This is a genomic window from Pseudoalteromonas sp. 10-33, from assembly GCF_001469195.1.
In the GTDB taxonomy this organism is placed as follows: Bacteria; Pseudomonadota; Gammaproteobacteria; order Enterobacterales; family Alteromonadaceae; genus Pseudoalteromonas.
In genome coordinates, this window is sequence record NZ_LOFI01000023.1 from 284,932 (window position 1) to 342,602 (window position 57,671).

The 57,671-nt window shown below is 38.8% G+C and carries 44 protein-coding genes and 2 pseudogenes (2 of these 46 only partly in view); 20 read left to right on the forward strand and 26 right to left on the reverse strand.

All coding sequences use genetic code 11. From position 1 onward, the window contains the following. The 6 genes in view from glgC to ATS76_RS12155 are tightly spaced (at most 18 nt apart) and all read right to left on the reverse strand, a layout consistent with a single transcriptional unit that may run on beyond the window. Positions 1 to 427, reverse strand: partial view of a glucose-1-phosphate adenylyltransferase gene (glgC, locus tag ATS76_RS12130; RefSeq protein ID WP_058552342.1) — the start only. 875 nt of this gene lie to the left of the window's left edge; the window shows 427 of its 1,302 coding nt (coding positions 1-427); the start codon lies at positions 425 to 427; its stop codon lies beyond the left edge, outside the window. 18 nt (positions 428 to 445) lie between these two features. After that, entirely contained in the window at positions 446 to 2,977 is a 2,532-nt protein-coding gene (locus tag ATS76_RS12135; protein WP_058552343.1) for a glycogen/starch/alpha-glucan phosphorylase, read from the reverse strand. Continuing rightward, entirely contained in the window at positions 2,970 to 5,033 is a 2,064-nt protein-coding gene (glgX, locus tag ATS76_RS12140) for a glycogen debranching protein GlgX (RefSeq protein WP_058552344.1), read from the reverse strand. Before glgX ends, ATS76_RS12135 begins: the two co-directional genes overlap by 8 nt. Beyond that, on the reverse strand, positions 5,026 to 7,263 hold the full coding sequence (gene glgB, locus ATS76_RS12145) for a 1,4-alpha-glucan branching protein GlgB (protein WP_058552345.1): 2,238 nt from the start codon (positions 7,261 to 7,263) through the stop codon (positions 5,026 to 5,028). The genes glgX and glgB overlap by 8 nt, the downstream gene beginning before the upstream one ends. Continuing rightward, the gene (gene malQ, locus ATS76_RS12150; protein ID WP_058552346.1) at positions 7,264 to 9,255 is read right to left on the reverse strand and encodes a 4-alpha-glucanotransferase; all 1,992 of its coding nucleotides are present in this window, start codon (positions 9,253 to 9,255) and stop codon (positions 7,264 to 7,266) included. A 9-nt stretch (positions 9,256 to 9,264) separates the two neighbouring features. Further along, complete coding sequence (locus ATS76_RS12155; RefSeq protein ID WP_058552347.1) at positions 9,265 to 9,567, reverse strand: isoamylase early set domain-containing protein; 303 nt, start codon at positions 9,565 to 9,567, stop codon at positions 9,265 to 9,267. A gap of 388 nt (positions 9,568 to 9,955) precedes the next feature. Here ATS76_RS12155 and ATS76_RS12160 point away from each other — a divergent pair, with 388 nt between their 5' ends. After that, the gene (locus tag ATS76_RS12160; RefSeq protein WP_058552348.1) at positions 9,956 to 10,879 is read left to right on the forward strand and encodes a hypothetical protein; all 924 of its coding nucleotides are present in this window, start codon (positions 9,956 to 9,958) and stop codon (positions 10,877 to 10,879) included. A gap of 25 nt (positions 10,880 to 10,904) precedes the next feature. On the opposite strand, the gene ATS76_RS12165 is transcribed toward ATS76_RS12160, so the two are convergent. Continuing rightward, a complete protein-coding gene (locus ATS76_RS12165) occupies positions 10,905 to 11,333 on the reverse strand; it encodes an Lrp/AsnC family transcriptional regulator (RefSeq protein WP_058404217.1) in 429 nt (142 codons plus the stop codon). A 195-nt stretch (positions 11,334 to 11,528) separates the two neighbouring features. On the opposite strand from ATS76_RS12165, the gene ATS76_RS12170 reads away from it, so the two are divergent. Genes ATS76_RS12170 through ATS76_RS12185 form a run of 4 tightly spaced genes read left to right on the forward strand, consistent with a single transcriptional unit; the run spans position 11,529 to position 16,123 of the window. After that, positions 11,529 to 12,734 carry an aspartate aminotransferase family protein gene (locus ATS76_RS12170; RefSeq protein WP_058552349.1) on the forward strand — a complete coding sequence of 402 codons (1,206 nt, stop codon included), beginning with the start codon at positions 11,529 to 11,531 and terminating at the stop codon, positions 12,732 to 12,734. A gap of 47 nt (positions 12,735 to 12,781) precedes the next feature. Then, entirely contained in the window at positions 12,782 to 13,816 is a 1,035-nt protein-coding gene (astA, locus tag ATS76_RS12175) for an arginine N-succinyltransferase (protein ID WP_058552350.1), read from the forward strand. Between the two features lie 8 nt (positions 13,817 to 13,824). After that, complete coding sequence (gene astD / locus ATS76_RS12180) at positions 13,825 to 15,291, forward strand: succinylglutamate-semialdehyde dehydrogenase (RefSeq protein WP_058552351.1); 1,467 nt, start codon at positions 13,825 to 13,827, stop codon at positions 15,289 to 15,291. Between the two features lie 28 nt (positions 15,292 to 15,319). Continuing rightward, positions 15,320 to 16,123, forward strand: coding sequence for a DUF1338 domain-containing protein (locus tag ATS76_RS12185; protein ID WP_058552352.1), 804 nt, complete (start codon positions 15,320 to 15,322; stop codon positions 16,121 to 16,123). Positions 16,124 to 16,199: 76 nt separating this feature from the next. On the opposite strand, the gene ATS76_RS12190 is transcribed toward ATS76_RS12185, so the two are convergent. Further along, complete coding sequence (locus ATS76_RS12190; protein ID WP_058552353.1) at positions 16,200 to 17,480, reverse strand: flavohemoglobin expression-modulating QEGLA motif protein; 1,281 nt, start codon at positions 17,478 to 17,480, stop codon at positions 16,200 to 16,202. 146 nt (positions 17,481 to 17,626) lie between these two features. On the opposite strand from ATS76_RS12190, the gene ATS76_RS12195 reads away from it, so the two are divergent. The 7 genes from ATS76_RS12195 to ATS76_RS12225 all read left to right on the forward strand — a co-directional run bounded on the left by ATS76_RS12195 (position 17,627) and on the right by ATS76_RS12225 (position 24,516). Next, the gene (locus ATS76_RS12195) at positions 17,627 to 17,884 is read left to right on the forward strand and encodes a DUF3081 domain-containing protein (RefSeq protein ID WP_058552354.1); all 258 of its coding nucleotides are present in this window, start codon (positions 17,627 to 17,629) and stop codon (positions 17,882 to 17,884) included. Beyond that, positions 17,884 to 18,192, forward strand: a complete 309-nt coding sequence (locus ATS76_RS12200) for a hypothetical protein (RefSeq protein ID WP_058552355.1) — start codon at positions 17,884 to 17,886, stop codon at positions 18,190 to 18,192. The genes ATS76_RS12195 and ATS76_RS12200 overlap by 1 nt, the downstream gene beginning before the upstream one ends. Before the next feature lie 530 nt (positions 18,193 to 18,722). Continuing rightward, complete coding sequence (gene betI / locus ATS76_RS12205) at positions 18,723 to 19,298, forward strand: transcriptional regulator BetI (protein WP_171034604.1); 576 nt, start codon at positions 18,723 to 18,725, stop codon at positions 19,296 to 19,298. A 1-nt stretch (position 19,299) separates the two neighbouring features. Then, positions 19,300 to 20,763 carry a betaine-aldehyde dehydrogenase gene (gene betB, locus ATS76_RS12210; RefSeq protein ID WP_058552399.1) on the forward strand — a complete coding sequence of 488 codons (1,464 nt, stop codon included), beginning with the start codon at positions 19,300 to 19,302 and terminating at the stop codon, positions 20,761 to 20,763. A gap of 10 nt (positions 20,764 to 20,773) precedes the next feature. Further along, entirely contained in the window at positions 20,774 to 22,441 is a 1,668-nt protein-coding gene (gene betA, locus ATS76_RS12215) for a choline dehydrogenase (protein WP_058552356.1), read from the forward strand. A 146-nt stretch (positions 22,442 to 22,587) separates the two neighbouring features. Then, positions 22,588 to 23,805, forward strand: coding sequence for a BCCT family transporter (locus ATS76_RS12220; protein ID WP_058552357.1), 1,218 nt, complete (start codon positions 22,588 to 22,590; stop codon positions 23,803 to 23,805). Positions 23,806 to 23,814: 9 nt separating this feature from the next. Beyond that, on the forward strand, positions 23,815 to 24,516 hold the full coding sequence (locus ATS76_RS12225) for a TorF family putative porin (RefSeq protein WP_058552358.1): 702 nt from the start codon (positions 23,815 to 23,817) through the stop codon (positions 24,514 to 24,516). 75 nt (positions 24,517 to 24,591) lie between these two features. On the opposite strand, the gene ATS76_RS12230 is transcribed toward ATS76_RS12225, so the two are convergent. From ATS76_RS12230 to fdxA, 4 genes are all read right to left on the reverse strand, one after another. Continuing rightward, complete coding sequence (locus ATS76_RS12230) at positions 24,592 to 26,514, reverse strand: putative bifunctional diguanylate cyclase/phosphodiesterase (RefSeq protein WP_058552359.1); 1,923 nt, start codon at positions 26,512 to 26,514, stop codon at positions 24,592 to 24,594. Positions 26,515 to 26,610: 96 nt separating this feature from the next. Next, positions 26,611 to 28,521: a putative bifunctional diguanylate cyclase/phosphodiesterase gene (locus ATS76_RS12235; protein ID WP_058552360.1), complete on the reverse strand. Its 1,911-nt coding sequence runs from the start codon at positions 28,519 to 28,521 to the stop codon at positions 26,611 to 26,613. Positions 28,522 to 28,763: 242 nt separating this feature from the next. Beyond that, positions 28,764 to 31,007, reverse strand: a complete 2,244-nt coding sequence (locus tag ATS76_RS12240) for a carbohydrate binding family 9 domain-containing protein (RefSeq protein WP_058552361.1) — start codon at positions 31,005 to 31,007, stop codon at positions 28,764 to 28,766. Between the two features lie 144 nt (positions 31,008 to 31,151). Next, on the reverse strand, positions 31,152 to 31,475 hold the full coding sequence (gene fdxA / locus ATS76_RS12245) for a ferredoxin FdxA (RefSeq protein WP_058552362.1): 324 nt from the start codon (positions 31,473 to 31,475) through the stop codon (positions 31,152 to 31,154). 192 nt (positions 31,476 to 31,667) lie between these two features. Here fdxA and ATS76_RS12250 point away from each other — a divergent pair, with 192 nt between their 5' ends. Together ATS76_RS12250 and ATS76_RS12255 are read left to right on the forward strand one after the other, a co-directional pair. Further along, complete coding sequence (locus ATS76_RS12250) at positions 31,668 to 33,275, forward strand: NAD(P)/FAD-dependent oxidoreductase (protein WP_058552363.1); 1,608 nt, start codon at positions 31,668 to 31,670, stop codon at positions 33,273 to 33,275. A gap of 88 nt (positions 33,276 to 33,363) precedes the next feature. Then, positions 33,364 to 34,860 (forward strand): amidase family protein, encoded by a 1,497-nt coding sequence (locus tag ATS76_RS12255; RefSeq protein ID WP_058552400.1) that lies wholly within the window; start codon positions 33,364 to 33,366, stop codon positions 34,858 to 34,860. Between the two features lie 32 nt (positions 34,861 to 34,892). Here the strand turns inward: ATS76_RS12255 and ATS76_RS12260 are convergent, their stop codons facing one another. Then, positions 34,893 to 36,194 carry a DEAD/DEAH box helicase gene (locus ATS76_RS12260; RefSeq protein WP_058552364.1) on the reverse strand — a complete coding sequence of 434 codons (1,302 nt, stop codon included), beginning with the start codon at positions 36,192 to 36,194 and terminating at the stop codon, positions 34,893 to 34,895. Between the two features lie 296 nt (positions 36,195 to 36,490). Between ATS76_RS12260 and ATS76_RS12265 the strand changes: the two genes are divergently transcribed. Further along, a complete protein-coding gene (locus tag ATS76_RS12265; RefSeq protein ID WP_058552365.1) occupies positions 36,491 to 36,952 on the forward strand; it encodes a DUF3015 family protein in 462 nt (153 codons plus the stop codon). Positions 36,953 to 37,013: 61 nt separating this feature from the next. Beyond that, the gene (locus ATS76_RS12270) at positions 37,014 to 38,834 is read left to right on the forward strand and encodes an Lnb N-terminal periplasmic domain-containing protein (protein WP_058552366.1); all 1,821 of its coding nucleotides are present in this window, start codon (positions 37,014 to 37,016) and stop codon (positions 38,832 to 38,834) included. Positions 38,835 to 38,886: 52 nt separating this feature from the next. Here the strand turns inward: ATS76_RS12270 and dapA are convergent, their stop codons facing one another. After that, positions 38,887 to 39,804, reverse strand: a complete 918-nt coding sequence (dapA, locus tag ATS76_RS12275; RefSeq protein ID WP_058552367.1) for a 4-hydroxy-tetrahydrodipicolinate synthase — start codon at positions 39,802 to 39,804, stop codon at positions 38,887 to 38,889. A 172-nt stretch (positions 39,805 to 39,976) separates the two neighbouring features. Between dapA and ATS76_RS12280 the strand changes: the two genes are divergently transcribed. Continuing rightward, positions 39,977 to 40,630, forward strand: a complete 654-nt coding sequence (locus tag ATS76_RS12280; protein ID WP_058552368.1) for a DUF6058 family natural product biosynthesis protein — start codon at positions 39,977 to 39,979, stop codon at positions 40,628 to 40,630. Between the two features lie 98 nt (positions 40,631 to 40,728). Here the strand turns inward: ATS76_RS12280 and ATS76_RS12285 are convergent. The 3 genes and pseudogenes from ATS76_RS12285 to ATS76_RS12295 all read right to left on the reverse strand — a co-directional run bounded on the left by ATS76_RS12285 (position 40,729) and on the right by ATS76_RS12295 (position 43,228). Continuing rightward, a pseudogene (locus ATS76_RS12285) lies at positions 40,729 to 41,016 on the reverse strand (putative quinol monooxygenase). A gap of 64 nt (positions 41,017 to 41,080) precedes the next feature. Further along, on the reverse strand, positions 41,081 to 41,896 hold the full coding sequence (gene dkgB, locus ATS76_RS12290; RefSeq protein ID WP_058552369.1) for a 2,5-didehydrogluconate reductase DkgB: 816 nt from the start codon (positions 41,894 to 41,896) through the stop codon (positions 41,081 to 41,083). Positions 41,897 to 42,055: 159 nt separating this feature from the next. Next, positions 42,056 to 43,228, reverse strand: a complete 1,173-nt coding sequence (locus ATS76_RS12295; RefSeq protein WP_058552370.1) for an MFS transporter — start codon at positions 43,226 to 43,228, stop codon at positions 42,056 to 42,058. Positions 43,229 to 43,342: 114 nt separating this feature from the next. On the opposite strand from ATS76_RS12295, the gene ATS76_RS12300 reads away from it, so the two are divergent. Together ATS76_RS12300 and ATS76_RS12305 are read left to right on the forward strand one after the other, a co-directional pair. Continuing rightward, positions 43,343 to 44,230 (forward strand): LysR family transcriptional regulator, encoded by an 888-nt coding sequence (locus ATS76_RS12300; protein ID WP_058552371.1) that lies wholly within the window; start codon positions 43,343 to 43,345, stop codon positions 44,228 to 44,230. Positions 44,231 to 44,287: 57 nt separating this feature from the next. Then, a complete protein-coding gene (locus tag ATS76_RS12305; protein WP_058552372.1) occupies positions 44,288 to 45,313 on the forward strand; it encodes a metal-dependent hydrolase in 1,026 nt (341 codons plus the stop codon). Between the two features lie 8 nt (positions 45,314 to 45,321). On the opposite strand, the gene ATS76_RS12310 is transcribed toward ATS76_RS12305, so the two are convergent. From ATS76_RS12310 to ATS76_RS12330, 5 genes are all read right to left on the reverse strand, one after another. After that, positions 45,322 to 46,245, reverse strand: coding sequence for a diguanylate cyclase (locus tag ATS76_RS12310; RefSeq protein ID WP_082664347.1), 924 nt, complete (start codon positions 46,243 to 46,245; stop codon positions 45,322 to 45,324). A gap of 5 nt (positions 46,246 to 46,250) precedes the next feature. Next, positions 46,251 to 47,057: an alpha/beta fold hydrolase gene (locus ATS76_RS12315; RefSeq protein WP_058552374.1), complete on the reverse strand. Its 807-nt coding sequence runs from the start codon at positions 47,055 to 47,057 to the stop codon at positions 46,251 to 46,253. A gap of 133 nt (positions 47,058 to 47,190) precedes the next feature. Then, positions 47,191 to 47,457, reverse strand: coding sequence for a hypothetical protein (locus tag ATS76_RS12320; RefSeq protein ID WP_058552375.1), 267 nt, complete (start codon positions 47,455 to 47,457; stop codon positions 47,191 to 47,193). 329 nt (positions 47,458 to 47,786) lie between these two features. Beyond that, positions 47,787 to 48,173: an OsmC family protein gene (locus ATS76_RS12325; protein ID WP_058552376.1), complete on the reverse strand. Its 387-nt coding sequence runs from the start codon at positions 48,171 to 48,173 to the stop codon at positions 47,787 to 47,789. 9 nt (positions 48,174 to 48,182) lie between these two features. After that, entirely contained in the window at positions 48,183 to 48,572 is a 390-nt protein-coding gene (locus ATS76_RS12330; protein WP_058404205.1) for a cytochrome b562, read from the reverse strand. A 638-nt stretch (positions 48,573 to 49,210) separates the two neighbouring features. Here ATS76_RS12330 and ATS76_RS12335 point away from each other — a divergent pair. Further along, positions 49,211 to 52,053: pseudogene (locus ATS76_RS12335) on the forward strand (TonB-dependent receptor domain-containing protein). Positions 52,054 to 52,106: 53 nt separating this feature from the next. On the opposite strand, the gene ATS76_RS12340 reads toward ATS76_RS12335, so the two are convergent. The 4 genes from ATS76_RS12340 to ATS76_RS12355 all read right to left on the reverse strand — a co-directional run. After that, positions 52,107 to 53,885 (reverse strand): sugar phosphorylase, encoded by a 1,779-nt coding sequence (locus tag ATS76_RS12340; RefSeq protein WP_058552377.1) that lies wholly within the window; start codon positions 53,883 to 53,885, stop codon positions 52,107 to 52,109. 32 nt (positions 53,886 to 53,917) lie between these two features. Next, on the reverse strand, positions 53,918 to 55,138 hold the full coding sequence (locus ATS76_RS12345; protein ID WP_058552378.1) for a hypothetical protein: 1,221 nt from the start codon (positions 55,136 to 55,138) through the stop codon (positions 53,918 to 53,920). Further along, a complete protein-coding gene (locus ATS76_RS12350) occupies positions 55,131 to 56,876 on the reverse strand; it encodes an HAD-IIB family hydrolase (protein ID WP_058552379.1) in 1,746 nt (581 codons plus the stop codon). The genes ATS76_RS12345 and ATS76_RS12350 overlap by 8 nt, the downstream gene beginning before the upstream one ends. A 144-nt stretch (positions 56,877 to 57,020) precedes the next feature. Beyond that, positions 57,021 to 57,671: the 3' portion of a uracil-xanthine permease family protein gene (locus ATS76_RS12355; RefSeq protein WP_058552380.1), read on the reverse strand. 588 nt of this gene lie beyond the right edge of the window; 651 of the gene's 1,239 nt are visible here — the last part of the coding sequence; its start codon lies beyond the right edge, outside the window; its stop codon occupies positions 57,021 to 57,023.

The following is a 57,671-nucleotide window of genomic DNA, read 5'->3' on the forward strand; positions in this document are numbered from 1 at the left end:
CCATTCGATAAACGTGGTCGCCTGATAAAATCATTACATATTTAGGTAATTCATGACGAATAATATCCATATTTTGAAAAACAGCATCGGCGGTACCGCAATACCATTCATCACCATGGCGTTGTGATGCAGGTAATATTTCAACCGATTCACCCAGTTCCTTTTTAAAGTGTCCCCAAGCTCGATTTACGTGGCGAATAAGTGAGTGAGATTTATATTGTGTTGCTATACCCACACGCCTAACACCCGAGTTAATACAGTTAGACAAAGGAAAATCAATAATTCTGTGTTTACCACCAAAGTATACGGCTGGCTTTGCACGCCAATCGGTTAATTCGTGCAGGCGAGAACCACGACCACCAGCAAGTATTAACGCATACGTTTCTCTAGTTAGGCTACTTATGTAGCGATTTGCATAATTAGGCATACTTTTCTCTCCATTTATCTAACTTTTAGTGGCTTTACTGGTAGCTGTCGTTGAGTCAGTGTCACTAGTATTGAGTGGGGTTAAATGCCAAATGTCGTCACTGTATTGGCTTATGGTCCTATCACTTGAAAATATGCCACTGGCAGCGGTATTTAAAATACTCATTTGCGTCCAATAAGCTTGATCAGCATAGGCTTTATCTACTTGCTTTTGTGCAGATACGTAGCTTTCGAAATCGTGTGCAACAAGCCATGGATCGTGTGGGCTCTTAATTGCATTAATTACATCGTCAAATAGGCAAGGTTCAAATAAATTAAAGTGTCCGCTTTCTAGCAAATGCATGACATTGGCTAAATCACTATTTTGCTCAATTAAATGTGCGGGATTATAACGCGATTTAATATCATCAATCTGATGCGCTTCAGCGCCAAATAAGAAGAAATTATCAGCACCAACAGCATCTCTAATTTCGATATTGGCACCATCTAACGTGCCAATAGTTAATGCACCATTCATCATGAACTTCATATTGCCTGTGCCTGAAGCTTCTTTACCGGCTGTTGAGACTTGCTCAGACAAATCAGTAGCGGGACAAATAACTTCCATGGCTGTCACATTGTAATTAGGTAAAAAAGCCACGCGTAAGTACGATGACGCTAGTGGGTCTTTATTGATCACATCTGCTACATTATTGATTAGCTTAATTATTTTTTTAGCCATGTAGTAACCCGGTGCAGCTTTACCACCGAGTAAAACACAACGAGGCACGAGCCCTTGCGTGTCGCCACGACGAATGCGGTCATACAAATGGATAACATGGAGGATATTTAGTAGCTGACGCTTGTACTCATGAATACGTTTAACTTGTACGTCAAACATCATAGACACATCAAACTCTACACCACAGCGCTCTTTAACTAAATCAACTAAACGTTGTTTGTTTATTACTTTGGCGTCTTGCCACTGTGTTTGAAATGATGTGTCATCATAAAAACGGCGTAACTGATTTATTTGAGCAAAGTCACGTACCCAATCGCTGCCTATTTTCTCACTAATCAATTCGCTCAATGTTGGGTTACAATGGGCAAGCCAACGCCTCGGTGTCACCCCATTGGTTTTGTTATTAAACTTATTTGGCCAAAGTGCATAAAACTCTTTAAATAAACCTGCTTTTAATAATTCTGTATGCAGTGCAGCAACACCATTAACTGAATAGCTACCCACAATGGCTAAATAAGCCATGCGAATTTGCGGTTCACCACCTTCTTCTATCAGTGATAGCTCTCGCTGTTTATCAACATCACCAGGCCAATGCTGTGCAACGTCTGCTAAAAAACGTGCGTTTATCTCAAATACTATTTCTAAAATGCGTGGTAACAATTTTGAAAATAATGAAACTGACCATTTCTCCAACGCTTCTGGCAATAATGTATGGTTTGTGTAGGCCATTGTTTTAGTTGTTATTTGCCATGCATCATCCCAGTCGAGCTCGTAATCATCAACTAAAACACGCATGAGTTCTGCAACTGCAATACTTGGGTGTGTATCGTTTAATTGAAAAACATGGTAATCAGCAAAGTCAGTAAAGCTTTCACCATGATCATTCACCCACTGATCAACAATATCTTGAATACTTGCTGATGATAAAAAGTATTGTTGGCGTAGTCGTAGCTCTTTACCATTTTCACTGCTGTCGTTAGGGTAAAGTACCATGGTAATTTGTTCTGCTAAGTTTTTTTGTGCAACCGCTTCTGAATAACTACCTGCATTAAATTCGGTTAGGTTAAATTCGTCGGTCGCTTCTGATTTCCATAAGCGTAGTGTATTTACAATATTATTTTTATAACCAGGAATGGGCACATCGTAAGGCACTGCTAACACGTCATGGCTACTAACCCACTGGCGGTGCTCTCGACCCTGCTTATCAGTATAACTATTTACATAACCACCAAACTTAATACGCTTAGAATGCTCGGGGGCACTCAGCTCCCAAGGATGCCCTTCGCGTAGCCAATTATCGGGTTGCTCTATTTGATTACCGTCACTCATTGATTGGTTAAACATTCCGTATTCATAACGAATACCATAACCAATAACGGGTAGAGCTAAACTTGCGCAGCTATCTAAAAAACATGCAGCTAAGCGCCCTAAGCCACCGTTACCAAGACCCGCGTCGTGCTCTGCATCTTCAATTGTTTCAATTTTAGTGCAGTACTCTTGCAATGCCGATGAAACTTGATCTTCTAAATCAAGATTTAATACCGCATTGCCCAGTGCGCGCCCCATTAAAAATTCAAGTGAAAGGTAACTCGTTTTTCTGCTTTTTTGCTGTTTTATTTTTTTATTAGTTTCTCGGCACCGCGCAACCAAACGATCGCGGATCGTTAATGCTAATGCATGGTATAAATAAAGCTGCGATTCGCCGACTTTATCTCGACCTAGGGTGTAATAAAAATGGCGTGTTAAATCATCTTTTAAGGTGCTTTCGTCAATCACAGGGCCTTCTTGCCATCCTTTTACAACACATACTTGTTCAACTTGCTTAGCCATTAGCTACGTCCTCTAAGTTAGCACTAAAAACCCAACTACTCTGTGCAGAAATTTCAACGGTTGCATCTTGGTGAGTTATTAAAGATGCATTATTTACACTCGATAAAGCCATTTGCCACGGTGCATTAATAGGTGATGCAGGTAGCTGGCAAAAAATAGTTTTTTTACTGGCATTAAATACAATAAGTAACGCATGCTTATTTTGCTTATCAAGTAAGCTGTACATTAAAAATTGACGAGAATTTTCATGCCAATGCGAATCTGTCATGGTTTTTCCTGTTTCGGTAAACCATTTAACGGTAAAACGCTCATCTATGTCTTCTAAAAATACACTATGTTTAAATGCGCTGTGCGCACGCCTAATTTTAAGTGCATCGTCTATAAATTGAGTTAATGAATGATTAAGTTGTGATTCTTTCCAAGCAAGCCAACTCGTACGATTATTTTGACAATACGCATTGTTATTGCCTCCTTGCGAGTGCCCTATTTCACTGCCAGCAGCAATCATAGGGACACCTTTAGAAAGAATTAATGTAAGCAAAAAGTTTTTTTGTTGTTGTAATCTTAATGCGGCTATTTTTTCATCATTGCTAAAGCCTTCTACCCCGCAATTAAATGAGTAATTAGCACTGTGGCCATCTCTGTTATTCTCACCATTTGCTTCGTTGTGTTTATGCTCATAACTCACTAAATCTGCAAGCGTAAATCCATCATGACTGGTTATAAAATTAATACTGTTTAATGGGCCACGTTGGCTGTGCTCAAATATATCAAACGAGCCATGCAAGCGTTTAGCTACACTGGCTATAATGCCTTCCTCACTTTTCCAAAAACGACGAATTACATCTCGGTATTGGTCATTCCACTCTCGCCAAGGGGGAGGAAAAGCCCCAAGTTGATAACCGCCCGGGCCAATATCCCATGGCTCACTAATTAACTTTACCTTGTTTAAAACAGGGTCTTGAGCAATGGTCTGCAAAAACGTATGCGCTGAACTAAACCCTGATTTAGAGCGACCGAGTATAGTAGCTAAATCAAACCTAAAGCCATCAACACCCATTACTTCGACCCAATATCGCAGGCTATCGAGTACTAACTGTAACGTTTTTGGGTGATCAATATTAATGGTATTGCCACACCCCGTATCGTTTATGTATACATTAGGTTGTGCTTCTGCTGTGCGGTAGTAAGCAAGGTTGTCTAACCCACGCAATGACAAAATAGGACCATCGTTGCCCGCTTCGGCTGTATGGTTATAAACAACATCTAAAATAACTTCGATATCTGCAGCATGAAGCTCCTTAACCATTTGTTTAAACTCGTTAATATCGTCGTTTACTAAATAGTCTTTATGAGGAGTAAAAAAGTTAAGCGTGTTATACCCCCAATAATTTTGTAGGCCTTTGCCTGTTAAAAATTGCTCGCTGATAAAAGCATGCACAGGGAGTAGCTCTATTGCTGTTACTCCAAAGCTTTTTAAATGTTCAATAAAAAACGGATGGCTCAATCCTAAAAACTTACCTTGCAACGCTTTAGGTATTTGAGGGTGACGACACGTAGTCCCTTTTACATGACACTCATAAATGACTGTTTGCGACCACCTGTGATTCGGTTTTTTATGTTCATACGAAACAAGTGATGACACTTTTGATTTTGGTATATCAATGGCATTATTAACCGTACTTTTGATGCCTATCGGCATTTGTCCATAATGGCGCTCACTCCATGTAAACTCACCAAATAAATCTTTTGCGTAAGGATCAATTAGAAGTTTGTGCTCATTAAATAGCATCCCTGTATTTGGATTGTATTCACCCTCTACCCTAAACCCATAAAGCGCCCCAGTATTAAGCGGTGCAATGTGAACACTCCATATACCGCCTTCGTTTATATTCATAGCCACTTTAAGTATTTCAGAGTGGCCACTTTTATCAAATAAACACACATACGCTTGTGTCGCTTTTGGCGCATACAATGAAAAATTAACACCATTTGCATGCAAGCTTGATCCGAGGGGCTCAACAAGGCCATGAGTGACTTCAAATTGATTACTCATCTTGTACCTTTTGCAAATAAATTGTGGTTAAGCCACCCATAGCAATCGTGATGCTTTGGTTAAAACCATGTTGAGGATTATCGTTAGTGACAACAGTATTTGATTGGTTTTGAGATACTTTAATACCCGAACCAAAAAAATCGCTTTCATCGGTGTTCATGATTACTTTATAAACGCCTTTGCTCGGAACGCCCAAGGTATATTCTTGATATGACATAGGCGTAAAGTTTGCAATCACCACGACAAAATCATGGGCATTTTTAGCATAACGTACAAAACTTAAAATGCTTTGCTCGTTATTATTGTTATCAATCCAATCAAAACCTGCGGCACTTGAATCAAGTTCATAAAGCGCGGGTTGATTTTTATAGACCTGATTTAACGTTTTTACTGTCTGCTTTATACCTTTATGACTTTCATGTTCTAGCAAATGCCAATCAATAGAATGATCATGCCCCCACTCAGCCCGTTGAGCTATTTCACCACCCATAAATAATAACTTTTTGCCTGGGTGTGCCCACATAAATGCATAATAAGCACGTAAATTTGCGAATTTTTGCCAATCATCGCCCGGCATTTTTTCAATTAGCGCGCCTTTACCATGAACAACTTCGTCATGGCTAAGCGGTAAAATAAAGTTTTCACTAAATGCATACACCATCGAAAACGTAATTTCATGATGGTGATGTTGCTTATAAAGTGGATCACGCTGCATATATAATAAGCTGTCGTTCATCCACCCCATATTCCATTTATAACCAAAACCTAAGCCATTATGCTCTACACTTTGTGTGACTCCCGGCCAAGCAGTCGACTCTTCTGCCACCATCATAATGCCAGGGTTGTTTTTATAACTGCGTAAATTAACTTGTTTGAGGCACTCAATGGCACCGAGGTTTTCGCGACCGCCATAACAATTAGGTATCCACTCTCCCTCTTTGCGGCTGTAATCTAAGTACAGCATTGACGCAACGGCATCTACTCTTAAACCATCTAAGCCAAATTGATGAAGCCAATACATTGCATTAGAAATTAAAAAGCTCTTAACTTCTGGGCGATCATAATTATAAATATACGTGTTCCAATCTGGATGAAAGCCTTGGCGCATGTCGGCATGTTCGTACAAGTGTGTACCATCAAATCGATGTAAACCATGGGGATCGCTTGGAAAATGCCCCGGAACCCAATCAAGTAAAATACCTAGATTGTATTTATGGCATTGCTCTACAAAATACTTAAAGCTGTTGTAATCACCAAAGCGACTGGTTGGCGCGAATAATCCGACTGGCTGGTATCCCCATGAACCGTCAAACGGATATTCACTTATGGGCATAAGCTGCAAGTGGGTAAAGTTCATTTCAAGCGCGTAGCTTACGAGTTTGTCGGCAAGCTCGATATAACTCAAATAACGATTATCTTCACTTCGCTGCCACGACGCTAAGTGCACTTCATAAATACTGATTGGTGCATCTATATGATTGCGCTTTTGCCTATTGCTGATTGCTTGTTCACTTAGGGTTATTGCCTCTGGTTTAAACTGCAGAACACTTGCGGTACCTGGTGCCTGTTGCATTTTAAAAGCATAAGGATCTGCTTTTTCTATTACCTCACCACTTTGCGCTGTGATAGAAAATTTGTAGCACATGTCTGCTTTGAGTCCGGGAATAAATAACTCCCAAACACCACTGGCAGGATGAAAACGCATGAAATGCCGGTTTGCTTGCCAAAAATTAAACTCGCCAATAATAGAAACACTGGCGGCATTAGGTGCCCACAAACAAAAACGAACGCCATCTACATCTTGCTGTTTAGTGAAATGTGCACCAAAGTGCAAGTATGCATGCTCTAAGCTGCCTTCGTTAAATAAGTACATGGCATCAGTATCAAGCTCACTTTTAAAACTATACTCATCAAAAAACGTACTCGAAGTGTCGCTATATTGGGCAGTACATAAATAAGGCGAGTCAGGTAACTGGCTTATATAGGCTATAAATAAGTCACTTTGCTTATATCGTTGTGTTTCGACTAATTTGTTATTTATTGTTAAAGAAGCGCTTTGTGCATCGGGTAAATATAAACGCACCTCTGCATTTGATTCATTTACTACATGTGCTCCTAAAAAGCTAAATGGGTCTTTAAATCGTCCCGTGCTAAGCGCATTAACTTGCGCATCGTAGTCAGCGTTTTGAGCTTTAGATAATGCCGAACTATTTGAAGCTGTACTGCTCATTTAACCTTTCCTTATTGAATCGATCGCAGCTAAAAGCGTGGCGTTGTTTGCAAAAATTTCTTCACATGTATGTGTTAATACACGTCGCCAATTTGGATACTCTTTATCTGTACCAGGAATATTTACCGGATATTGCTGCTCATCTAAATCATCTATTTGTAAAGCAAACAACCGAGAGTCTGAGCCAGCTAAGCACTGACTAAGTGCACCGTAAACCGACTTAGCATCGCTGTGTATGGTTAATTTAAGCCCAGCGGTAGCATTAATAAAACGCAGCAACCGTATTTGTTCATCAGCTCTTTGGTCGGTTAATTGCGTTGATTGCACGTTGTCAATTAATTGGTATTTTAGCTTTATAGCTATGTCATCGTGCTGCCACCAGCCTGTAAATGGAGGTACATCGTGGTTTGCAATCATTAATAAACACTGAGCGGGTAATTTGTGTACCGGTAAAAAGTCACCGTCGTTTTGCTTTTCAAAATAAAATAAACTGTTTGAAAAAATACCACTGCATGACAAAGCATGCTTTACCTCTGGTGGAACAATGCCTAAATCTTCGCCTATAACTATACTTTGATTAATATGCGACTCTATTTTCAAAATAGCCAGCAAATGTTCAAAGGGATAATAAATATAGCAACCATCTTGCTGGTCATTATTTTCAAAACACCACCATAAACGACGAATAGCCATAACATGGTCGATTCTTAACCCGCCTACATTCTGCATATTTTCACGAATTAATGAACGGTAAAACGAGTAGTTATCATGTGCTAAACTTTGCGGGTTTAAAGCCGGCAACCCCCAATTTTGACCACCTTCAGCCCAAGGGTCAGGTGGTGCGCCCACACTGGCATTATCAGCAAATAACGATCGCTGTGTTTTAAATTCAACACCGTCCCCGGCGCACCCAACAGCTAAATCATTAATCAAACCTATTTTCATCCCCCCCTGCACACAACGCGCTTGACATAAACCAAGTTGTAAATGCGCTTGCCACTGAAGGTAATAGTCGAAAAGAGGATTTTTTGATTCTAAAGTTTGTAACGTTGGCTGATGTTTGTCGCAAAAAGCATTAAATGCGTCACGGCGTGGTTTACTGGCTGTTAATTCAAAGTGGTTATAAAGTGCCTTAAACAATTTGTGTTTAACGCAACTAACATCCTCGTAATTAATAAACTGTTCACTGTTATTTAGAAGTAAAGTAGCCTCATTACTTTGCATAATTTTTGCTATTTCAGCGTTGTTTTTACTGTCTTCACATAAACCAATAGATATATATAAAGGGTTTAGTAAAGCGCGACTATTAGGGCTGTATGGGCTTGCACGCTCAGGCATGTCGCAAAACAACAAATGCAGAGGATTGAGCAAAATGTAATCCATATTATGCTCACTGCATAAATCTACAAGCGTAAGTAAGTCTGAAAAGTCTCCAATTCCTAACCTTTCATTGTTCTTAAGCGTATATAACTGAATCGACAAACCCGTTTTTTTTGTATCTTCAACCTGAAAAACACGCTCGGGTACAGACCAAATTTCGGTGGTTGAATGGTGTTCGCCTACATTAATACTCGCTTGGTAATACCCTGCAGGCATGACTGGTAAAGGAAGCGCAATTTCAATGTAACGGGCACCATTGAAGTGGTATTCACCTGTGACAGTTAAATTAGTAAGGTCAGTAAACTCACACTGTATACCCAGTTGTGCAACACTTACTGATGCAGTTTGGCCAAGTTGTCTGTCATCTATTTTAACTTTTAAATAACAGTCTGTTTGTTCAACTAAGCTTACATTTGGCAACAATTGCATCCAAGGCAGTATATCAAGCTTGTAATTTAATTGAGCTATTTTGTTATGATCGTGAGTATTGATTCCGCAGCATTGCAAGGCACGCTTACGGGTATCTTCACTAAAAAATATTTGCTCGCCTGTGTACTTGGTAAATTCATAACCAATGCCATGTAAGTAAAACAACTGCGAAAGTTCATTCATTTACAGGCCTTAATTGATACGTTGGGTATTTACAATACTATTTTCAGTGCCAAAACTGTTAGCCTCATAAGCGTCCGCTTTATGATCGTTATCCCAAAATTCGCCATTTATCAAATAACGAAAGTGGTACTGTTGATCCAGCGCAAGGCGTTGTTTGCATTTAAACACACCTTGTTTTTTATTAAGCTTCATTGGCACGGGTTGCCAACTATTAAATTCACCAATTAAACAGACTTCTTGTGCGTCCGGGTGAGCAAATTCAAAGGTGATTTCCGCTTCATCTTTTGTTTTAAAAAAACGTTTATGCAACATAGTAGGCTCCAACTAAACAGTAAAAGGTATTTAATTATTGCCACAGGGCCTGTTTTAAAGTTGGCGATGTGGGATTGTATTCATTCAAACTTTGAGCTTACCGTAGTAAAGCAAATTTTTGTTTACGCTTTATTACAGTGCAAGCAATCTTTTTATCGCACTTTATTAGTGCATAAAACATAAAAACATAGATATTAAGAATGACATACACAACATAGAGCAATTTTTAAACCAATTAGAGCAATTGTAGGCATTTAATATTTATCTCTAATACTCTGATAAATCAATTCAAGCCGACCAAATAACTTGTTTGATAAACTGCTTTAGTTACGTATTCACTTAAGTGATAATACACAGCAAGTTAACACTCTGAAATATCGTAAATTTCATGTTGAAAAAAAGCATTTTATTAACTATGACTGTTATTTTTATAGTTGCAATAGTGTCTACCCTTAGTTCAATTTATACCCTATACAGTAAAAAAGAAATCACATTCGATCCTAAGCTTAAAGAAATATCAGGCATTGAATTTGATAAGCGTAATCGCTTGTGGGCAATTAACGACGGTGGCGACGAACCTAAGCTTTACCGCTTAAATAAAGATGGGTCGATTGCGCAAGAAATTTTAGTCTCAAATGCTAAAAACATTGATTGGGAAGACATGACGCAAAATAAATTTGGTCATTTCTTTTTAGGTGATTTTGGTAACAATAAAAATGATAGACGTTGGCTAACTATTTATAAAATAGAGAATCCAATCGATATTAAAACCGACTCAACAGAGGCCGAAATAATAAAGTTTACCTACCCTGAAATGGATGGCAGCCCAATAAAACCAAGCAATCGTAATTTTGATCTTGAGGCGTTTGTAGCCCTGGGTCGCCACCTATATTTATTCACAAAAAATCGCACTGAGCCTTTTGATGGCATTACAAATTTATACAAAGTAGGCGACCACGCAGCTAACTTTAAAGCGCAATTAATTGGATCTTTTAAAACCTGTACAACAATGGAAAAACTGTGTTGGATCACGTCGGCAGCGTTAAGTCCAGATCGTAAAAAACTCGTGCTACTCGACTCTACCAGTATTTGGTTATTTGAAAACTTTGAAGATGATCAGTTTTTCTCTGGTGATGTATCTAAAATAGATTTAGGCATCATTACACAAAAAGAAGCCATCACCTTCTATGACGACAATACAATTGTATTCACAGATGAGGAGTTTAAGGGCATAGGGGGTAACGCCTACTTCATAAAGCTTGATACAGCCAAAAAAGTAATTGTTAAACGCGCTAACCCCATACTGAAATAAGCTATAAATTCATAAATGAAATACATTAACGCTTAAACTTGGTCTCTAAAATAACCGAAGAAGTTGTGCGTTCCACACCATCTAAATTACCAATATCATCGAGTAAATGGCTCAACTTTTCTAAATTCTGTGCTTGGACCACTGCAATTAAGTCAAACTCACCACTAATGGCGTAAAGCTGCGATATGGCATCAATTTGCTTTAGTTCAATATTCGTTTTTGTAGTCAGCTTTTGAATCACTTTAATTGATACATGTGCCGATACCATTTTACTTAAAAAAGCATCGCCGTAATCAACGCTATAGCCTTTAATCACACCCGTTTCTTCTAATTTAAGCATCCTACTTTGTACTGTCGATCGAGATAAATTAAGGAGCCTAGCTAAATCAGAAATACTCGCTCTGGCGTTTGTTTTAAGTATAGAAAGTAGCTTTTCATCTTGAGGTGTTATCATATTGGCAATTAATTTCGTTATTTTGATTTTTATTTTAGTCATTTTTCACAAAATAGCACTACAATTTTAACTTCCAACCTTCGATAATGACACTCAACATAAAATAATTATTAGTTTGCTGAGGCGTAATGGCTTAACTCCTCTTTACATTAGCAACTAACATTTCAATCTAGCCCATATAATTTAGGTGTAATAATGCAAGTAACAAGAGATTTATTTAACGACGTAATGGTACCGAACTACAATCCTTCAGCTGTTATTCCAGTACGCGGTGAAGGTTCTCGCGTGTGGGATCAAAATAACAACGAATATATTGATTTTGCTGGCGGTATCGCAGTTAATTGTTTAGGCCATTGCCACCCTGCTCTTGTTAATGCACTTAAAGAGCAAGGTGAAAAAATTTGGCACTTATCAAATGTAATGACTAATGAGCCTGCACTTCGCCTTGCAAAAAAAATGGTTGATGCGACGTTTGCCGAAAAAGTTTACTTTGCAAACTCGGGAGCAGAAGCGAACGAAGCAGCACTTAAATTAGCACGTCGCTTTGCACTTGATAAATTTGGCGCAGAAAAATCACAAATCATCGCATTTAACAAAGGTTTTCACGGCCGCACTTTCTTTACCGTGACGGTAGGTGGTCAAGCAGCCTATTCAGACGGCTTTGGTCCTAAACCGGGTGACATTTTCCATTGTGATTACAATGATCTAGCAGCATTTGAAGCACTTATTAGTGACAAAACATGTGCTGTAATGATGGAACCACTTCAAGGTGAAGGCGGTATTATTTCTCCAACAAACAATTTTGCCAAAAAAGTACGCGAGCTGTGTACTAAACATAACGCATTACTCATTTTTGACGAAGTACAAACAGGTGTTGGCCGAACTGGTGACTTATATGCGTACCAAGGTTTAGATGTTATTCCTGATATTTTAACAAGCGCTAAAGCATTAGGTGGCGGATTTCCTATCGGTGCAATGATCACAACAACAGACATTGCTGCTCATCTAAAAGTAGGGACGCATGGGTCAACTTATGGTGGTAACCCACTGGCGTGTGCAGTAGCAGAAGCTGCCTTTGATACTGTTAATACTGAAGATGTATTAAATGGCGTAAAGGAACGTGAGCAACTATTTCGCGAAGGCTTAACTGCAATAAACGAAAAATACAATGTGTTTAGCGAAGTGCGTGGTAAAGGTTTATTAATTGGTGCTGTATTAAACGAGCAATTTGCAGGACGTGCACGCGACTTTTTAGTGGCGAGTGCTAACAATGGTTTAATGAACTTAGTAGCAGGTATGGATGTGATTCGTTTTACACCTTCTCTAGTGATCCCATTTGAAGATATTAAAGAAGGCTTAGCACGTTTCGATAAAGCAATTAACGATGTTATAAACGGTTAATAAAGTTAAATTAGCACGGCTTGCCGTGCTACTGGAGCATGCACTAAATGCAAGTATTACGTCCTATTACAGCCAACGATTTCGATGCGCTTAAACAAATTGCTATCGAATCTGGCCATGGGTTTACTTCTTTACCTGTTGATGACGAACAGTTAAAAGACAAAATTAGCCGCGCTGAAAAAAGCTTTGCTAAAAATATCAATAAGCCGATAGATGAAAGCTATTTATTTGTCTTAGAGGACAGTAAAACCGGTCAAGTGATTGGTACAACGGCAATTGAAGCGGCGGTCGGCTTAACAGTGCCCTTGTATCATTATCATTTGGGTAAAACGGTTCATCACTCCCCTACGCTCAATGTTTACAACACGGTAGATATTTTGAGCATGTGTAATGATTACACCGGTTGCTCTGAAATATGTACGTTGTTTTTACGGGAAAACAATCGCAAAGGTTTAACCGGCCGCTTTTTATCACGCTCACGCTTTTTATTTATGGCCCAGCACAGCGAACGTTTCGCCGATACCGTCATTGCTGAAATGCGCGGTGTGAGTGACGAACACGGCCACTCACCATTTTGGCAATGGTTACAAGAACACTTTTTCAGCATTGAATTTCCACAAGCCGATCATTTAGTCGGCCTTGGCGATAAAGTGTTTATTAGTGAACTCATGCCTAAGTATCCTATTTACGTAAACTTATTAAGTAAAAAAGCTCAAGCAGTCATAGGCCATGTGCATGAAAAAACCAAGCCAGCCTTAAAACTTTTAGAAAAAGAAGGGTTTGAACACAGAGGTTACGTTGACCTTTTTGATGCAGGCCCAACTGTAGAAGCAAAGCTAGGTAATATTAGAAGTGTAAGAGAGTCGCAAGTTTGCCCAATTACTATTGGCGAGCTTGAGCACATTAGTGAAAAAAGCTCAGATACACTTGCTGTATGCAATCAAGGAGTGAGTGGTTTTAGAGCTACATTTACTCAGCATGCACATTACAACCATGCCAAACATACATTGGTGATCAGCCAAGACGTTGCTGACGCCCTCAATTTAAGTCAAGGAGATGCAGCCCGATTCTTTCGACTGTAAATACACTTATGAACACACAACTAATTAATAACCAGTGGCACAGCGGCCAAGGGCCAGCATTTACATCTGTGAACCCAAGTAACGGAGAAACTGTTTGGCAAGGCAATGGCGCGAATGCAGATCAAGTAAATAGTGCTATTAAAGCAGCAAGAACTGCACAATTATCATGGGCCGATACACCGCTGGAAGCGCGAATTGCCCTACTAGAAAACTTCGTACAGCAGTTAAAAGAAAACAGCGAAGAATTTGCCACTATTATAGCCCGAGAAACAGGAAAGCCACTTTGGGAAACGCGCACAGAAGTGGGCGCAATGACGGGTAAAGTGGCTATTTCAATTAAAGCCTACAATGAGCGCACAGGCACAACCGAAAACCCAATGCCAGGTGCAAAAGCGTTTATACGCCATAAGCCACACGGTGTTGTTGCTATTTTTGGCCCGTATAACTTTCCGGGGCATTTACCCAATGGCCATATAGTCCCAGCTATTTTAGCGGGTAACACCGTAGTCTTTAAGCCTTCTGAATTAACACCACATGTGGCTGAGTTTACATTATCACTTTGGTTAAAAGCAGGTTTACCAGCAGGTGTTATAAACCTTGTTCAAGGTGAAATAGAAACCGGTAAAGCTCTTGCTTCTCATCAAGACATTGATGGGCTATTTTTTACCGGCAGCTCTAATACCGGACATTTATTACATAAACAATTTGCTGGCCATCCGGGTAAAATTTTGGCACTTGAAATGGGCGGTAATAACCCATTAATAGTTAAAAATGTAGCCGATGTAAGCGCTGCCGTACACGATATTATCCAGTCTGGTTTTATCACTTCAGGTCAGCGCTGTACCTGTGCACGCCGTGTGTTTATAGAAAATTCAGCCAATGGCGATGCCATTTTAGAAAAACTTATTAGCGCGACTAAAAATATTGTGGTTGACGATAGCTTTGCAACAGAGCAACCATTTATGGGCGCAATGATAAGTGAAAAAGCAGCCCTTGGTATGGTTGCTGCGCATAATGAACTTATTAAAAAAGGTGCTACCTCTTTAGTTGAATTGAAACATTTAAAGGGTGGAACAGGCTTTGTTAGCCCAGGTATTATTGATGTAACACACATTACAGATATGCCGGATGAGGAACATTTTGGCCCTTTAATTAAGGTATACCGATATACTGAATTTAATAACGCTATTGCCGAAGCTAACAACACCAGCTTTGGATTATCAGCCGGGTTACTAGCTGACAACGAAGATGATTACGCACACTTTTTAAAACGCATTCGTGCAGGTATTGTTAACTGGAACCGCCCTATTACTGGCGCTTCTAGTGCCGCACCATTTGGCGGTATTGGTGCCAGTGGTAACCACAGAGCAAGTGCGTATTACGCAGCCGATTACTGTGCATACCCTGTAGCTTCTGTTGAATCAGATAAAGTGAACCTACCGCAAACCCTCGCACCGGGCTTAATAATAGAATAAATAAAGTAACCAAATTTAAGGATTGACCATGCATACAGATGTAAACACATTATTTGAAAATCTTTGGCAAAATTATGTTGAAGTAACTCCGTCGGCTGACAAAATTCATTCACTGTTAGGCTCAACACAGCAAGACGATATTATTAACGACCACATCGCACTTCGTACATTCAATATTGAAAAAGTAAACCTTGAAAAGTTAGCTGCGCACTTTTTGGCAATAGGTTACAAAGAGTGTGGTGAATACCATTTTGAAGCAAAAAAACTGTACGCTAAACACTACGAACATACTGATCCATCGCAACCTAAAGTATTTATCTCTGAACTTTTAGTAGAAAAGTGCTCACCAGCACTTCAAGCAATCGTTACTGACATGGTTGAGCAAATAGATGAGAGCGCCGTTACAGCTGATAATTTTCTATATTCAGGTACGCATTGGCAAGTGTCTACAGATACTTACAAACAACTACTTGCTGAGAGTGAATACGCTGCATGGATGTCAGCTTGGGGATACCGAGCTAACCATTTCACTGTAAACATTAATACGCTTGCTAAGTTTGATAACATTCACGATGTTAACCAAGCACTTAAGGATGCCGGCTTTACGCTTAATACATCAGGCGGTGAAGTAAAAGGCTCGCCAGAGGTGCTACTAGAGCAATCATCAACTCTGGCTGATGAATACGCTGTCAGTTTTAGCGACGACGACATGCGCATTCCTAGCTGTTTTTATGAGTTTGCAATACGTTACCCTAAAGCTGATGGTGAACTTTACACAGGCTTTGTTGCAGCGTCTGCAGATAAAATATTTGAAAGCACCAACGCACGATAATTTGATGAAAACAAAAAAAGCCCTTACGGGCTTTTTTTATGCTCACTAACTTAAGCATGCAGATAAAATACCTACATCATAAAAACAAGGGTTTATAGTCGTTTTCTAGTTGCTCAAACGATAAGTCACCTATAAAGCGGCCAAAACTAAGCCATGTTGCTAGCCCGCGTAAATCTTTAAAATGCGGGGGAACAAACTTAGGGCTTTCAATCACACCTAAATCATGAAGCTGAGAAATTAACCTAAAATCATCAATAGACAACTTACCGACTAATAACAGCGGTAACTGATCGATGCGCCCTAACTGAATTGCCACGCGTATTAAGTTATACACTAAAACAAAGCCTTTTATGTAGGCAATGTCTTTAGTAAACGGTAACCCTGTTGATGTGCTGCCTCTAAATACACGCTGAGCCAACGTATAACTATCGTCTTTAGATACTCCTTGAGCTACGTAATCTCGGTATATATCAACAAATTCAGCACCATCAATCACTTTGGTGACCGCTTGAATTCGATTAACCAGTTTCGATAAGCGCCTAGGGGTAGATTTTAGGGTAATAATTTCAGTTAATACGGCTAACCCCTCTTGTGTCACTGTTGAGCTTGGTGTGCCCTTACTCAAACACGTTAAATAAGGTTGGGCTAAACCATTTTGAGTCGTGCCCACATGAATCCACCCTTCATGTACTTCTAATATATCTAATTCACGTTGTGAGAATTTCACATCTTGGTTTAGCTTTATATTATTAGCACCTGCTGCTGCGTCGCTTACAATCCCATCGCTCAACATAACCTCTACATTTATGCCTGGCATACTGGCATTAACTTGCTCAGATAAAATTCGCACCGCGTCGCTAGCAACTATATTTTTAGGATCATCGGGTAAAATGTCAGCCATTAATAAATTTTGCAGTGGTTGCTCTAACATATTCGCAAGCTCAGAGAGTGAAGGCTCACCCGCATGAAATAAATCTTTAGGATGACCAAAAAGCTCGACTGATAAATCGTGAAATTCTGGTGTACCTCGATACTCCAACATACTTAATACCGTTTTATATTCGCCACACATTTTGCCCATATATTGAGAAATAGGGTTTAACTGACCTAACTGGTTAATAATGTTTCGGTGTAATGTTGAAAAGGCCTGGCGTAACTCACTAGGCATAAAGCCTAAATCGCGCTGTTGGTAGTATGCACGATCTATAAGGGGGTTTTTTTGACACTTTTGCCTAAAAAATTCCTCTTTGATCTGTTTATCCCAATTTATTGCATCAAGAATTCGAATAGGTGTTTGAAGTGCAATTAGTTGATCTGATAACTCACGAGTTTTAAGCAATAACGCCTTGTCTATCATGGTGAAAGCTCAATAAAAAATGAACCATGAGCATAATTTATAAACAGTAAATCGCAAAGCATTATCAATCAATTTTATCTGTTGTTTTTATGCTGATCGACCCTCATAACAAATACGTATTGAATCTTAAATTAAAGGTGCAAAATATGAAAAATGAACTCGACAACAAACAAATACTTGCCGTATATGAGCGAATTCAAAAGCGCGGAGAGATAAACGACGAAGGCAAGCATTATCAGGGCGTTACAGCGTTTTCAGATATTGATGGTTACACAATTTATTTACAAGGTAGTGGCGTGCTTTTACGCTTTGGGTTTCATAATACCTATCATCTTGATTACGAACACGATAAACATAAAGATGATTTCTTAAAAAAATTAAACAACATTGCTAACGAAGACTAATGTATCCACGAAAAGTAAGAAAGCGCAGCGACAGCAAGCTCAACACAGCTTTTATAAACCAAGTAATAGCTGCGCTTAAGTCAGATCCATCAAAACTTACTATCATTCAAAAAAACCTCGAACAGTACAGATGCCAACGCCATTTAAAACGCGGGTTTTTACTTGCTATAGAGCGCTTTGATTGGGTTTTTGAGGCAAGCGATGATGTTAATTTTATCTGTGACCAAATATTAGCTGACGACTATATAGGAAATCGCCTGAGACGTTATCCTCTTTTATTCAAAGGTGTTGTTAGCGAACAACAATAGCAACCTTGTTTATACAAAAAGAAATTTATTTGCAATTCATGTAACTAATACTAAGCGGTTTTATGTATTGGGTTTGAAATTAGCGTGGTTAGTAATACTTAGCCAGAGCTAACTATCCTGTCGTGTCCTATCTAGAAACATAAGCAACACTTACCTTGAGCAGCTGCTTGCCTAAGTTGTTAGTGCACTAAGTAATTGTTGAGTTTGTGCTCACTTGCTGTAAAAAAATACTATTAGTACTCTAATTATTACCACTCAAATAATTTTATTCATCTTTTATTTAAGAACAATAAGTAAAGAATTAATTACACTTTTAAATATTTAAAGTTAACCACTTAAACCACTGTTTTAAATATAAATTAATCAACTAGTACATCCTCTAGCATCCCTACTCCTTCTGTTAGTTTTATTAATAATTCATCTACATTTTAGTATCTGACTATTTACTTCACCCTTGAATTGTTAGAACTATTACCTTAAGCTTGTCTTTATTGAACGTTCAATTAATAAAAATTATGCCTAAAGTTGGAATGGAACCGGTCAGGCGTCAACAGTTAATTGACGCAACAATTGAGTCAGTGGCGATGCGTGGGTTACAAGCAACCACTATTAACAGCATCAGTAAAAATGCAGGTTTATCGTCAGGCATTATTAGTCATTACTTTGGTGGTAAGCAGGGGTTAATAGAAGCAACTGTTCGCTATTTGCTTTCTAATCTTAAAAAAGACCTTATTGAAAAAGTTAGCCATAACACCAGCGCTACACAGCGCCTAATGTTTATTGTTGAAGCTAACTTTGCGCTTGTACAACAGCGCAGTGATACCACCAAAACTTGGTTGAGCTTTTGGGCGCAATCAATGCACGATGATGAACTTCACAGACTGCAGAATGTAAACAGTACACGCTTGCAAAGTAATTTAGCATTTTCGTTTAAGCAATTAATGCCTATTGAGCAAGCAAAACAAGCTGCTGAACTCAGCGCCGCTATGATTGATGGCCTATGGTTAAGAGCAGTACTTAGTAAATCAGACAAAAACCAGTTTAAACACAGTGAAACTTTAGCAAAAAGCTATGTAAATTCACTCATCAAGCAATATGGAGCCTAGCGTGAGCACACCAGTCTATCAAAACTTTATTAATGGCCATTTTCTTGCTAACCAAAGCGGTGAAACTTTTGATGTAACTAACCCTGCAACAGGTGAAGTTATTTACCGTGTTGAAGTTGCCGATGAATTTGTTCAAAACGCAGCGATTGAAAGCGCAAAACAAGGTTTTGCACAGTGGTCTAAAATGGCCCCTATTGAACGCAGCCGTATTTTATTAAAAGCCGTTGCAATACTTCGCGAGCGCAACGATGAACTAGCCTTAATAGAAGTGCTTGATACCGGTAAACCAATGCAAGAAGCAAACTGTGTTGATATAGAAACCGGTGCAGATGTTATCGAGTACTTTGCAGGCCTAGCACCGGCGCAAGTTGGCCAACAACAAATGGTGGGCGAAGACTTTTACTACACTCGTAAAGAGCCACTAGGAATTTGTGCCGGTATTGGTGCATGGAACTACCCACTACAAATAGCATGTTGGAAATCTGGCCCTGCTCTTGCTGCTGGCAATGCATTTATTTTTAAACCATCTGAAGAAACACCACTAGGCGCTATTAAACTAGCCGAAGTATTTGTTGAAGCAGGTGTACCTGCTGGCGTATTTAACGTTGTACAAGGTGCAGGTGACGTAGGCCAATGGTTAACCTCGCACAGTGAGATTGACAAAGTGTCGTTTACTGGTGAAGTAGGTACAGGTAAAAAAGTAGTAGCAAGCGCTGCGGGTACCTTAAAAGACGTAACAATGGAGTTAGGTGGTAAATCGCCGCTTGTTGTATTTGATGATGCAAATATAGAGCAAGCAGTAAGCGCGGCCATGCTAGGTAACTTTTATACGCAAGGGGAGATTTGTACTAACTGTACACGTATTTATGTTCATAAAAATATATATCAGCAATTTATTAATGAGCTTAAAACGCGTACAGAGCAAAATATTATTGCTGGCGATCCGCAAGATTTAAATACTAACTTTGGTGCGCTTATCTCTAAAAAGCACCAAGACTTAGTGATGAGTTATGTTAATAAAGGGATTGAAGAAGGCGCAACACTGCTTACCGGTGGTTCAACGCTTTCACCTGAATCTGCGCCTAATGGCTACTTTGTTGCACCTACCGTGTTTATTGATTGCAACGATGATATGACTATCGTTAAAGAAGAAATATTTGGCCCAGTAATGAGCGTACTTGTTTTTGAAGACGAAGACGATGTTATTGCACGTGCCAATGGCACTCACCTAGGCTTAGCTGCAGGCGTATTTACGAGCGACATTAAACGTGCACACCGTGTTATTCATCAATTAGAAGCGGGTATTTGTTGGATTAATGCCTATGGTAACTCACCTGCTGAAATGCCTGTGGGTGGTTATAAGCAATCAGGTATTGGCCGTGAAAACGGAATAGAAACACTTGATCATTACACGCAAACCAAGTCTATTTATGTGGGCATGGCCGACATAGAAAGCCCGTTTTAAGGTGGTAACTATGAGTAATCATTACGACTATATTATTGTTGGTGCAGGATCTGCGGGTTGTGTTTTAGCAAATCGCTTATCTGAAGATTCAAGCAACAAAGTGTTACTACTAGAAACCGGTGGCAGTGATAAAAGTATTTTTATAAAAATGCCAACGGCGTTGTCTATTCCTATGAATACTGACAAATATGCTTGGCAGTTTCATACTCAGCCAGAGCCGTACTTAGACAACCGTGAAATGCATTGCCCTCGCGGTAAGGTACTCGGTGGCTCATCATCGATTAATGGCATGGTTTACGTACGTGGCCACGCAAAAGATTTTGATGAGTGGCAACAGCACGGTGCTAATGGTTGGGACTACCAATCGTGTCTACCGTATTTTCAAAAAGGGGAAAGCTTTTACCTTGGTGAAAACACATACCGAGGTGGTAAAGGTCCACTTGGCGTTAATAACGGTAACGAAATGCAAAACCCGTTGTACACCACATTTATAAAAGCCGGTGTAGAAGCAGGTTATGCTAGCACAGACGATTATAACGCATCGCAGCAAGAAGGCTTTGGCCCAATGCACATGACCGTTAAAAACGGTGTGCGCAGCTCGGCTTCTCGTGAATATTTAGACCCTGTTAAATCGCGAAGTAATTTAACTGTCATTACCGGCGCACTTGCTCAAAAAGTGATTCTTGATGGTAAAAAAGCCACAGGTATTGAATACAAAGTTAACGGTAACGTTCAAACAGCTCATGCGGCAAAAGAGGTTGTTTTAAGTGCTGGCCCTATTGGCTCTCCGCATATATTACAGCTCTCTGGTATTGGCGATAAAGACACCCTTGAAAAAGCGGGCGTTGAAGTTAAACACCACTTACCGGGTGTGGGTCAAAACTTACAAGACCATCTTGAATTTTACTTTCAATACAAATGTAAGCAGCCAATTACACTAAACGGCAAGTTGGGCCTTATTTCTAAGGGCCTAATTGGTGCTAAATGGTTCTTTACCCGAAAAGGTTTAGGCGCAACTAACCACTTTGAGTCGTGTGCATTTATTCGCTCAAAGCCTGGTGTTGAATGGCCTGATATTCAGTATCACTTTTTACCAGCCGCTATGCGATACGATGGACGTAGTGCATTTGCAGGTCATGGTTTTCAAGTTCACGTAGGTCATAATAAACCAAAAAGCCGTGGCAGTGTAACTATTCAATCAGCTAACCCTGAGCAGCCACCACAAATTTTGTTTAATTACTTACAGCATAAAGACGATATTGAAGGCTTTAGAGCCTGTGTGCGTTTAACTCGCGACATTATTGAGCAAAGTGCCTTTGACGATTACCGAGATGAAGAAATTCAACCAGGTAAACATATTCAAACAGATGAAGAAATAGATGCTTTTGTACGCCAAGCTGTAGAAAGCGCTTACCACCCTTCTTGTTCATGCAAAATGGGTGAAGACGACATGGCCGTAGTTAATTCAAATACGCAAGTGCACGGCATTGAAGGTTTACGTGTTGTTGATTCGTCAATATTTCCGACAGTACCTAACGGCAACCTAAATGCACCTACAATAATGGTTGCAGAAAAAGCGGCAGACATCATTTTAGGAAACGTTGCTTTACAAAAAGCAAATACTGATGTTGCTATGACTCAAAACTGGCAAGAAACACAGCGTGCAGCAAAAATTTAATCAGCTACTTATAGGGTTAGTCTCGTCAGACTAACTCTATGAGCCTTGCAGTGGCGAACAACATAAATTGGTTATGTTGTAATAATGCAAGATTGAACAATAAAAAAACGGAGTGCTTATGAATAACTCACTATTGGAGGGTACCAATGACCATTTGGCTTAATGCTGGTATTATTTTTACCCTACTTGCAATTACGATCATTTTATTAAAATGGGGTAATGTACGTGTTGTTGGTGTTACACCAGTTAAAACACTCACCTTTATCGCAATACTCTTTACCTCAGGCCTTGATGTTGGCCTTATAATGTTTCCTTTAACTGAGTTTGCAGGTTATGCAGACATAAAAGCAAGCCCAGAATACGCGTTTGCAAATCCACTGGCCATTGAGTTTGGTTATTGGGGATTTTTAATCTGGGGATTTTACTTTCTTACGTGCTTTTATTTCTGTGTAATAGAACCTAAAGTTAAATTTTTCGAAATACCTTGGGTAAAGTTCATTAATAACGTAGTTATTATTGGTACATGTGCTTTTACCGCTTATCTCTTACTTTCTAACCTTCCATGGTATTTGCCAGAAATTGGCGATGGTTCAAGTATTGTTTCTGAGTTTTATTTAATTGTATTTGCAGCAATTTGTTTTGCCGTATATTCAAGTACAGACATTAAGTACGTACGATTTTTAAGTATTGCTACAACTTGGTTATTTATAGCACTAATTGGCTTTATGTGGGCGGGTGCGTTTGTATTAGGTGACAGTGAAATGTCAGCATTCACAGGTAACTTAGCCTCTATCGGCACATACTTTGCCAACATAAATGAATTTGTTTTACCGCTTAACGATTACCATGAGTTTTACCTATTTTGGTGGTTTGCTTGGAGCATTATGATTGGTCAGTTTACCTCTCGTTTTGTAGGCGGTTTAAAAACTTACCAAGTTCTAGGCGCTATGTTAATTTTTCCTTCAATACCAATTGCAATCTGGTTTAGCGTACTTTATCACTACCACGAAGCGGATATTCCAACGCAAGGTATTAAAAACTTTGCCATGGTATTTGTAGGTATTGTGTTTGTAATTAACTCACTCGACTCGTTAGTGCGTTTATACACAGACAACTTAAACATCACTGTAAAACGCTTTGGTAAAGCGAAGTATATGATTGGAAACATCCTTGCGCTTTCATTATTAACATTATTGTTTAAGCTAGAATTTTTACAAATACAGTGGGTAGGTGCATTAGTGATTGCCTTGTTCTTCCTGTGTGCTGGCTTTATTGGCTACAGTAAGTTTAAAACAGTTAAGAATATTGATAGCTCACCAAAAACAAACAAAATTGACTACACTAAAATTGAAACACAAAGCTAGGAATTTATAATGAACAATAAACTAAAACAACTTGCAGTAGCATTGCCATTCGCTCTTTTATCAACTACGGCAGCTGCCGACTGGTCAACAACTATTACAGCAGCATCAGATTACACGTTTAACGGTGTAAGCCAAACAGATAACGATCCTGCATTACAAGCAAGTTTGGATTATGCTTTTGATAATGGCGTGTATGCCGGTGTATGGGCATCAAACGTAGACTTTGGTGATGATACCGATTTTGAACTAGATGGATACGTTGGTCGCTATGTACAATTAAACGATAAGTTTAGTGTTGACTACGGTATTGCATACTACACATACCAAGGTAATAACAGTGATGGAAATTACCCTGAAGTTTACACTAAATTTGGTTACGCCAGTGATTACGGTCAAACAGAGCTTAACTTTTGGTACAGCTGGGATTATTTTGGAACAAGTGCGGGTCATGTAGTTTCAATGATTGCTCATACTTATGAACTTGCACCAAATCATGCAATACGTGCAAGTTTTGATATTTCTAATTCACTTGACGGTGAAAAATGGGCGTGGGATGTAAACCAAAAGAAATCGTACAGTCACTACCGTCTTGCTTATCAAACCAGTTACGAAGGCTTTGGTATTGAAGTAGCCGCTGAAAATACTAGCCTTGATTACGATTACGCCGATGAGCGCATCGTACTAGCAATTTCAAGAACATTTGATTTATAAAGATTAATTAATTTTAATTTTGAACATTAGCGTGGCGAACCACAACTCAGGTTCGTCATACTCAAAAAAGCCTCCTTATGAGGTTTTTTTATTATTTAAATACTCAATTAATGCGCTTGAGGTCAGCGGCCTTGAAAAGTAATACCCTTGTAAATGCGATACGCCAAGTTGAGTAAGCTGCTTACACTGCAAAGGTGTTTCAACCCCTTCAGCAATTACATTAAAATTAAGCGAACTTGCCATTTGCACTACTGCGTTAACAATGCTTAAGCCTCTTTCATCCTCATCTTGAACAAAACTTTTATCTACTTTTACAATATCGACACCTACATCAAGCATACTAGATAAAGAAGAATACCCTGTACCAAAGTCATCTATTGAAATTCTTACACCCAGTTTTTGTAGTGATTTAACCACATACAAAAATGTATGCTTATCGTTTGCAAATACAGATTCAGTTACTTCTAAATGAAGCTTATGAGCAGGAAAATTCAAATTCGCCAAAATATTCTTAACCTTCTTGGCAAACTCTATTTCTTTAAGCTGCATCACAGATACATTAATACTGACTGATAAATCTGGGGACAGTTGTTGAAAAGTAAGTGCTTGTCGGCACGCCGTTTCAAGTACCCAAAAGCCTATTTTTGAAATAAACCCATACTGCTCTGCAATTGGTATAAATTCGTCAGGAGGTATGCTTTCTCCTTTTAATTGCCAACGAATAAGCGCCTCAATCGCGTATATATCATGTGTTGTAGAGTCAATAATGGGCTGGTATACCAACGAAAAACAATTATTAGCAAGCGCGGTTAAAAGCTCTTCGCTAAGTAGGCGCTTTCTTTCTAATTCTGAACGAAGCGACTCACTAAAAAAACTAATTTTCCCACGGTTCATTCTTTTTTGATGATACATTGCCATATCGGCATTTAAAATTAAACTATCCAGGTCTTTACCATGCTCGGGGTAAAGTGCAATGCCTATGGTTGCCCCTACCCGTGCGCCGCGCTCTGTTTCTGGATGATCCTGTGTAATTGCATCAATAATTTCTTTAGCAAAATCGTAAGTATTTTCTTTGCATACAAAATCACTTAAAATTAAAAACTCATCGCCGCCCCAGCGACACTTTTGCTGATTATGAGCACACACGTCAGAAATACGTTTCGCTGTTCTTTTTAAAACGTTATCACCGACCTTGTGACCCATCACATCATTTATATTCTTAAACCCATCTAGGTCTATAAAAAACAGCGCAAAAGGTGGATCTGGATAATGTTTAATTCGGTTTTTTGCATCATTTAAAAATGCATTTCGATTTAATAATTGGGTCAGTGAGTCAGAATTTGACAGATGCATTATTTCTTTAGTACGCGCGTCAACTCTTAGCTCCATTCTTTCGAGTAAATCGCTATTTTGATTTTTTAAATGTATTGCTTTCTGTGTAAATGCAGATGCTTTATTGAGAGTTAACAAGGTAATAAAGCCATAGCCAATACCTAAAAAACCGAGTAGATTTTCGTAATAATGTGAAGACATTATTAACACTAGTGCGTAAGGAAATAATAGGATAAATGCATAAGCAAAACAGGTCAACTTATGTGCAGACAACACATTAGCAGAGCCACCACCAAGAGCAGATAATATAATTATGATACTTGTGGCTTCTAAAGGCTCGAAAGAAGTGTGAAAATACAAAGCATAACTGGACCATACAATAGCGGTTATGATAACCCCTGATGAAAATTTTAGGAGGTCAAATTGAGTAGCACGTTTGTCTATTTTTAAAAATGTGCGGATATCTAAAAAACGAATCCCCAAAACAAAAAGCATAATAAGCCACCAAACTAGCTTATCGTTATAACTTAATAACTCGCCTTTATTAAAACTAAAAGCAATACAGGCGCTCGCAAATAAAGAAGTGAGTAAACCTAAATAAGCGTTCTCGTAAAGTAATCTAACGGTATCATTAAGGTTTTCTTCGATTAGGGAGCTTCGATGCATATTATCTAAGCCTTAACATCTCGTTTTTATTATTTATTTAACTAAAACTATGTCTTAATTAAAAAATTGTCCAGTAAACGCCCTAATAACACATTTTTATTTAGATATTTCCCAGGCACTAGAACCCGATGCAGATAAATTAGCATTATTATTGCGCAATACTTTATTTCCAACATTTATAGAAGACTCTGGCCGACTCACTAAGTATCCTTGAACAGAGCTCACACCTAATTTTTTTACAAGCTCAAATTGGGCAATTTCCTCCACACCTTCCGCTACTATTTTTAGACCCAACCTTTGTCCTAGCTCACTAATGGTATTGAGTATGTCATTATATTTTTTACTTTTATTGGCTTGAGTTATAAACGAGCGATCAATTTTAATAACATCAATAGGTAAATCTGCTAGGGTGCTTAAAGAGCTAAATCCGGTACCAAAATCGTCTATAGCAATAGTCACACCGTCTTCTCTTAGCTTACTAAGCTCATCAATAATTCTAGTACTTGCCTGAATAAAGGTAGACTCTGTCACCTCAAGCATTAAAGACGTTGCAGGTAACCCCGTACTTTTGAGTGTTTTTGTGATCCAACCATATATATCACGGTGTTTTAACTGAATACCTGAAATATTTACCGATATTTTTACTTTACGCATACCTGCATTGTGCCAAGCAGCCATTTGCCTGCATGACTCAAGCATTATCCAATCACCCAACTCTAATATTAAATTTGACTCTTCAGCAATAGGGATAAATTCAGCAGGTGAAATCATGCCTTCAACTGGGTGGTTCCAGCGTGTGAGTGCTTCAAAATAGTCAATCATGCAATCTTCTACGTGCACGATGGGCTGAAACGATAGATAAAAGTCTTTACATGCAATGGCTAAACGAAGCTCTTCGAGTAAATAATGATAGCGGCGCATTTTGTTACCCATTTCAGGGGAATACACTTTAAAAATACCCTTACCGTCACTTTTAGCTCGATACATTGCTACATCTGCTAACTGCAACAATGCTTGTGGTGTAGATGCGCTTTCTGGATAAGTAGCAATACCAATGCTTGCACTAATTTTTACAATTTTATTGCCAAGCACAAAGTCTTTTTCAAGCTCACTAAGTACTTGTTTTGCTATGTCGACAACCTTGTCGCTTTCGTCCAACGACTCAATAAAAATAGAAAACTCATCCCCCCCTAAACGCGATAAATTTTGTTCTAACTGATTAGTTGAGTTTATATTACTTAATTTATGGTGACGCAAAACATTAGCCAAACGTGTTGCCACTTGTACAAGTATCTCATCACCAAAGCTATGCCCAAATGAGTCGTTAACTTGCTTAAATCCATCTAAATCTATAAATAATAATGCACAGGTTAATTTCTTTTGACCTGTTTGGTTTATATGCCTACCAATATGCTCAATGTAGGCATGTCTATCGATGAGTTGGGTTAATTTATCTTGGCATATGCTTGTTTGTGTTTGTTTTACATAATTGGCTACATGCATATTTAGGGTGGTAATAGATTTACTTAAATTACTAATACCATTAGGGTTCTGAGCAGATTCAACATCTAAATTAAACGACTCTAAAAGTTTATTAGCCTGCTGATTAAGTTGGCTTAACTTATGTTTATGGTTTTGTTTCCTGCTTTGTTTTTTTAAGTACACAGCAAGCAAAAGTATACAAGAGAAGAAAATAATGATGTTTTTAGGCGACGTTAGCACCATCAAAATGAGTACATTGGCATCAGCCGCAATAAAAGATTGTTCCGTTGTTTTAACAAGGAGTAATGTTTGAGAAGCACTGTCAATTGTATAATGGCCGCTCAGAACTGGGTTGTACCAAGGGGCAATATCTAAATTGGTGCTGCTTATATCGAATTTTTTAACGCTAAAATTAGACTGGAACAGATTGGTGCGGCTTATCTGGCTCGTCAATTCAGTATTTAGGTAAAAGCAAAATAGCAAAATGAGTAAGGAAATTAATCCAACATGCTTTAATTTTTTCATGAAAAATTCCCTAACAATACTGATCCTTAATAACTAAATGTTCATTATATCTCCTATTTTCATTTGTAAGCAATTATTTATCTGATATATGTCGATTTTTTGTGCGAGAAAAAGTGTAGCGATGACTGAAAAAGAGCGAGGGGTTTAGGTTTTAAGTGAGGCTAAAATATAAAACTTAAATGTGCGCCCATAAACAGACTCTATTTGACGCCTGGTTATGAGCCCATATTTACATTACCTTGTTAGAGCTGCCATGCATAACTCACTTTTGTGAAAAAGGTGCGTTGGTCACGCTCAATATTTTCGAGTGTATCGTCCTGATACCCTCTATCTGAGTAACCTAAATAAAATAACGTTTGTGCGTTAATCTTATACGAATAAACCAGTTGGCTACCATAGTCTTTATTTGTTTGGCTTACTTGATAAAAATAAGCCTCTTTGTTTCTGTCTATATCTTCAACTTGTAAAATCAGTTTTAACATTGATCGCATGTTAAATTTATAATGCAGTCTAAAGTCGACTAAATTTGCTGTATAAACGCGGTCATCCCGTGGGTTATCTAACTTGCTGTAACTGTGTCTTATATCCACTTGCCAATGATCGTTTATATCCCACACTGCTTGAGTTTGTGTATTAATTACATCGCCAAGCTCAAGATTTGTATAGTCAATACGGCTTGCATATTCTAGATAAAACGATAGATTCAAGTCCTTAGTGGGTTTAAGGGAAGTATAAAGGTAACCTATATTTTGATTGTAAAACTCATCGTAATAACTCTCTTTACGATGAATAAAGCCAATATTAAATAAAGACTGCTTTTGCCCCTTAAAACTTAAAAAGCCTTCATATTCTTCCTCAAGCAAGTCACCACTTTGCGACCAGGTTTTATCCCAATCAGCTTCATAAGACCATGACGTAATTAAATCCAACTCATCTCGATACCACGTTTGGCCGCCACCAATCAGCACTTTTTCATAATCAACTTTGGCTTGGTATCCTAAATCGGTGCGATAATCCTCGCCAATATTTTCATAAGATGTGAAAAGTTTATAGTCTCGCTTGTCACGGGTTAATTCAATTGCATATGCCTGATCTGATTGTGTTTTAGAGAGACCGTAGTTATCAACTAAAAAGTCAGAGTTTCGCGTATCAGCTGACGAAACTTGATAAAGCAATGTATCTGACTGATTAAACCAATAACTGCCATCAACTGATAACACCGTATTACGATAATTATTACTTTGTCGGTGTGTACTTGATACGCCCAACGTTCCTTGTTCACCTAAATCATATTGATAACGACCGACTGCCGCCTGTGTTTTCTCATTCAGTGAGGCAAAACCAGAACCTTGGTTTGTTGGTAATAGGATATTACTGTTTTCGTCATCAGCTAGCATAAGTGCATAGCTGTGCCCATCGGTTTTACCAGTTAGCTTTGCCCCTAACGTTGGCTCTGCAATGGTTCGAGTGTATAAAAGCTCAAACAAGCTACTTTTAAAGTAAGAGGCACCATCTAAAAAGAAAGGTCTTTTCTCTGCATAATAGATTGAGTACGTTGTGTTCACGTCAAGCTCAAGAGAATCAGTCTCTACCTGCGAAAAGTCAGGGTTAATAGTCGCATTTAACACCGCGTCTTTTGTTATTCCCCAGCGTAAATCTAAACCGGCCTCAGTGTCTATGCTACCGTTCTCCCAGTCACCAGGGAGTTGGGCTTTATCATCATGACGAAGTGCTGTGAGCGTTGGGGTAAGTTGAACATTTTTACTAGATGCTAATTCGCTCAAGCCCGTTAACTTATCAAACTGACACAAGCTACATTTAACATCGCGGTCGAACCCCATATTGGATATTTGATAAAGTACATCCCTAGGGTAGTTTCTCATTAATAAAAACCCCCACGTTAAATCTTTTTTATTTTCTGGAAAGCGCAGTGCTTTAAAAGGAATACGCATTTCAACTATATAGCCTTCATCGGTAATTTTGCCAGCACTATCCCAAATTGCATTCCACGATGGATCTGATTGCCAACCATCTGTATCGCTCATGCGTAAATCACCTTGTGCGCCTAACGGATTAACAAAAAACTCATAGCCTGAGCGTTCATCATTAAAGGTGTCTATTACAAGTATTACAGTATCGTCTTGCCAAAGGGTATCTCGGTCGCGAAGTGAAGCGCGTATTTGATCCGGGTCAGAATCGTAAGCAATAAAACCAACATACAAATTTGTGCCATCTTCATACATGTACGCATCGGTTTTTACAGGAGGGGTGCCTCTTTCATTAGGCTCATCTTGAACAAGCAAAGGGACATAGGTCGCTTTTTGCCAATGCGCTTCATCAAGTACGCCATCAACACTGATATTTTGATTTATTCGAGCCAGCGATACCTGCTCTTTTTTAGCAAATACACTGTAGCTATTAACTAGTAGGAAGAACGATAAAAGTAAAAACGTGAGTGTTTTTTTTGTAGTTATAAAGTACTGCATAAACATCCATTTAAAACAACTTTACTCAATATGAGTAATTTCTAAACCGGAGTGTAATTTAAGCGGGTACATTTGTTAATACCTTGCAAACATAATTTCGCAAAATATTAACTAATTAATAATAAAGGATTATTTGTTCTGTTCTTAGGTATCAAGTAACTTTAGCTTATTTTCAACACCGTTCCATGTGTCAGCATCTTTAGGGGCTGTTTTTACCTGTGTAATACGAGGCCAAATGAGGGCAAGTTCAGCATTGAGTTCAGTAAATTCTTTTTGAGAGTCAGGCAGTTCATCTTCTTGATAAATTGCTTCTGCTGGGCATTCTGGAACACATAACCCACAATCAATACAGTCAATTGGGCTAATTGCTAAAAAATTAGGGCCTTCAAAAAATGCATCCGCAGGACACACTGATACGCAATCGGTGTACTTACATTTTATGCAATTTTCGGTAACTACAAACGCCATAATATTTTTGTACCATAAAGCTAATTTAACAGTGGGCGATCATACCCTTTCACCTCAAAAACACAATAAATAACTGCCATATTTTGCCAATTTAACGTAATATATGCGCCCTTAATGTAAAGCCAATTCGTGCCCTACACTTTCTTATTGTGAGCGGATAAACACCCGCTAAGACACCAGATAGAGATAATAATGATACGTTTAACTGAAATAAAATTGCCACTTGATCATGATGAAAATGCCATTGGTCAAGCCATTATCAACAAACTAAAAATACAACCTGCACAATTACATAGTTATAACGTATTTAAACGCGGTTACGATGCTCGTAAAAAAACAGCCATATTACTCATTTACTCCCTTGATATAGAAGTTGATAACGAAGCTGAGCTTTTAGCCGCATTTGCAAAAGATCAACATGTAAAAACAGCACCCGACACATCCTATAAATTTGTAGCGCAAGCAAACGAAAATATCACCGAGCGACCTGTTGTTATCGGTTTTGGTCCATGCGGTTTGTTTGCAGGCTTAGTGCTTGCCCAAATGGGCTTTAACCCAATTATTGTTGAGCGTGGCAAAGAAGTACGAGAGCGTACCAAAGACACCTTTGGGTTTTGGCGTAAAAAAGCACTAAACACCGAATCAAATGTACAGTTTGGTGAAGGCGGCGCGGGGACATTCTCAGATGGAAAATTATACAGCCAAGTAAAAGATCCAAAACATTATGGACGAAAAGTTATTACTGAATTTGTTGAAGCCGGCGCACCTGAAGAAATTTTGTATGTAAGTAAACCTCATATTGGTACCTTTAAACTCGTCACTATGATTGAAAAAATGCGCGCCCGTATTATAGAACTTGGCGGAGAAATTCGTTTTAGCACGCGTGTAGACGATATCCACTTAGATAATGGTCAAGTAACAGGCCTTACCCTGTCTAACGGTGAACATATTGAAACACGTCACGTTGTTCTTGCTGTTGGACACAGCGCGCGCGATACCTTTAAAATGATTCATGACAAAGGAATATATATTGAGGCCAAACCATTTTCAGTTGGCTTTAGAATTGAGCACAAACAATCAATGATTGACGAGTGTCGTTTTGGGCCAAATGCCGGAAACCCAATTTTAGGCTCTGCCGATTATAAACTTGTGCACCATTGCAATAACGGTCGCACGGTATACAGTTTTTGCATGTGCCCTGGTGGCACTGTAGTTGCTGCAACATCTGAAGAAGGCCGTGTTGTAACCAATGGGATGAGCCAGTATTCACGCAGTGAGCGCAATGCAAATAGTGCTATTGTTGTAGGTATTTCACCTGAAAAAGATTTCCCAGGTCACCCTCTTGCGGGTATTGATTTGCAGCGCAAATTAGAAGAGCAAGCATACAAGTTAGGCGGCGAAAACTACGATGCACCAGCCCAGCTTATCGGCGACTTTTTAAAAGGCAAATCTTCTGCTGATTTGGGCGATGTAAAGCCTTCATATACGCCCGGAATTAAGTTAACCGATCTAGGTAATGTATTGCCTGCTTTTGCAATTGAAGCGCTTCGTGAGGCTATCCCTGCTTTCAACAAACAAATACGTGGGTTTTCTACTAATGACGGTTTACTAACGGGTGTAGAAACACGCACGTCATCACCCATTAGTATAAAGCGCGACAGAAGCTATCAAAGCATTAACACCAAAGGGCTTTACCCTGCAGGTGAAGGCGCAGGCTACGCTGGCGGTATATTATCAGCGGGTATTGATGGTATAAAAGCAGCCGAAGCTGTTGCGCTATCAATGCTTGAAAACACTTAAACGCTATATTTAGTTAATTATCGTAAAGCCTCACATTGTGGGGCTTTTTTGTGTTAAAAGTAACCAAACAACTATTTGCGTGCTTTTTATGATAAAAATATTACTAGGATTATTAACCTGTGTCGTTGCTTTAAACACTTCAGCACACGAGCTAAAAACAATAGATGAAATTCACTCGGCGTTTAAAAATAATACAATTAGTGCCCAACAACTTACCCAACACTATATTAATCGTATTAATAAACTTAACCCTCAATTCAATGCGGTCATTAATATTGAGCCTAGTGCTATTGCGCAAGCTAAAAAAATTGATGAGCTTAGTGTTAAAGGGCTGTGGGCTGGGCCTCTTCATGGAATACCGGTACTTTTGAAAGATAACATAGAAACCACAGGCTCATTACCAACAACAGCAGGCTCGTTAGCACTTAAAAATAATATTACTAACAATGATGCCTTTGTGGTTAAGCAGTTACGTAATGCTGGCGCCATTATTTTAGGTAAAACTAATTTAAGTGAGTGGGCTAATTTTCGGTCGTCTTACTCATCATCAGGATGGAGCGCCGTTGGGGGGCAAACACACAATGCGCATGACATAACTCGTAATCCTTGTGGTTCGAGCTCGGGATCAGCTGTCGCCATCGCACTTAACTTTGCCCCTGTAGCCCTTGGCACAGAAACCGATGGCTCTATTACTTGCCCAGCTTCTGTAAACGGTGTCTACGCGATAAAACCAAGCATGGGCCAAGTATCGCGCTCTGGTGTGGTGCCACTTTCAAGTAGCCAAGACAGTGTTGGCCCAATGGCACACTCATTAAAAGATGCCCGCCTTGTATTATCAGTTCTACAAGGTCGCGATACGCTTGATACCTCAACGCATAGTTTTCAATTACAAGCATTGCCAGATGCTAAAAAGTCATCATTAGTTATAGGTGCACTACCAAGTGATAAGTTTACAGTAGAAACACAGCGTTTATACCAAAATCAACTTTCAACTCTCCAACAGGCTGGCCATAAAGTAATTAATATTGATATAACAGATGATTTAACTACGCTATTTGTCGATGAATATTATGTATTGCTTTACGACTTTAAAAAGGAAATAAACCATTACTTAGTAAATACTGCTGCCCAAGTGAAGGTAAAAAGTTTAAGTGCACTGATTGATTTTAATAAACAAAACAAGGCAGCTGAAATGCCCCATTTTGGGCAAGACATTTTAATACAAGCCAACGCTATCGACTTAACGCAAACAGACAAATACCAAAAAACTAAACAGCGCTACCGCACATTAGCCACCGCCGCCATTACTAATTTATACAAAAATAATAATGTGGATGTAGTCATTGCTCCAACCACATCGCCTGCGTGGAAAACAGACTTGGTAAATGGTGATAACTTTAAAGGCAGTAGTAGCTCTTTATCAGCAATTGCCGGCACAACTCATATTACCCTTCCCGTTGGTAAGGTAAGTGGTTTACCCGTTGGATTGTCTATTATTGCAAATAAAAACCAGCAACAGGCAGCCTATCAACATGCTCAAATAATCGACGAAGCATTTATTTCGACCATAAAAAAACCTGAGTAAACTCAGGTTTTTATTAATTCTCATATTAGCTGTTATTTCTTGAGTGACAGCTTTGCACCTTTTAAGCTTTTACGCACGTTAGATATACGCGAACGGTTTACTGCGCGAGCTTCACCCGTTGCCTGTCCTGATAGTTTATTAGAACGAGTACGGCGTAAATGAGCGGGTTTTTTACCTATTTTATCAATAAGTACTTCACGGTTACTTACTTCATAGCCTTCGAAGTAAATACGCTTAATTTTTTGACCAATTAATGTTTCTATTTCAAATAGCGTATTTTCTTCTTCACGGCTTACAAACGATATTGCCTGACCTTGGTTACCAGCACGGCCTGTACGACCAATACGGTGAACGTAATCTTCAGCAAGCCAAGGTAAATCAATATTAATTACACGGGGTAATCCATCAATATCAATACCACGGGCGGCAACTTCAGTGGCCACTAGCACACGCACTTTACCTTCTTTAAATTCACGTAAAGCTCGGCGTCGGTTACCTTGTGACTTATCGCCATGGCAAACTGTTGCAGGAATACCATCAAGGTTAAGCTCTTTAACAAGCTCGTCAGCTGTTTCTTTCATATTTACAAACACAAGCACTTGCTGCCAGTTCTTTTTACCAATCAGCTCTGAAAGAAGTTCTTGCTTACGGCGCTCTTCGACTGGGTACACAACGTGCTGAACGGTACTTGCTGTACTGTTAGTTTGGTCAACACGTACAATTTCTGGTTGCTTAAGTACTTTAGAGGCAAACTGTTTAATAGCAGCTGGGAAGGTAGCCGAAAACAATAAAATTTGACGATCAACTGCACAGCTTTTGATCACAGTTTGCATGTCTGTGATAAAGCCCATATCAAGCATGCGGTCAGCTTCATCTAATACTAAATGCTTTACATTCGCTAAGCTTAAGTTACCTAGGCGAATGTGATCTAATAAACGACCCGGAGTTGCCACAACAATATCAACACCTGCTTTTAATGCGTTTTCTTGACCTGTAGTATTCACCCCACCAAATAAACTCACTACTTTTAGCGAGGTGTGCTTTGCATACTCTTTACAGTTATTGGCTATTTGCTCTGCTAATTCGCGTGTAGGCGCTAATACCAGTGCACTAGGTGCGTTGGTTGTACTTAAGTCTGACTCAATTAATTTTTGAATAACAGGTAAAGCAAACGCGGCAGTTTTGCCGGTACCAGTTTGTGCACTGGCTAAAACGTCTTTACCTTTTCGAACAGCTGGAATAGCTGCGCGCTGAATGGGCGTAAGAGTGTGATAGTTAAGTTCGTCTAATGCCTGGATGATTTCAGGTGCGAAACTAAAAGATTTAAAATTCATGCTGTATAACCTACGGCCACATTATCAAGGGTCGCAAATTATACAGCAAAAATGAGCCAACAGTTAGTTTTAAACAATATTACTATTTAAATATTTTGTTTTATTAAAATTGCTTACCAATAAATCAATAGTTTCTCTTACAAAGTGTTCAGAGCCTCACTTATCGAAAATATTTACCCCATAAAATTTACAAAATATACTTATTATTAATTTTTTAAAACGGGTTATTGCTCTTAAGCTTTCTTATGTATAGAATTCAAGCCCCATTTGAGGGACATATAAATAAGGATTTAATAATGATAAAAAGATGTTTAGCTGCAGCAGTATTAGCAAGCGCTTTCGTAGTAACACCAGCGCAAGCAGATGTTAACCCATGGCAGCAATGTGGTATTGGTGCAATGGTTTTTCCTGATAATGGCACAGCCGCTGCTATCTCAAATGTTATTTGGGATTTAGGAACAACTGCTGTTTCTTCAAATGTTTCATCTGTAGAAAGCTGTAAAGGTGCAAACGTTAAAACTGCACAATTTATACAACAAACATTCCCAATCCTAGAGCAAGAAATTGCACAAGGTGAAGGCGAGTACATCTCAGCAATGCTAAATGTACGTGGGTGTGATAGCTCAGCTCATTCTCAAATGATCTCAACGATACGTAATGATTTTGCTCAAACAACTGTAAACGATGCTCAGGCTCTTTACACACTTGTTGAAAGCAATATTGCTAGCCAGTTCTCAGCTAACTGTTCTGCAATATAATATATAAAAGGGCTAATTTTAGCCCTTTTAGCCTTTTCTACCCCAAGCCCGTTGGGTATTTATGAAAATTTATTCTTTTATAATTTTTATCTTTTTTATTGCTTCGTTTAATCTTCAAGCATCTGCAACATTAAAACAATTAGCTCAACATCCCACGTGGTTAAGTTTAGGCCATTACAAAAAACCAGCGTTTAATGAAAGCTATATTACAAACACATCATTTTTTATATCTTCTCGCGGAGCAACAAGCCCTTTTGAAGAGCTAAAAGCGACAGTGCAAAATTTTAACAAAGACCCACTAACACAATGTAAATATCCTGCACGATACACCTGGCTACAAAAACAAGGGTTAACATTTACGCAGCCTAAGACCTCCTGTATTGAACTAGAACAATGGCGAGATGTGCAACCTATACATTCTATAAGCCTAATATTTGCATCTGGTTATATGAGTAATCCGGCATCACTTTATGGGCATTTGTTGTTAAAACTAAATCGGTCATCGGCCAAAAATAATAAATTACTCGATTACAGCATAAATTATGGTGCTCATGTACCGGATAACGAAAATGGTCTAGTTTATATAACAAAAGGCTTGTTTGGCGGTTATAAAGCAGGGTTTTCGGATCAATTATTTTACCGTCATCAACATAATTACGGTGAAATAGAACTCAGAGATCTTTGGGAATATAAGCTTGCCTTAAAAAATGACGATACAAAGTTTATTGCTAATCATTTATGGGAAATACTCGGTGCGCAATTCGATTACTATTTTGCTGATGAAAACTGCGCGTTTCATATTGCGCAACTAATAGAGCTTGTTATAGGAGAGCAGTTAACAAATAACAGCTCGCCATGGATGATCCCAACAACTGTTTTTTCAAAGTTAAATCAGGCTACTTATAACAATAAAAAGCTGGTTCAAGAGGTACGCTTTACGCCATCTCGAAGTACTGTTTTTATTGAGTATATGAAAAAGCTGACTAGCAAAGAATCAACCATTGCAGAGCAAATATACAAAACACCTGAATTTCTTGAGCAAGATGATTTCATCTCACTCAATATAAAAAGTAAAAAGCGAATTATTGAAACATTATTTGAGCTAGCCCAATTACAGCAAATAAAAAAACACAATATTGACCATATTAAAAGCTTAAAAAAAGCACTAATTAAAACGCGTTTAACGCTCCCAATTGGCAATGAAGTGCACGTTTCATCATATACCCAGCAAGCGCCTCATAAAGGACAAAAACCATCAAATATGTCTGTTTCTTCAACTCAGGTAAACAAACAACACAACTTTGGTTTGGGATTTAGACTCAGTTATTTTGACTCTTTAGCGTCAGATGTTGCACGCATTGCGTTTTCCAATTTAGAAATGGTTGATACTGAAGTCTCTATCTTAAACTCTAATTTGTATCTAGATAAACTGCACTTACTGGATTTAGAGTCATTTTCACCAGCCTATGTTAAATGGCCAAAAGAGAATAACCTTTCATGGAAAATCAATGCTGGTTTTGAAAGGCAGAATACACTTTGCCAAAGCTGCACAAACACGTTTGTAATGGGTGGAATAGGTAAATCTTATCTGACCAATAATAATAAAACCCTGATCTTTACGCTTGCTAACGGGTATATTGGAGATCTTGCTGCTACAGATAATATTTATGATGCATCGTTAGAACTAGGCTTAATAACAACACTATACTCAGATATTAAATTAAGAGCTTCTCACGAACAATTTATATTAGAAAATAATGAGAAGTCATCAACCCAAGCTGAAATATCAATTCCTATAAATCAAAATTTTGATATCCGCGTTAGTTACAAACATTCAAACCTAACAAACTGGAAACTTAAATTAAATTATTACTGGCAATAAAAAAGGCCAAAAGTGAAATTATTTACGCTTCACTTTTAGCCTAATACCTTAATTATGAGAGAGTTAATACTTCATCGCTGTTAAGTAAACTAGCCTTGCCACCAACTACATCGGCTTCATTTAACTGATTAATAAGTGGCAACCCTATTTGTTGCTGCTCTTCACTCAGTGGCAAATACGGTAATCTAAATACGGGATTTACTGCGCCTGTCATCATCATTGCGGTGTTAATTGCAATCGGATTTGGCTCGCAGAACAGCCAGTTCATTAAAGGTTGTAATGAGGTATTTAGCGCATCATTTTTAGTATCCATTAATTGGCGGAACAACCTAGGAATAAGATTAGAGGTAACCGAAATAACACCGTGTGCTTTGTGTACATGGCGCGCATCGTGGGCTTCGTCATCATTGCCTGACCAACATGCAATTCCCTGCTGCTCGTAATGGGCAATACGTTCATTGCCGCCACATTCTTTTATACCAATTAGGTTAGGGTGTTTTGCTAATGGCTCAATAATATCAGGCGTTAAGTCTTGCCCAGTACGCCCTGCTACGTTGTAAATAAACGCAGGGCCTATATCAAGTACTCGTTTAAAGTGCTCGTTAACACCAGCTATAGACGTACGGCCATAATACGGGTTAATTTGCAGCGCTGCATGCATGCCGCTTGCAAATCCATATTTAGTGGCTTTTATTGCTTCACGCGTATTATTACTGCCTGTATTACCTACAATCAGTAGCTTATTGCCATACTTGTTTGCACTATGCGCAATAAGCATTAAATGCTCTTCCCAGTTCATCAACTGGCCTTCGCCGGTTGTACCACCAACCACAATGCCATCGACTCCCGCTGTTATTTGTATTTCAACGAGTTCATCGTACTTTGCTAGGTCTATTTCACCATTGGCTGAGTACGGGGTTTTAATAGCGGTAATTAAGCTTGCTTGTTTAATTTGTTCTAGGGTGCGCATAAAAATTCATTATTTATAAAACTTGCGCTATTTGTAACATACTTGCACGCATTTTTGCAGGCCTAAGCTAATAATAAACGTAAAATGGCTTGTGTTATTTAGTTTGATAATACAAAATACAAACACTGTATATATAAACAGTAATTTTGTTTTTAACTTTAAGCGAGCCTTTATGCGTTTATCTAACTACTTAGCCACTCATTTTTATAATACTGATGAGCTTTGCCATGCTTTAAATATTGACGCCGAGCAGCTAGATACATGGCAGCAACACAGCGTATTTCCTAAACCAAGCTATTGCATAAAAAGTCAACTAAGTTGCAGTTCGTATTCTGGATTGTATGAGTGTGAAGAGTACGATGACTATTACCCGCGCGGTTGTGTAAATTGGGGGCAAGGGCTAATTAAACAAAAAATTGAATCATCAAGTAATGCCTTTAATTATTTTGCGCAGCAATACACAGCAAGCCTTACTAAGCTTGCTCAGCAAGGCTTTATCTTTAACGAAGAATTGTTCGGTTGTGAAATAGAAGAACACCTACAACAAGTATGGCAGCAGTTTTTATGTAGTAAATATGGTGTGCTTACACAAAACGGGTTAATTGATGAAATAGTATGTGTAGATATTGGCCGCCTATTGGTAGACGACATCACTGAGCTGCGCACTAAAGCAACCTTAAATCAACAAGAGCGTACACAACTACATCCCGCAATGAAGCTGTTAAATAAAGCATTAGGCCACGGGGCTGAACACGAAAAACAGCAAACCCTTCGCGCCCGCTACATAGATGCGCTTATTTTAAAGTACGACTTATCCATAAAATAAAAATAGCAAAAGCTATAGCTTAGCAAGGTAATATAAAACCTTAAAGTGCGAGGTAGATTAACGCCGCCGTTTAAATTCATTGAATCAATTAGTTATGCTTAGCCAATTGATTTATATACATCAATATTACTGCTGGTTACTAAGCCCGTTATTTGTGTGCCAAATGCTTTAAAATGCGGCTCGTTTTAATGCGCTTCAAAATGCTCATCAGTTGCCCACTGCTCACTTACTAAATAAGTCGTTTGCTGCGCACCACTTTTAACCGATAACTCATAGCGTAGGCAGCCTACTTCTTGGCGCGAGTACTTTTGTAGGTTTTCGAGTGCGGTCAATACAACATCTGCATCCATATTTTCACTCGAAATAGTGGCGATTACCGTTAACATGCTGAGTCCTTTTAAGAAATAAAGGTGCAGTTTTTCTGCACCTAATATCGTGTTGCGTATTTTATTACTGATCCCATTGCGGCGCAAAATCTGGCGTCGCTTGGCGGTCGCCGCAATCAAGGCCGTCAATACGGGCAATGTCCTCATCATCTAATTTAACATGATCGTTAAAGTTATCTTCTAAGTTTTTACGCTTGGTAGATGAGGGGATCGTTGTCATGCCATTGGCGTTTACCCATGCAATAACCACTTGCGCTGGCGACGCATTATGCTTATTGGCAATATCAATAATCGTTTCATCTTTAAGTACTTTGCCTACTACAAATGGCATATACGCTGTTACGTGTATATCGTGCTGAGCACAAAATGCGCGCAATTTAGTATTAGTTAAGTATGGGTGAACCTCAACCTGATTGGTAAAAATTTCACGCGAGTCGAGCGTTTGCATTGCTTCGTTTAAATTTGCAATAGTGAAGTTTGATACACCAATGTGTTTAGTTAAACCAAGCTGTTTAGCTTTTAAAAGTTCAGTAAGGTATTCGCTCATTGGTTCATCATTTGCTGGTGATGGCCAGTGAATAAGTAGTAAATCAACAGACTCTACTTGTAGCTTTTCAAGCGATTTTTTTACACTGGCAATAAAGTCGGTTTTATTGAGCTTATTGTTCCACACCTTAGTGGTTAAAAATATTTCGCTACGCGGGATGTTGCTGTCTTTTATGGCTTGGCCTACTTGCTCTTCGTTACCATAAATTTGCGCTGTATCGATATGACGAAATCCTACTTCTAACGCCATTTTTACTGAATTGTAGGCGGTGTCGCCTTCTAAACGGAATGTTCCCATACCTAAATCTGGCATTTCAATTACACGTTGTGTCATGGCTCTATCCTTATAAAATAATCGGTTAAAAACAAGCTCTTTTAAAGCTTTACAAAATACACCTTTTACTTCTTTTGTGTCGTCACTTAAAAATCTATGATGACCTCAATACAGGTAATGAGGCCATTAATTTAAGTTTCAACCTTAACAGCTTACACTTTATACGCGCTGAATTTCCCGCTTATCAAGCATGCCACTGTAACGGGTTACAATTAATGCTAAAGCGGATATTGCTGCGCCAATCCAAGCGGTATCTTGAAGCGACATGCCCTCCACTACACTACCACCAATAATTGAGCCCAGTGCTATACCAATATTAAACGCCGCTATGTTTAAGCCCGATGCAACATCCACAGCATTAGGAGTATGCTTTTGCGCCTGCTTTACAACATAAAGCTGTAAGCCTGGTACGTTACCAAATGCAAATGCACCCCATATTAAAATAGTTAGTACTGCGGCTACTTTTGATTCCATGGTAAAGGTAAAAGCCAATAAAATAATTGTTAACGCGCTAAATATAATACTCAGTGCGCTAATTGGGCCGCGTTTATCAGCCAATTTTCCACCCCATATATTACCAACCGCTACCGACACACCATAAACCAGCATTATTAAACTAATAGCTGAGGGGGCAAAGCCAGTTTGTTGCTCTAAAATAGGTGCTAAGTAAGTAAACGCAGTGAACGTGCCGCCGTATCCTAAAATTGTCATTAAATATACGAGCAATAAGCGCGGCTTAACAATAACCTGAAGCTGCTCTTTAAACGTAGCCGGGATAGACTGTTTTAAATTCTTAGGCACTAAAATAGCGCTTCCTAGCAAAGCAATTAAACCCAACAGCGATACCACTAAAAACGTTGCACGCCAACCAAAGTGTTGGCCAATCCAAGTGCCTAACGGCACACCCGTTACAAGTGCACCGGTAAGGCCTGTAAACATAATCGCGATAGCACTGGCTTCTTTGTCTTTACTTACTAAGCTTGTGGCAATCATAGAGCCAATTGAAAAAAACACACCGTGAGCTAGGCCTGTTAGTATGCGAGCCAGTATGAGTGTTTCATAACTAGGCGCTTGCCAAGCAAGTAAGTTACCTACTACAAATAAGCCCATTAAGCTTATTAATACAATTTTACGGTTCCATCGCCCAGTTAATGCTGTTAACACGGGCGCGCCAATAGCCACACCTACTGCATATAAACTCACTAACAAACCTGCTGAAGGCAAGCTCACACCTAAGTCGTTCGCAATGGTAGGTACTAAGCCTACTATTACAAACTCGGTTGTTCCTATTGCAAATGCGCTTAAGGTAAGCGCCCACAAAGCCAATGGCATAATTTTATCCTCATTATTTATTAAGGCGTGTAGTTTGACTAAAAATGTGTTTGCAAAAAACAGCAATAATGACAAAATACTTTTGTAGTAAATGCAAAGGTAATCGAGGGGTTTATGTCACAACATGCCAAAACTGAAGACTTAGAAATTTTTATTACGGTTGTTGATAGCGGAAGCTTTTCAGCAGCAGCTAATTTACTTGATCAACAAGTAGCTAAGGTGTCGCGTGCTGTATCTCGCCTTGAAAATGCACTGCAGTGCACTTTATTAAACAGAACGACACGCAGATTAGAACTTACAGAAGAGGGCCATACTTTTATTAAATATGCGCGTGACGGCTTAAATACTTTGCAAACAGGTGAGGAGGCAATCAAACTCTTAAAACAATCTCCAAGTGGTAAACTTAGGGTAGATGCTGCAAGCCCATTTGTTTTGCATCAACTGGTACCTTTAATCGAGCAATTTACTCAGCAATATCCGCAGATCACACTGGATATAACCTCCCATGACAGCATTATTGATTTACTAGAACATAAAACTGACTTAGCTATACGTATTGGTGATTTAAAAGATTCAAACCTACATGCTAGAAAACTAGGCACGAGTGAATTACATTTGGTTGCAAGCCCTGAATATTTAAAAAAGGCACCAAAGCTCTCTCAAGCAAGCGATTTGAGGCATCATAAACTCATCGGTTTTACCGACTCACCTAGCCTCAATAATTGGCCAATTAACATCCCCTTAAAGCTCTCATTTGGGATCTCAGCAAGTAGCGGCGAAACAATTAGGCAACTCTGTATTGCAAACCAAGGCGTTGCATTACTTTCGCATTTTATGGTTACCGACGATCTAAAAACAGGCCGGTTAGTGACTGTTTTACCAAAGAGTATTAAAACGCCAAACCATCGTGAGGACATACAAGCTGTTTATTACAAAAACAGTGCCGTGTCGTCGCGCATTTTGGCATTTTTAGATTTTATAAAACCTAAGCTTAAACTATAAGTGACGTTTTTTAATGGTTTCTCAGTATAAACAACATCATAAACAATAAGGAATAATATGGACTCGTTAACGCAGGTGGTGTTAGGCAGTGCTGTGGGCTACGCCGTTCTAGGGAATAAAATTGGCCGTAAAGCCGTGTTGTGGGGCGCGGCTCTTGGTACCTTACCTGACTTAGATGTGTTTTTGCCTTATGGCGGGCCTGTAGAGTCATTCACTTATCATCGAGGTTTTAGCCACTCTTTTTTTATTCACTTGTTAATAAGTCCACTTATTGTGTGGCTTATCTTAAAAATACATACCGGCATGCAAACCTATAAAATGAGATGGTTTTGGTTGGTGTTTTTGTGTTTATCAACTCACGCATTACTGGATAGTTTTACGGTATATGGTACGCAACTAATGTGGCCATTTACCGAGCATCCGTTTGCGTTATCAAATATGTTTATTATCGACCCCCTCTATACACTTCCATTACTGTTGGGGGTGGTGTGCACGTTTCTTCCTAAAGTATCATCAAGCACCGCTTACAAAATAAATAGTATCGCGCTTGGATTAAGCTCACTGTATTTATGCTCATCACTCATTTTAAAAGTCATAATTGACGATAAAGCACAAACTGCACTTAGTGCACAAAATATAGCAGTTGATCAGTATATAAGTACGCCAGCCCCTCTTACTACATTGCTGTGGCGTTTTGTTGCTATGTCTGATGGGCAATATTATGAAGGCTATGCATCTGTATTCGATAAACCAAGTGAAGTCACTTTACACGCTTACAACACAACCCCTGCGTTATTAAATGACATTAAAAATGAATGGGGTGTAAAACGATTGCAATGGTTTACCAAAGGGTTTTATTCAGTACATGAACAACAAAATAACGTGGTGCTTTCGGATTTACGTATGGGGATGGAATGCCAGTATGTATTTAATTTTAAAGTGGGTAAAATAAACTCAAACGGAGTAAGTGTTGCTAGTTTTGAAAAGTTTAGTCAAAGACCGAGCTTTAATGATATTGATAAAATATGGGATCGGATTTGGCAACCCAGCAATTCACTTATTAAGAATACGTGCGACAACTAAAGTAGCTATTAAAGGTTACCCTTGTCGCCATATAGCTGCGTTCTATTTTTACCACGTGCTTTGGCTTCATACACTGCATTATCGGCTTGTGTAAATAAATCAAGGAATGACTTAGTATTGTTACTTATAGTCAAACCAATACTCACAGTGACAGGGTTATCATTCACTAAAACCGTTGCAATGAGTGTATGCAGCCTATTACAAAATAGCACAGCACCTTTTTTGTCAGTGTCGGGGAGCATGATTAAAAACTCTTCCCCGCCATAACGCGAGATTAAATCTGTTTGACGACCAAAGTTTTTAAGTACTTGCCCAAGTTCTTTTAAAACTCGGTCACCTTCTAAATGACCAAAAGTATCGTTAATTATTTTAAAGTCATCTATATCTATAACAAGTAACGCAATTGTTTGCTTTGACCTTAACGATTGGTCCAATAACAACCCACTTCGGTAATTCATTTCTCTTCTGTTTAATAAGCCTGTTAGCTCATCGGTTGCTGCTAAAGACTTTAGTTTTTCAGCTTGCTCTTCTAACTTTTCTCGTGTTTTTATCAACTCATCGTAAAGCTGGTCTTGCTTAGTTGCATTAAACAAACTCCAGAACACCAATCCCTCTTCATTTATCTGCGCGTTAATAGTCATCGGGGTTTTTCGCCCTTGCCCATTAAAAATGATCAACTGCATTTCTTCAGACTTTTTCTCATGAAGTACGGTGGGAATAAGGTAGCTTTGAAAAAAAATTCTTGACGATTTTGTCAAAATTTTATTTATATTTTGACCCACTAACTCGTCCGGCTTCCAAAGTAAGTGGCTTTCAAAATAGTTGTTTACGTAAACAATTGTATTTTTAGAGTCAGTTATTAAAGCACCGCATAGAAAGCAGTCAACTGAATAAGTTGTTGGTGGTACATTGTTTGGGTTGAATTTACTCACACCAATTACTGTATGTAATTAATAATAGATTCACTTACAATCTCGGGATGAGTCATTTGTAAACAATGACCTTGGGCGTTTATAACAATGAGCGAGCTGGTTTCTATCTCTTGTTTGACGTACTCACCAACAGATACATCCGCCAAAGCATCATCTTGGCTTTGCAAAATTAATGTAGGTTGTTTTATTTTCTTTAATAGAAAACGATAGTCAGAAAAAAACGTCGCCTCTGCGAAATTTTTGGCTATAACAGGATCGGTAGAACAAAAACTACCTGAAAGCTCGCCAATCAACTCAGCCGAGTTAGCATTACCTACAACTAAAGGTGCAAGGTAATCAGCCCAACCGATATAATTTTTATCCATTAAGCTTAATAATTCTTGCAAGTCTTCTTTATCAAATCCACCTTGGTAATCTGGGGGGAAATTTAAAAAGCAAGGCGATGGGCATACCATAATTAACTTACTAATTAAATCAGGCCTTTCAAAAGCAGCTAACGCGCCAATCATACTACTGACAGAATGACCAACAAATACAACATCAGATAATTCCAAAGTAGTACATACTTCTATAACATCTAATGCATAACCTTCTAGTTTCTTGTATCGCTGTTTGTCGTATTGAGATATATCCGAATTACCTGACCCCACATAATCGAAAAGCACAATCCTAAATTGCGCATCTAAATAAGGGGTTAAAAAACGCCACATGTTTTGGTCACAACCAAAACCATGTCCGAATAATAATGTTTTGGGGCCGCTACCAATTATTTTTACGTTATTTCTAGATTTTATTGTTTCTGAATTTAGCACGTTAAAATACGCCTTTATCACAAGTAACTAATCAATGTTGTCGCTAAGCTATTAAAAGTTAATTTGTATTCACTTTTAACTAAATTAGCAGCCATATAAAAATACTTTTAAACATACTTACAATAGTACAGAATTAATTCTGGTGTTCGTATTGGCCTCTGTATACCTCAAAAACTTTTAGGACTGTGAGTTGTTCTTTTGACAAATTATCGTACCAATCATCAAATAATTCGTCATTATCTTGCTCACTCAACGCCATATAGTGAGCCAGCAACTCAATAATATCGTTGTGGTTGCATGCAAGATGGTTAACTTGCTGTGCTAAGGCACTATGGTCGCGCTCTCTTAGGGTTTCCATTACCCCTTGATCTATTTGTTCTTGTTGTATTGCGTCGCTCATAAATTACCTCAGTATCTACTGTATATATTGTTTAACTATTTTTATTATATTATTTATAGTTATAACAGCCTAAAAATGAATAGCCAGTATTTTTGATCTAAGTGATTATTTTTTGATTTGTTTGTTTAAATAGTCAACAAATTTACGGTTTAAAGCAAAAAATCGCAGATATTACGAGTAATCATCAAACTAGAAACAAAATAAGAAATGGCTATGGCGCGAGGATTTATAATAAAGGCATTGGTAAATTTGCTAACTTTTGAACCAAAAGCGCAAGAGGTAAATTTTTAATAAAACAGGCAACACTTTAAGTGCTACCTGTTAACACTTTATTTTACTACGACAGAAAACTCAGGCGCGGCTTGAATTACTTTTTTTACCGTACACGTATTCACTGCTGCAATAAGTGCTTTTTTGTACTTTTGAGGAAAACCATCAGGTAAGTTAATTTCGATAGAAAATAGTTTTTTACCGTTCTCATCTACATTTTCATTATTTTGTGTAAGTGTCATTCCCTCTGTAGAAATATCACGTTGCTCACAAAATTTGCGGGCATAAAACCCGGCGCACAACACCATGCTTACTAAAAAATAATCAAATGGTTCTGGGTGCTCTGCACCACCACCGGCAGCAATACTTTGATCGCTAATTACTTCTAAATCACCAAATTTTGCGCTTTGCTTTTGGCCATCTAATAATGAAACTGAAATTTCCATAATTGTTCCTTACTTTCCAAACAATAATTCAAAAAAGCCGGGAGGCTCATGTAGTTTATGATACTTTTTACGTAAATTATCAATACTTTTTAGTGGTACTTTCGCTGCTGCTAAGCCTTGTTCGTTTGCCACTTTTTTAGCAAGCTTTGCCTGAGAGAGCACTTTATCAAGACCTTGCACAGATTTTTCAGGTTCTTGATAAAACTTGGCTGTTTTACTTACTTCAACCAGGTTAATAAACTCGTCAATTGCTGCATTAAAATCTGTAAGCTGAGTAGCTTGCACTGCCTTTTTATATGCAAGACCCGTGTTTTTCATATTTAACTCTAGGTCTACAGGCTCGCTTGCATTACTTAATGTGCTCAATAATAAAATAATAACGAAGTAACAATATTTCATGAAAAACCCTATATTTTTAAGTCTGTTAATTGTATCAAGTAAAGAGTTTAAAGTAACGAAGCAACAACGACTTAATACTGTAAAGGGGGTTTACATTTAATTAGTAAAAAATAAATTAGCACACAATCACAACAAATAAGCATCATTTAAGTCACTGGATAATGAAATTTACTCAACCTAAAAATTTTTTTAAATAGCGCCGTTAAAACACATGGTCATTAAACATTCAAAAGCACACATTTATCTTACATTTAAGCTTATTTAGTAAGCTAAAACAGAAGCCATTACTAAAATTTACTCTTGCATCCACCAGCCGAAATAAACAACAAAAAGATCAAAAATACGACGTTAAATTTAATTTTACTCACCCAATGTAAATAGCATAACTAAAGAAGGTAAATAAAATAGTAAATAGCGATCTATTTATCAGCAAAACTTAAACAAAATTTACAAAATAAAACAACATAAACAAAATTAATCAAACAAGAAAAGTTAACAATAGCAAGGCCTGCAGAGGGTTTATTCTTATTTATTAGCATGTAATAATCGATAATTCTTTAGCTAAATGTGATAACAACGTTGTCTATTAATAGCAGCGTTGATAAACATTTTTAAAACAAAAACCCATCAGGGAACACATGAAACATTATTCTTTAATTTCTAATAGCATAAAATGTGCACTACTAACCGCTGCTGCAACAGCGAGTAGCACAGTATTCGCTCAAGAAGAGCAGATAGCAAAAAAATAGAGCGCGTTGAAGTAACCGGCTCTCGCATATTACGTGAAGGCGCTATAGCACCGGCTCCCGTAACAGTAATTACTGGCGATCAACTAATAAATAGTGGCGCCGTTAATATTGGTGAAGCATTAAACAATCTCCCTGCACTGGGTAGTACTTACTCAATGGCTAATTCTGGTCGCTTTATAGGTACTGCAGGTTTAAACATTCTTGATTTACGTAATATGGGAACAGACCGTACACTTGTACTTGTGAACGGTAAGCGCCACGTATCAAGTTCTGCGGGTTCACAATCTGTTGATACCAATACAATACCAAGTGTATGGATTGAACGCGTTGAAATTATTACTGGTGGCGCATCTGCCGTATATGGTGCTGATGCTGTAACGGGTGTAGTAAACTTTATATTAAAAGATAATATTGAAGGCTTAGATGTAAGCCTGACCCGAGGCTTTGCCGATCTAAATAGCTATAACAACAAAAAAGCGACTTTTTCATATGGTTCAAACTTTAATGATGACCGAGGGAATGCCGCTTTTGCAGTAGAGTACTCTTCACAAGAGTCGTTAAATGCTTTAGACCACCCATGGACAAGCACATCGTTCAGAAGCTTACGTAATCAGGCTCAAACCGATGAAAATAAAGACAGCGCAGATTTCCCTGACAAAATACTTACACCTAATGCCGGCTACTACGCGATTAACAACGCGGGTGTTTATGCATTAGAAAACGGTTACACGAATAGCTTTAACCCTGATAGCACAGCACGCGATCTATACATTGGCGACAATGTTGACGGCCTGTCATGTGCTAACTGTGACTTTTTTAACTTAGGCCAATTTGAAGAAATACAACCTGAGTTTGAGCGTTACAACGTAAACTTTAAAGTTAATTACGATGTGACTGATGATTTAAATGCATACTTCGACGCTAAATACGTAAATAGCCAAGGCGAGAGCATAGGCCAACCTGCGTTTTTCTTTTTTGATAGCGACAATAGCATTAAGCTAGATAACCCGTATCTAGACCCAAGTATCAAAGCCCGTATGGAAGAAGAAGGTGTTGAGTCAATCATGGTAAATCGTATGATGACTGACTTAGGCCGACGCATTGAAAACAACACACGTGAAACAACACGTTTTGTTACAGGCTTACAAGGTACTGTATTTGAAGATTGGGAACTAGACACGTCAATCGTATACGGTAAAACAGAATTAGAGCGCGAAAACGGCGCTAACATGATTTTAGCTAACTACTTTAATGCGCTTGATGCCGTTGAAGATGCAAATGGTAATATTGTGTGTCGTAGCGCAGAGGCGCAAGCTGATGGCTGTGTACCTGTTAATATTATGGGATTTGGCGCACCAAGCCAACAAGCCATTGATTACATAAACACAGTGTCTATTGGCGACTCTACCATTGAGCAAACTGTTGTTTCAGCTTCGCTTGCAAACGGCGCTATTTTTGAGCTACCAGCCGGTTATGTGGGTATTGCTTTTGGTGCAGAGTATCGCAAAGAAGAAAGCGAAACGAACGAGCCGGATAACGCAGAAGGTACGTTCTTTAACGCGCTTGGCGAAGATAAAGGCTCATTTAATGTACGCGAAGTGTTTTTTGAAGCTTCAATGCCTATCTTAACTGACTTACCGCTTATTCAAGACTTAGTTTTTGATACCGCAGTACGCCACGCAGATTACAGCACCATTGGTGATGCAACCAGCTGGAAGCTTGGTTTAGATTGGACGGTAAACGACGAGTTACGCGTGCGTGTAACGCAATCTGCTGCCCTTAGAGCACCGAATATTGGTGAAGTGTTTGGCGCACCTAGCCAAACTTTCTACACAGTTGACGACCCATGCCGTGCAGAAAACCTAAACGACTTGTCAAACAGCACTACCCGTCGTGCTAATTGTGCTGCATTAGGTGTAGCAAATGATTTTAACTCAGACTACGATTCAGCGTCTTTAAATGGCTTAACAAGCGGTAACCGTGACGTAAAAGGTGAAGAATCTACAAGTACAACGGTAGGTATTGTTTACCAACCAGAGTTTATTGAAAACGCAGTATTAACTATCGATTACTGGGAAATTAAACTTGAAGACGCCATTGATACAATCAGCGCGCAAGATATTCTTGACCGCTGTGTAGACAGTACTACAGGCATCAATAACCAGTACTGTAATTTAATTACGCGCGATACAAACAGCGAGATTTCATTAATCCAAAACTCTGTATTAAACGTGGCGGGTCAAAAAGCGTCTGGTGTTGATTTTGAATTAGGTTACGATTTTGACGCCCTTGAAGGGAGTTTTAAAACGCGTTTAATTGGTACTTACTTAATCGAACGTAAAGACTATCCATTCCAAGATGATCCAAGCAACTTTATTGAAGCAGCAGGTACATCTGGCGAAGCTAAATGGCAAGCCAACTTATCTGTAAGCTACTCAATTGACCGCTTTTTCAGTACTGTTGAAACACGCTTTATTGACGAGGTCGACTTATACACAAACGTTGAACTTGCTCAAAACTCAAACCCTAATAGCAACATGAACTACGGTAAATACTTTATCACCGATATGACCGTAGGTTACAGCTTTGATAGTGGTGTTGGCGTTAAAGTAGGTGTAGATAATCTATTTAACCGTGAGTTACCATACGGTACACGTGGTACAGGTGCAGGCAGTGCAAGCTACGATAACATTGGCCGCTTTGGTTATGTTAGCTTCTCTTACAAGCTTTAAGACCATTTAAAGTAAACAATAATAGGCCAGACAACGATTGCCTGGCCTATTTGTTATTTTATATTACTTAGCCAAACACATTGATAAGGTTCAAGCTCAATAGTTAACTGCCCTTCCTCTATTGTTTTTCCCGACACTAAGTCAAACCACTGCTGAGTATTAATTAAATTTAAGTCAGCCAATAAAAGCGTTTGCGGTTTATCGCTAATATTAAATACACAAAAAATACTTTGTCTGCGGTCTATACTCTGGCGCCAAAAGCCAAATAATCCTCCAGAAAGATGCAACGTAAACTGAGTGGCATTAGGGTGAAAGGCACTTTGTTTTTTACGTACACCTAACAAATTTTTAATTCCGGAAAACACTTTGTGGTGGTGGCTGTATTTTTCGCCAATTGCGGCTAATAGTTTTGACTCTTGCCAACGGTGGCGGTTAATGGCCCTATTGTGTTGCGAGTTTTCAAAACGTTCATAATCATTGGTTGTGGCAAGTAAACTATGAATGTATAAGCCCGGTATTCCCTCAAGCGCAAACATAATCGCATGTGCGCACATAAAACGCTCAAAGCCAAATTTATCAGGCCCATTATGCGTCCCTTGCATTGCATCAAATAATGCAATATTTAACTCATACGGTGTGTGAGTACCATCGTTACTGGTTCGCATTGAAACCCGGCCACCAAACTGCATGGTCGTACTTACCAATGACGCCACCTCTGTTGGTTGCAACAACCCTTCAATTGGCCTAAGCCCTATACCATCATGCGATGCAATAAAGTTAAAGTATGCGGTACCGTTTTGAGCCGGTGGCATACTCATCATCCAATGCTTAAGTGCCGTACTATCGCCACTTAATAAGGTATGCAGCAGTAACGGAGGTAAAGCAAAGTTATAAATGGCATGCGCTTCATTGGCATTACCAAAATAAGATAGGTTTTCTTGGTTTGGAATATTAGTTTCAGTGATGATCACCACACTTGGCTCTACATGCTCAATGAGTGTGCGCATTAGCCTGACAGCTTCATGGGTTTGAGGCAGGTTAATACAACTTGTATTAAGTTGTTTCCATAAAAATGCCACAGCATCGAGCCTAAAAAGCCGCACGCCATTATCTAAATAATGACGGATAATACCTACAAACTCTTTTAACACCTCAGGGTTAGCAAAATCAAAATCAACCTGATCATGGCTAAATGTGCACCATACATGCTTTTCACCACTAGGTGTTGTGACAGTATTGAGTAAAGACGACGTGCGTGGACGAACAACTTGGCTTAAATCATCGGTTAAACTAGCGGTTTTAAAATAATCTTTGCCAGGGTGTAAATCATTTAAAAAATTTTCAAACCACACACTTCGGCTCGAGCAATGGTTAATAACTAAATCAGCCATTAGCTTTACATCTTTAGCAATGCGTTTTATGTCTTCCCAATCACCTAACGACTCGTTAACTTGCACGTAGTTCATAACCGCAAAGCCTTCGTCTGAGCTATACGGATAAAAAGGTAAAATATGCAGTGCGTTAATTTGCATATCGCACTGCTCTTTTATAAATCGGTGCAATGTTTTAAGCGGCGCTTCAATTGGATTTGACACTGCAAACTCTGCGTCATCGTGTTTGATAATCGAATCACCATACGCAATAAGTACAATATCTTGCTCATCCCACCGGTTTGTGTGGGGTGTTGGGTCGCGAAGAGGACTGTCACCTAAAATAATTTTTATCAGTTGCTGTGCAAACTCTGGTATCGACAATGGCAGCTCAACATCTTGATAAATAATGTGTAGATGCTGCTCTACTCGCTGTAAAAATAATTCATTCACTGTACTCACACGCGACTCCTTTAACCGTTTATTATTTTAACTTAGCTATATTCTTCGTTATCGAGTTCTACCGCTTCTTTTAAACGCTCAAATACATCTGGCATAGCCGACACTACACGGTTCCAACTTGGCACAAATGGCGCTTCCATTGGATTATCTAAAAAGTGTTGGCCTGCTTCCATAATGTTTTGTGCAAACATTTCTACGGCTTTTTCTTCTTGGTGAACATCCAGTGTTAAACCATTCATAAGCGCATCGTTGTGGTAAGTTTCTATAAAATCTAAGCCAATGCGGTAGTACGTTGCTTTTAATGAACGAATTGTCTCGCTGGTAAACGTTACCCCTTGCGTAGCGAGCTTTCTAAATAATGCTTTAGTAATATCAATCGACATTTTAGACAAGCCAGCGCTTTGGTCGTCAAGCGACAGCGCTTGGTGCTTATGATCGTAATTATCGGCAATATCTACTTGGCACAAACGGTTATGCGAATAGTTACGATACATTTCACTCAATACGCCTATTTCAAGCCCCCAGTCACTTGGTATACGAATATCGTTTAATACATCACGTCTAAACGAAAACTCACCCGCTAATGGGTATCTAAATGAATCCATGTACTCAAGGTAGTCTGTATTACCTAAAATTGTTTTAAACGAACGTAACAAAGGCGTCACTAGTAAACGCGATACACGGCCATTAATTTTGCCGTTGGCTGTACGCGGGTAAAACCCTTTACAAAACTCGTAGTTAAAGCGCGGATGTGCAACCGGATAAATAAGACGCGCAAGTAAGCTTCTGTCGTAGGTTAAAATATCGCAGTCATGAAGTGCAATAGACTCAACCTCAGCGGTTGCAAGCTTATAGCCCATGCAATACCAAACGTTACGCCCTTTACCGAGTTCACGTGGAGCAACACCTAATTCTTGAAGCTCTTTGTCAAGTGCTTGCAAGCGCGGGCCATCGTTCCATAACACTTTATGATTTTGGTTCAGCTCTTTAAAAAAGCCGAGTGCGTGGCGGTACTGTTGCTCATCGGCTCGATCTAAACCAATTGTTATTTGTGATAAGTACGGCACTTCTCTTAATTCTTTTATTATATTTTGAAGTGCAGGGCCTTCTAATTCGCTAAATAAAGAAGGGAGTATTAATCCCATAGGGCGCTGTTTACTAAAGCCTATTAGCTCTTCTTCTAGCGCTTCAATGGGTCTGTCTGCAATGTTATGCAAAGTCGTAATAATGCCATTTTGATAAAAATCAGCCATGTGATTTTTGCTCCTCAATAGTATTTAAAATGCTGCTAATGCTTGGCAGTGTTGTTATTTCTTCAATCCAGCCTTGCGGCGCGGGCGATTGAGAATAACGTGCCTTGTTATGTGATAATTTAACCGGCTTTTTACTGCTTGGGTTATTGATGATGATGGCGATATCAGCGTGTTCTAACATTTGCTTGTCGTTGTCACTATCACCGAGTGCAATTACTGTGAGAGGCTTTCTAAAATGTTGGGTAAATTGTTTAACTAACCACTGCTGCGCAGCGCTTTTGTCTGTGTTTTTGGCAATATGAATAAAGCGGCCCCCTATTTTTATGTCGTAGCCTAATGCCGTTACATCACTTACAAAAGTGTTCAGCAACTCATTACTACCATACCAATATAAAGGGTCTGAATAATCACGGGTTTGAGCTCGCCTAGCCTGAGCGTTGTTTAAACCTGTAAGCTCGCTTATTTGCTCGCTGCTTAACTCACTAAATAATTTATAATGTGCCTTGTATTGCGCATCTAATGAGTCTAAATCATTTAACAAGCTTGATAATGGCGACGCTAACGCGTAACACCAATAACCACCGACTTCTTTACAACCTATAGGCTTGAGCTCAAAGTAGCTTTGCGGAATAAATACCGCAGCGCCATTTTCAACAATAAAAGGTTGCTGAATGTTTAACTCATTTTTTATTTCAACCACTTCGCAAAATGTTTTGCTGGTGTTAAATACCACGGGTATGTGTGCACTTTGTAACTGCTGAAGTAATTCGCTCACATTACTTGTGTTGTAATCGGTATGATCGAGTAAAGTACCGTCTAAATCAGTAAAAATAATAGGCTGTAACGTATCGTCACTTGTTAAGTGCATGCTTGCTATGTCGCGATTGCTGTCAAGTTCAATCAATGCGTTTGCTTTGCGACTCAATGTGTTTAAATTTTCACGCGTTATGCGCTCAAAGTGGGAAATAAAATAAACTAATTGTTCATCGGTCATGGTGCCAGCACCAACACCATTTTTAGCTATTAGCTTTTGTTCTTGCTCTTTGCGCCACGTATAAACATCTGAAAAGCTAGGCGCTTTGAGCATAATTTTATAATCTATTTTATTAAAAATAGATTTATATTCGTTTGCTAAGCAGCTATTTATACACCGACGCCACACACCTTCTTTGTCGTTTAATTGCTCTAATTCATTAAGTGGCTCACTGAGAGAAAATAGCGGCTGAGGCTCGCTACCTACGCACCACCCTTCTAAAATCACAATATCAATAGGGGCCGTGGTTGCTATCCAATCTTGCTTTGCGACGCAGTCATCTTGATGTTTATTAAAACGCGGTAATACAACCCCTACCTCACCAGCTAATAGCTTAGATATTGTTGTGTTCATTAGCTCGGTGTCGTGCGTGCCCGGTACACCACGTGTTACAAACAAAGGATGCACATCTTCGGCTAGTTGTTTGCGGCTTTCTTTACCTAGGTAAAAGTCGTCAATCGATAACGCAATCGTGTTTAATGAGGTGTTGTTACTAAACCAAGTAACTAAAAAGTCAGCTAAGGTTGTTTTGCCTGAGCCTTGACAACCATTAATGCCAACAAAAAGAGGAGTTGATGATTTTTTTGATTCGAGAATGTCATGTGCAAGGGGTACAAAGTACTGCTCACTTAAATATTGGTACTTTAAAGGCAGTTGATGCTTTGCTAAAAACGGGGTTATATCCACAATATTGGCCTCTGACATAGTAACTCCTTAAATACATAGTGTTCAGAGTACTAAATGCAGGGACTAGACCAACATTATTTTTATAACCTTTTTAATAGGTTATAAAAAAGGCACGTTTTAAACGCGCCAATTTGGTGCAAATATTTTAACTAATGTGCAAAGTTATGCAGCGTTTTGCTCTACTTTGGGGAGTACTAAATTAAGCACTAAACCTAAAACGGCACACAAGCTAACCCCCTCTAAACTAAATTGACTGCTACCTATGTGCATACCACCTATGCCACATACTAAAATAAGGGCAACAATAGTTAGGTTACGAGGGGCTGTTAAATCATCGCCCGACTTAACTAACGTATTTAATCCAACGACAGCAATCGAGCCAAATAACAAAATCATAATCCCTCCCATCACAGGCACCGGTATGGTTTGTAATCCTGCTCCCATTTTGGCAATAAACGCCAAGGCAATTGCAATAATAGCGGTCCACATCATTACTTTGGGATTAAAGTTTTTAGTCAGCATTACCGCACCAGTCACCTCTGAATAAGTGGTGTTTGGCGGGCCTCCAAACAACGACGCCGCAGACGTTGCTAATCCATCACCAAACAAAGTACGGTGCAAACCTGGCTTTTTCAAAAAGTCTTTTTTAGCCACTTGGCTTATCGCCATCATGTCGCCTATATGCTCAATAGCTGGCGCAATGGCCACAGGCACCATAAATAAAATTGCCTGCCACTTAAATTCAGGTAAGGTAAAATTAGGTACAGCAAACCAATGTGCATTAGTTACAGCTTCAAACTGCACTACACCCAG

Coding starts and splice junctions, on each gene's coding strand:
- betA (WP_058552356.1), top strand. CDS start 20,774: ATGAGTAATCATTACGACTATATTATTGTTGGTGCAGGATCTGCGGGT.
- ATS76_RS12135 (WP_058552343.1), bottom strand. CDS start 2,977: ATGGCTAAGCAAGTTGAACAAGTATGTGTTGTAAAAGGATGGCAAGAA.
- ATS76_RS12325 (WP_058552376.1), bottom strand. CDS start 48,173: ATGGAAATTTCAGTTTCATTATTAGATGGCCAAAAGCAAAGCGCAAAA.
- ATS76_RS12225 (WP_058552358.1), top strand. CDS start 23,815: ATGAACAATAAACTAAAACAACTTGCAGTAGCATTGCCATTCGCTCTT.
- ATS76_RS12320 (WP_058552375.1), bottom strand. CDS start 47,457: ATGAGCGACGCAATACAACAAGAACAAATAGATCAAGGGGTAATGGAA.
- ATS76_RS12345 (WP_058552378.1), bottom strand. CDS start 55,138: ATGGCTGATTTTTATCAAAATGGCATTATTACGACTTTGCATAACATT.
- ATS76_RS12350 (WP_058552379.1), bottom strand. CDS start 56,876: ATGTCAGAGGCCAATATTGTGGATATAACCCCGTTTTTAGCAAAGCAT.
- ATS76_RS12165 (WP_058404217.1), bottom strand. CDS start 11,333: ATGATAACACCTCAAGATGAAAAGCTACTTTCTATACTTAAAACAAAC.
- ATS76_RS12260 (WP_058552364.1), bottom strand. CDS start 36,194: ATGAATTTTAAATCTTTTAGTTTCGCACCTGAAATCATCCAGGCATTA.
- ATS76_RS12190 (WP_058552353.1), bottom strand. CDS start 17,480: ATGATAGACAAGGCGTTATTGCTTAAAACTCGTGAGTTATCAGATCAA.
- ATS76_RS12200 (WP_058552355.1), top strand. CDS start 17,884: ATGTATCCACGAAAAGTAAGAAAGCGCAGCGACAGCAAGCTCAACACA.
- glgB (WP_058552345.1), bottom strand. CDS start 7,263: ATGAGCAGTACAGCTTCAAATAGTTCGGCATTATCTAAAGCTCAAAAC.
- ATS76_RS12265 (WP_058552365.1), top strand. CDS start 36,491: ATGATAAAAAGATGTTTAGCTGCAGCAGTATTAGCAAGCGCTTTCGTA.
- betI (WP_171034604.1), top strand. CDS start 18,723: ATGGAACCGGTCAGGCGTCAACAGTTAATTGACGCAACAATTGAGTCA.
- ATS76_RS12250 (WP_058552363.1), top strand. CDS start 31,668: ATGATACGTTTAACTGAAATAAAATTGCCACTTGATCATGATGAAAAT.
- ATS76_RS12280 (WP_058552368.1), top strand. CDS start 39,977: ATGCGTTTATCTAACTACTTAGCCACTCATTTTTATAATACTGATGAG.
- astD (WP_058552351.1), top strand. CDS start 13,825: ATGAACACACAACTAATTAATAACCAGTGGCACAGCGGCCAAGGGCCA.
- fdxA (WP_058552362.1), bottom strand. CDS start 31,475: ATGGCGTTTGTAGTTACCGAAAATTGCATAAAATGTAAGTACACCGAT.
- ATS76_RS12160 (WP_058552348.1), top strand. CDS start 9,956: ATGTTGAAAAAAAGCATTTTATTAACTATGACTGTTATTTTTATAGTT.
- glgX (WP_058552344.1), bottom strand. CDS start 5,033: ATGAGTAATCAATTTGAAGTCACTCATGGCCTTGTTGAGCCCCTCGGA.
- ATS76_RS12185 (WP_058552352.1), top strand. CDS start 15,320: ATGCATACAGATGTAAACACATTATTTGAAAATCTTTGGCAAAATTAT.
- ATS76_RS12220 (WP_058552357.1), top strand. CDS start 22,588: ATGACCATTTGGCTTAATGCTGGTATTATTTTTACCCTACTTGCAATT.
- malQ (WP_058552346.1), bottom strand. CDS start 9,255: ATGAATGAACTTTCGCAGTTGTTTTACTTACATGGCATTGGTTATGAA.
- ATS76_RS12240 (WP_058552361.1), bottom strand. CDS start 31,007: ATGCAGTACTTTATAACTACAAAAAAAACACTCACGTTTTTACTTTTA.
- ATS76_RS12270 (WP_058552366.1), top strand. CDS start 37,014: ATGAAAATTTATTCTTTTATAATTTTTATCTTTTTTATTGCTTCGTTT.
- astA (WP_058552350.1), top strand. CDS start 12,782: ATGCAAGTATTACGTCCTATTACAGCCAACGATTTCGATGCGCTTAAA.
- dkgB (WP_058552369.1), bottom strand. CDS start 41,896: ATGACACAACGTGTAATTGAAATGCCAGATTTAGGTATGGGAACATTC.
- ATS76_RS12305 (WP_058552372.1), top strand. CDS start 44,288: ATGGACTCGTTAACGCAGGTGGTGTTAGGCAGTGCTGTGGGCTACGCC.
- ATS76_RS12295 (WP_058552370.1), bottom strand. CDS start 43,228: ATGCCATTGGCTTTGTGGGCGCTTACCTTAAGCGCATTTGCAATAGGA.
- ATS76_RS12170 (WP_058552349.1), top strand. CDS start 11,529: ATGCAAGTAACAAGAGATTTATTTAACGACGTAATGGTACCGAACTAC.
- ATS76_RS12235 (WP_058552360.1), bottom strand. CDS start 28,521: ATGAAAAAATTAAAGCATGTTGGATTAATTTCCTTACTCATTTTGCTA.
- ATS76_RS12300 (WP_058552371.1), top strand. CDS start 43,343: ATGTCACAACATGCCAAAACTGAAGACTTAGAAATTTTTATTACGGTT.
- ATS76_RS12330 (WP_058404205.1), bottom strand. CDS start 48,572: ATGAAATATTGTTACTTCGTTATTATTTTATTATTGAGCACATTAAGT.
- ATS76_RS12155 (WP_058552347.1), bottom strand. CDS start 9,567: ATGTTGCATAAACGTTTTTTTAAAACAAAAGATGAAGCGGAAATCACC.
- ATS76_RS12230 (WP_058552359.1), bottom strand. CDS start 26,514: ATGCATCGAAGCTCCCTAATCGAAGAAAACCTTAATGATACCGTTAGA.
- ATS76_RS12195 (WP_058552354.1), top strand. CDS start 17,627: ATGAAAAATGAACTCGACAACAAACAAATACTTGCCGTATATGAGCGA.
- dapA (WP_058552367.1), bottom strand. CDS start 39,804: ATGCGCACCCTAGAACAAATTAAACAAGCAAGCTTAATTACCGCTATT.
- ATS76_RS12255 (WP_058552400.1), top strand. CDS start 33,364: ATGATAAAAATATTACTAGGATTATTAACCTGTGTCGTTGCTTTAAAC.